Below are 45,407 nucleotides of genomic sequence, written 5' to 3'. Positions count from 1 at the left end.
GAAGTTGCCGCTGCCGCTGCCGCTGCCGCTGCCGCTGCCGTTGCCATTGCCATTGCCATTGCCATTGCCATTGCCATTGCCATTACCTCTGACGTTGACGCTGCCGTTGCCTCTGACGTTGCCGGTCTCTGCATAACAAGCAATGCGCAAACCTGAGTTACGGATACCCGCACAGCTCCCGCCACCTGCTCTAGCATTACAGTAGTAGCGCTGGTCACTGTCACTGATACTGGCACAACTGGCGTGGGCATACCCGCTAAGCATCAAAAGCGCTGCAATAATCAGTCTCATCACACACGTCCATGGTTTTCCAGGAAACAGCCTGGCGCTGGTTGGCCCACTGATTGATGTTGTGGTGCGCCATCATATCGACATCAGCTTGTTAAAAAGTTCCAAGACAGAAAAAGACAGTGTGAGGAGCGAAATATGTAAAAAAGGACGCGTTTATTTTCCCCATCAAAATTGACAACCCCGTTCATCCAAAACACTATCGACCCATGACCTACATTTCCCGCATGAACATGATGTGTTCCTCCATGACCGCCGCTGGCGGGCCGTGAGGTCACGCGTTCATTGGATTGACGTAGGTACCCAAAGCCCCGCCAGAGATGGACGGGGCTTTTTAGTTCTCCGTCCACCGATGGCTCTAGGAGAATGAAATGTTCGAGATTAGACGCGCTCAGCCCCACGATGCCCAAACCGCATTCGATATCCGCCTTCAAGCGATACGGCACCAATGCATCGGTGCCTATACCGCAGAACAGATGCTTGCCTGGACGGCAGGCGCGGCCAACGACGGGTACAGCGACTTGATGGAGAAGCACTTCTACCTGGGCTGTATTCAGGGTGAGCCGGTGGCGACTGGAATGCTTGATCTGAACAACAGCGAAATCGGCGCGATCTTTGTGTTACCCGGTTTCATGGGGGAGGGCATCGGCTTGAAGATGCTCGACCATCTGGAATGCCTGGCGCGGGAGTTGGGCGTGAAAGAAGTTAATCTGGACGCTACGTTAAACGCGGCTGATTTTTACCGGCGCTGCGGTTTCGTGGGTGACGAACCTGCTATTTACCATTCACCTTCAGGGCTTCAGTTGGCATGTGTGCCTATGGCGAAGAGGCTTTAGCCTTGATCGGGGAAGGCGGGCAGGGGTAAATACAGGTCATGAAAAACCCGCAGTGATGCGGGTAATTTGTGGCTGAAATCGGTTGCGGCTTCTACTTGGTTCACTCGATGAACTGTTTGATCATCGCTTCAATGAATCACACTGGTTACGCAGGTCGCTGTTGCTGATATTCGCACAGCTCCCGTTCCCTATTTTGGCATTACAGTAGTTGCGCTGGTCGCTGTCATTGATGTTGGCGCAACTGCCGCTGCCGCTGCCGCTGCCGCTGCCGCTGCCGCTGCCGGTCTCCGCGTTGCAGGCATTGCGCAAATCCGAGTTGTTGATACTCGCACAACTCCCGTTACCTGATTTGGCATTACAGTAGTTGCGCTGGTCACTGTCGCTGATGTTGGCACAACCCGCGTAGGCATACCCGCTAAGCATCAAAAACACAGCAAGGATCAGTCTCATCACATACGTCCATGGTTTTATCAGGAATCAGCCTGACTCTGGTAGCCCCACTGACAAGATGTCGTGGTGCGCCATCATATCGACATCATTTTGTAGTAAAGTTCCAGGCAGAAAAGGCAAGAAAAAGGTGACAGGAAAAGGTGATAGAACTATTTGAATAAATAGACCTGTCGCCATTTTTCAATAATGGAGAGGCAAGGATGACTGGACAGGTTTTAAAATCGAAGTTGGTGAATTTTCTGGTCGCCGATGCCGAAGTGAATTACGACAACATGGACGATTTGTATTCCATAGCCGAGGCAGGGGATGTGGACGCGTTGGGCGATGTGCTGGAGGCCTTCAAGGAAGCATACGGAGGACTTTGGGTTGGCGGGAAGATGGAGCTGACGCAAAAAATGGTTCGTTTGAGTGCCAATGCCATGAACCGCCTCGTTCAGGACGGGACGCTGGATATTGAGCTCCCACTGGCATTCATCCGAAAGGTCACTGTTGAAGGCGGGTTCATGACGAAGATCATCCGTCTGGATACCGGTGCTGGCAGCGTTAAATTCCGGTGTTTTGGTGCGAAGGATGTCGCCGCGTTGATAGAGACGACAATCCTTTCGTCAACTCGACAGGCCTGAACAAAACAAAAAACCCGCAACTCAGTGCGGGTTTTTTACGACTCAACTTTGATCACTGACGCTTGGGTGCATCAAACCCTCGCTGCTCAATCACCCGAAACACATCGCTCACATCCTGGACCATGATCCGGGCGATGTTGGTGACGGTGTTGATGTCGTGTTCGGCGTAGTCGGGGAGGCTGGTGCAGGCCATGAGGTTGAGGTATTTGAGGACGGCGTTAAGGCGTTCGCTGAGGCAGTTGTGGAGTTCGCGCAGTGGGGCGTCGTAGTCGATGAGCAGGACGGGGTAGTCGGTGGCGAGTTGGGACATGGGGGTGAAGCGGCGAGGCGGTTGTTGAGCTGTCATGGTGTAAATCCTAATAAAAAAGAAGAATTACCACCGTTTGCTGCGAAACAAATTGGGTGGCAGCTGTGCGCGGGTTCGCAGACCGGAGGATTTACACCAAAACCCGGCAGACCCGAAGGTCTCCCACGCACAACCGCCATAAAACACTTTGCAGCCGGAGCCGGCTGCATCATGCCTGACGGTGTTTTGGTGTCAATCTTGAGGGCTGCGAAACCCTATCGCTAACTTTGGTCAGCGACGGGTCGAATATAGGTGGCGATTTTGGTGCCTGCAAACGGGTGTGTAGGACGAAAATCGTTGCTTTGTGGCTGATGGCGGATCCTGCATTCAGCTGAATAACAGTCGGGAAATCAGAACGTGTTTAACGTCAGATGAACCGTGCGTGCCGGATTTGCGGCTGCTGTGCAGCCGAACGCAGGCTTCGCCAGCGGCTACGGGAGGTGGGCATGTTTAAAATTTTGGCAGGGTTTGGGGCGGCTTCGTCGCCCAGCGGGAGCAAGCTCCCTCGCCACAGTGGGTGGTTTCCTACACGATTTTCGGATATGAAAAATCAGAAGATTGCCAAAGCCCGCAAAAGCGGGCCTTGGTTTTTGCGTGCCAGATTTACGCCTGACGGGCTGCTAATGCCGAGTAGCTGTTCATCAGGTTTCGGTAGTTCGGGATGCGCTGGGACAGCAAGTTCCCCAAGCCTTCGATGTCGTTGCGCCAGTCGCCCTGCAACTCGCAGGCGACCGAGAACCAGTTCATCATTTGCGCACCGGCTTGCGTCATGCGGTTCCACGCTGCCTGTTGCACGGTGGTGTTGAAGGTGCCGGAAGAATCCGTGACCACGAACACTTCAAACCCTTCAGCCAGGGCCGACAGCGTCGGGAAGGTCACGCACACGTCGGTCACGACACCGGCAATGATCAGCTGTTTGCGGCCGGTCGCCTTGATCGCCTTGACGAAGTCTTCGTTGTCCCAGGCGTTGATCTGGCCAGGGCGGGCAATGTAGGGCGCGTCCGGAAACATTTCCTTGAGCTCCGGGACCAGCGGACCATTGGGGCCTTGTTCGAAACTGGTGGTCAGGATGGTCGGCAGTTCGAAGAATTTGGCGACGTCAGCCAGGGCCAGCACATTGTTCTTGAACTCGTTCGGCGAGAAGTCCTGCACCAGCGAGATCAGACCGGTCTGGTGGTCGATCATCAGGACTACGGCGTCGTCTTTGTTCAGGCGGTTGTAAGTGGCTTTGCTCATGATGAAATCCTTTCTCGGGAGGGGTAAGTGGCTTCGTTCAACATGGGCTTAGATTAATGATCTACAAGAAAGGGAAAAAGAGGGTGAAAACGGTTTGACTGTCAACTCGGATGGGACAATCGAGGCCCCACCCGGGACGTTGCTTCCACGCATATTTCGGCAGGTGGCAAACGTCATCAATGACGTCCCCATTCAGGCAAAAGCATCCTCGATAAAGGCCTCCAACGCAGTGTCTTCCAATATCTCGATGGAGAAATGCCCGAAGCGCTTGGGCAGCCAGATGATGCGAGTCCCGGACGGAGATTGCAGGTTCGCGCGGGCGAGTGGTTTTCCATTCTCGTCTTCAGGCTGAACACCCGCGGCTATCAATTCGTCATAGGCTTTCTCGATGTCCGGTGTGGAGTAGCAGTGGCGGTAAATCATGCCTTCGCCCGCTGAATCGAGGAGCTCCTTCAGGTTCCCCGCCAGCGGTTGTACCAGCATGAATCGCTCCGCACCGATCAACGCAACCGCGTAGCGCACGTGCAGACCACCGCGTTCCCAGACCAGCGTTTTAGAGATCCTGGCTTGCAGTATCTGTGCGTAGTAAGCACAGGCTTCTTCGAGGTTGTTGACCAGTACATCGACGTGACTGAACTTCAGCTCCATTGCATTCCTCCTGTTGAACCCGTGTCCATGGTAACGACCGCTGACTCAGCATTAGAAGATTTTTCGTGTGGCCTCGGTTGCCCGTCCATGAGGCAGCGATGCACTTGCTTCAGCTGCACTATGGCGTCGGTCTTCTCGCCTGAGCACGGCACTGAGCAAACGCTGTCCGTATAAGCCGACGCCAAGCCCCGACACGATGAGAACGACGGCGACGATTTTGTTGAATGACAGGGGCTCATTGAAAATCATGACTGAACCCAGCAGTCCGAATACCGGCACCAATAACGATAACGGCGCGACGGTAGACACTGGGTACCGTTTCAGAAGTGAATTCCACACCCAGTAGCCGAACAGGGTATTGGGGTAGACCTGGAACAGGATCGACAGGACGGCACGGTAGTCGAGTTGATTCACCAATGCGCTGTAACCCGTCGAGCCGTTGACCGCGTAATCAAGCGCGAAAAGAGGGATGGGCGAAAACGCACTGGACCACACCAGGAAAGCAAAGACCTGAGTGGTCCTGGCTTTTTTGTTGATTACGTTGGCTGCACTCCAGGCCACCGCGCCCAGCAGCACCAGGATCAGCCCGGCCGTCGTCACTGTCCCGTCAACAATCGAGATGATGCTCAACAAGCCACAGAAGGCGATGCCCATGCCCGCCAGTTGGTAGCGGGAAATGGTTTCCTTGAATATCCATGAGCCCAGCAGGATCGTGAAAAACGCGCTGAACTGAAGCACCAGCGAAGCGATGCCTGCGGAGAGGCCCGACTTGATGCCGAGGTTAACAACGCCCCAGAGTCCTATGCCGAAGACCAGGCCGTAACCAATGATGTAGCGCCACTGCACATCAGGTTTCGGAATGAAAAAGATCGCTGGAAGTGCGCAAAGCGTGAAGCGAATGCCGGCAAGAATCAGCGGGTCAATGGTGGTGAGGCCCAGTTTGATCACTGAAAAATTCACACCCCAAATGGCCGTAATCGAGATGGCGAGCAGCAGGTGTCTGGCTTTCATGTTGATCGTCCTTGATTGGTCGGTGATAGATGACTCGTAAAAACCCAAAGCGCCAAAGCCGCAGCGCTGATTAATGCGCCCAGCAGGCTCACAGCCGTCCAGCCCCAGCGCGCATAAACCTGGGTTGCGGCGACCGCCCCCAGCGCACTGCCGACCGAGTAGAAGCACATGTAGGCGCCGACCATGCGACTCTGGGCGTCGGGTCGTGCAGCAAAAATGAAGCTCTGATTGGTGACGTGCACGGCTTGCACTGCGAAGTCGAGCACGACCACGCCGAAAACCAGCGCGATCAGGGACGTCTCGGCAAAACTGATGGGCAACCAGGAAAGCGTCAGGAGCCCCAGCGAAAGGCCGGTCACCCGTTGCCCCCAACCTCTATCGGCCCACTGGCCGGCTCTTCTGGCAGCCAAGGCACCGGCGACGCCGGCCAAGCCAAACAGGCCGATGGCCGTGTGTGAAAGCGACAGTGGCGGAGCGCTCAGCGGCAGCACCATGGAGGTCCACAGCACGGAAAAAGCGGCAAAGATCAACAAGGCCAACAGGCCCCTGATCCGCAAAACCGGTTCGGACATAAACAGCTTGAAGAGCGACCGGATCAGCGCGGGGTAGGTGTCTTGATTGCGTGGCAAAGCCGTGGCGGGCACCACTTTCCACAGGACCGCCGCGAGGGTCAGCATCAACCCTGAGGACACGAAATAGACGGCGCGCCAGCCCGCCAGATCGGCGATCAGCCCAGAGATAAACCGCGCCAGCAGAATGCCCAGGACAACTCCGCTCGTTAGGGTTCCCACGGCCTGCCCGCGTTGTGACGGCGTTGCGAGCGCGGCGGCATAGGCTACAAGCACCTGAACCACCACGGCCAGTAAGCCCATCACAATCATGGCGCCCAAGAGAGCCAGCCACTGCTGTGATGCGCCGACGGCCGCCAGCGCAAGGGCAGACAGCATCACTTGAGTCAAAATCAGCCGTTTACGGTTGACCCTGTCGCCCAGCGGTACGATGAACAATAACCCCAGCGCGTATCCGGCCTGAGTAGCCGTCACCACGACCCCAATCAATCCTGAAGTGCCCCCCAGGCTGTCGGCCATCGAGGCAAGCAAAGGTTGGGCAAAGTAAACATTGGCGACGGCCAGCGCGCAGGTGACAGAAAACAATAACGTGAGTGACGGAGAAAGCCCCGAAGACGGGTCAGTCCTACTGCTTTCTCCGGCTTCCGCAGGCGGCAATCCCGAAGGCTGCCCGGTGTTACGTTTGGCTATTGCGTCGGCATCTGCTGTCATGAACGCCTCCATGGCGTTAAGCTGGTTGCAATTAAAAACCTGATTTGATTATTGCTGAATCAAGTTTCAAATTGCAACCAGCTTGGTCGACAGACTTGGCAACCGTTATCCAAAAGGTAAATACGATGGTCGAAGGCACTTCACCGCAGAGCAGCGAATGCCCGGTAGCAAGAACACTTGAGGTGATTGGGGATCGCTGGTCGCTCATGATCCTTCGCGACGCCTTTGATGACATTCGCCGATTCAGCGAATTTCAGAAGAGCCTGGGCGTGGCCAAAAATATTCTGGCCTCGCGGCTGAAGGCATTGGTTGAGGTCGGGGTCTTCGACGTTCGACCGGCGTCAGATGGTAGCGCCTACAAGGAGTACGTCCTGACGGACAAAGGGCGGGAGATCTTTCCGGTGGTGATCAGCATGAGGCAGTGGGGCGAACGTTTTCTGTTCCAGCCGCAGGAGACGCGTTCTGTGCTGTTGGACAACGCGTCCGGCCAGGCCCTGATGCCGATGGATGTTCGTTCATCCACCGGGCAAAAACTGGGACCTTCAGACTGCCACCGGGTGAGACTTGTCGACGGCGAGTCGTGAATAGACAGCCGTCGAGTTGCCCACTCGAAGTTCGTCATCAGCGGTTATTGCGCAAGATGGAAAAATTCAACGCCGCCGCCACACAAAGCCACACAAGGTAGGGGAACAGGATCAAGCCAGTGATTACATCTAGCCGCATCGCCATCACCACCATGGCGGCGACCACCAGCCAGAGCAGCGTCAGGATCACCATGCTGGCGAAAATGCGGTGCGCGCCGAAGAACACCGGTGTCCACAGCGTATTCAGGGCAATCTGCGCCGCCCATAACGCCAGCACCACCTGGCTTCCAGGTATCAGCGACAACCGGTACCCGGTCCAGGCGAGCAGCAGATAGATAATCGACCAGGCGACTGGAAACAGCCAATTGGGTGGCGTGAAGCTCGGTTTGACGAGTGATTCGTACCACTGGCCCGGTTTGAAAAGTAGGCCAGTACTGGCCGCAGCACCGCAGGCTAAAAGAAAAATCAGAAAAGTCATCATCAGTCCTTGGTTGAGGTCAGCTGTGTGGGGGATGCAAAAACCGGTCGGACGTTCATGCCGCTATGCGCCCGGTACGCCAGGCACATCCATGTTGATCTTGCGCCAGGCGGCTTCGGACAAGCTGTACACCGAAAAGGCGATCAACCCCAGGGCCATCACCATCAAGATGACGCCGCCCGCCGGTAGATTCTGCAGCGCATCGAGGGCCTCCTTCATGCCGGGTGGGTCCATGGCTTTATAGCGGGAGCCACTGATCATCAGCAACAGGGCGATCTCGATAAAGACGACGCCACGGGCGATCAGACCGAACCGAGAGACGGGACGGACGTAGCGCATGACGTCTTCGTCCGCTTCATAATATTTCTCGAACGACGACTTCCAGCCCTTGATGATGTGGGCAATACCTACACCAAGAGGGACGAGTGCGACGAGGTACACCAAGACATTCGAGTGTTCCCAGGACAACAGATGCGCCAGTAGATCCTTGGTCTGCCCACCGCTGGAGTCGCCCGAGCTTCTGATGCCGCTGATGAGCAAGCCCAACGCAAAAAACGCCAGCGCGCCGTTGACCAAACCTCCTGCCAACAGTCCTGCCCGAATGACCAGGCCCTTCATATTGTTACCGTGATGATCAACGTCGCGCAGGGCTTGCAGCACTCGCCAACAGGCGAACGCGAGCAGCCCCGCCACCACTAATCCAACTAAAACATAACCGAAAGGCTGGCTTAACACGGCCTCCAGACTCCGATGACTGTCCTTCGGTTTTGTCGAGTCTTGAGCCGCCAGCAACGCGAAGATGCCAATGATCAGGTAAAGAACGCCTCGAGCGGCATACCCTCCCCGAGCGAGTACAACAAGGCTTTGGTGCGCAGACATGGGGGCTATTCCAGAGAAGTACTAAGCAGCAGACCTTTCAGGCTGGGAGGGGTTCGATTGAAGGTGGACTTTGATCTGTCACCTGCCGGTTGAGTGTCGCCTGAAGCAACAGCCGTCTAGTCCAGTCAAAAAACATGGGCCACCCCCATCCGTATCACCGGATCGAGGTGGCCCATTCCAGGCCTCATAGACTTAACGTTTTCATCACTTTACATCGAACCGATCCAGGTTCATCACCTTGGTCCACGCCGCCACGAAGTCCTTCACAAATTTCTCCTTCGCGTCACTGCTCGCGTACACCTCAGCCAGCGCCCTCAATTGCGCATGAGAGCCAAAGACCAGATCAACCCGCGTGCCGGTCCACTTCACTTCACCGGTTTTGCGATCGCGTGCTTCAAACGCCTCGTTAGCCTCCGAGGTCGGTTTCCATTCCACCCCCATGTCCAGCAGGTTCTTGAAGAAGTCGTTGGTCAACGCCTCTGGCTGCTGGGTGAACACGCCGTGTTTAGTTTGCCCGACGTTGGTGTTCAACACGCGAAGACCACCCACGAGCGCGGTCATTTCAGGCGCGGTCAATGTCAGCTGTTGCGCCTTGTCGATCAGCAGATGCTCGGCCGACACGCTGTAGCGGGATTTGAGGTAGTTACGGAAGCCATCGGCGATGGGTTCGAGGAAGCCGAAAGATTCGACATCCGTCTGCTCTTGCGAGGCGTCCATCCGCCCTGGTGTGAACGGCACCGTGACGCTGTGGCCGGCGTTTTTCGCCGCCTGTTCGACACCTGCATCACCCGCCAGAACGATCAAATCCGCCAGCGAGATTTTCTTGCCGCTGTTGTTGAACTCGCTCTGGATGCTCTCGAGCTTCGCCAGCACGTTTGCCAGTTGCTCAGGCTGGTTGGCTTGCCAGGTTTTCTGCGGAGACAGACGCAGACGACCACCGTTGGCGCCGCCACGTTTGTCGGAGCCACGAAAGGTGGAAGCCGCTGCCCACGCCGTCGATACCAGCTGCGAGACGCTCAGGCCCGAAGCAAGCACTTTGCTCTTGAGTGCTGCGACGTCGCTGTCGTTGACCAACGCGTGGTCGACCTCTGGGATCGGGTCCTGCCACAGCAGTTCTTCGCTGGGCATTTCTGGCCCAAGGTAGCGGGAGAGGGGGCCCATGTCACGGTGGATCAGTTTGAACCAGGCACGGGCGAAGGCGTCGGCCAACTGATCCGGATTGGCCAGGAAGCGCCGCGAGATCGGTTCGTAGATCGGGTCGAATCGCAGGGCCAGGTCCGAAGTCAGCATCGTCGGATTACGCCGTTTGGACGGGTCGAAAGCATCCGGGATGGTACCGGCACCGGCGCCGTTTTTGGCGACCCACTGGTGCGCACCGGCCGGGCTTTTGCTCAGTTCCCAGTCGAAGCCGAACAGGTTTTCAAGGTAGTTGTTGCTCCACTTTGTAGGCGTAGTGGTCCAGGTCACTTCCAGGCCACTGGTGATGGTGTCCGGGCCTTTGCCGGTGCCGAAGCTGTTCTTCCAGCCAAAGCCCTGAGCTTCGAGGCCCGCCGCTTCGGGTTCGGCGCCGACGTTGTCGGCAGGGCCGGCGCCGTGGGTTTTGCCGAAGGCGTGGCCGCCGGCAATCAGCGCCACGGTTTCTTCGTCGTTCATTGCCATGCGGCCGAAGGTTTCGCGGATGTCTAAGGCGGATCTGACCGGGTCTGGTTCGCCTTCCGGGCCTTCGGGGTTGACGTAGATCAGGCCCATTTGCACGGCGGCCAGCGGGTTTTCGAGGTTGCGGCCGTGGTCGGTACGGCTCTCCTCATTTTTACCGGGTTCGGCGACGAGAGGGCCGTCACCGGGAGCTTCCACGGGAGCGCTTTCTTTGCCGTAGCGGGTGTCGCCGCCCAGCCATTTGTTTTCCGAGCCCCAGTAGACGTCTTCATCGGGTTCCCAGACGTCCGCACGGCCACCGGAAAAACCAAAGGTCTTGAAGCCCATGGACTCCAGCGCGACGTTGCCGGTGAGGACGATCAGGTCGGCCCAGGAGATTTTACGACCGTACTTTTGTTTGATCGGCCAGAGCAGCCGGCGCGCCTTGTCGAGGCTGACGTTATCCGGCCAGCTGTTGAGGGGTGCAAAGCGTTGCTGGCCGGAGCCGGCACCGCCACGACCGTCGCCCGTGCGGTACGTGCCAGCGGCGTGCCAGGCCATGCGTATGAACAGCGGCCCATAGTGACCGAAGTCCGCCGGCCACCAGTCTTGGGAATCGGTCATCAGCGCCGTCAGGTCGCGCTTGACCGCCTCAAAGTCCAGGGTCTTGAATTCTTCGGCGTAGTTGAAGCCCTCGTCCGTAGGGTCGGACAGGGACGAGTGCTGGTGCAGGATCTTCAGATTCAGTTGGTTCGGCCACCAATCGCGGTTCGTCGTGCCACCGCCAGCGGCGTGATTGAACGGGCATTTCGATTCATTTGCCATGTGTGAGCTACCTTTGGTCGTGTTTCATCCGGCTATCGGCCCGGGGTGGGCGTTAGATAGCAACGAGCGAACTCAATGACATAGGCTGCAGGACCCACAGTTGGATCAACTGATGGTCTGGACCACACGGGAATTGGACAGCGGCGGTGGCCCACGGGTGGCCTAGTCAAGCGTCGGGCTCATTCCTGTCTCCTTATCAGCACTAAACCGGCCAGCTTGTTCCGCCAGCGCTGGATACAGGTTAGACCCCACTTGGGAAGTCAGCTAATAGGTGGAGTATTGGGGAGTGATAGGCAGAGTCTTTTACGGGGGGCGCGGGGAGGGCCCGCGTCTATCTGGAGCTTAGACGCGGGTTTGCAGGCCTGAGCGGTTACTTGCGCACGTTCTGATACAGCATCAACCTTGAGGTTTCATGCATGGCGCGGGTCAGCGCCGACAGGCGTTTGAACTCTTCAGGGTTTTTCTCGGCAACATTGTCCCGTGGCGTCATTGAGGCCAAGTCGTGAAGGGTCGGCGAGCTGCCGTCGTGCTCCATCTGCACCATGTAGTGTTGAGTCACGCCGGCAATCAGCGGGAACGTGCCCTCACGCAATACCAGCGGCACCACGCGTTCACCCTCGGGCGCGGGCTGCTGGATATCACGGCCCATGCCGCTGTTGCGGAACTCAAGGCCGGCCATCCCCGCCACGGTGGGCAGCAAGTCCACCAGACCAACCGCTTCCTTGACCTGGCGCGTTCCGATCAAGCCAGGTGCGTGGATGATCATCGGCACCGCGTTGCTTTCCAGGCCCAGTTGCTCGTAGGCCGGTGCCAGGAACGGGATCTGCGCGATCCGGGTGTTGTGGTCACCGAACATCACGAAGATGGTGTTTTCATACCAGCCACCGGCCTTGGCGATTTCCATCAAGCGGCCGAGGTTGAAGTCCAGCAGGCGCACGGCGTTGTACTGCTCGACACTGCGCGATCCGGCAGCCTGTACTTCGTCCAGGGTCGGGTGCTTGACCTCGAAGCCGTCATTGCTCTTGGGGATCGTGAACGGGCGGTGATTGCCGGCCGTCTGCACATACGCAAAGAACGGTTTGTCCTTGGGCAGTGCTTGCAGGATCTGGTCGGTTTCCTTGAACAGGTCCAGATCGGAAATGCCCCAGACATCCACCACCGGCGATTTCCAGTCCCGCTCTTCGAACAGACGCACGCCGTCGATACTCTGCCGGATCAGGGCATTCATGTTGGCCCAGCCAGAGTTGCCGCCGATGGTGTAGATCTTCTCGTAACCGGTAAACGCATTGATCAGCGTGTTTTGCTGGGTGATCAGCGGATTACGCGTCGCGGTTTCCTGTCGCGTGACATCAGGTACCCCGCTGATGCTGGCCCAGACGGTTTTCGCGGTCCCCGTTACGGGTACGTAGAAATGCTCGAAGAACCAGCTCTGAGTGGCCAGCCGATCGAGGTTGGGCGTCGGATTGATCGGGTTGCCGTAGGCCCCGACGGCACTGGTGCCCAGCGATTCAAGCATGATGAACATCACGTTCGGGGGACGGGAACCCGGGATCTTGTACGGTTGGGGCGCCTGGTGCCGCACGAAATCAAGGGTCTGCGGGTCGGGCTTGTCGACGCCCAGGTAGTTGGCCATGACCGCGTAATGTTCGCGCACTTGCGCCTCGTCATAACGCGACTGCCCGACTTTGCCCGTATCGTAGAGAAACAGCACCGGGTTCAGGCCCAGCGCGGCGATCTGGTTATTACCCGAGAAGAACGCATCGCTCCAGCGCAACGGAACGGGGTTTTCAAGGTTCATGTTTTCGACACGACCCAAGATGCCCAGCAGCACCAAGACGACCATCAACGCGCCACCCCACGCCGCGGAGAGCTTGCGAATGACCTTGCGAGGGCGGTCCAGCGTGACGCGCTCCAGACGCACCAGGGCCAGTGTCACCAACGCGACCGTCGCCAGCCAACCCAGTGAAATCCAGATTACCGGGTAAGTCTGCCAAACCATGTCGCGGGAGATCTGCGCATCCTCGATGAAGCGCAGCACGGTGGCGTTGATCCTCACGCCCAGGTAGGCGTAATGGCCAAAGTCGATGATGTAGATCAGCAGCAGCACGCTCAGGGCTGCGACCAGGTAAACGCGTGCGATGCGGCGCAGTAGACGGCTGCTGAGCAGGTTCCAGCGAGGCATCCAGGCCAGCAACGCCAACGGCAACATCGTCAGAATGGCCAGGCGCAGATCGAAATTGAAGCCGATGCTCAGGGTTTTCCAGACGCCCTTTGTGTCGATCAGGGCGTTGGGTTCGAACCCGGAAAAGCCGAAGAAGAACACCACCCTCAGCAGTGCAAACAGCACAAACGCAATCGCTGTAGCGCCTAGCCAATAATGTAAACGTCTCGAGTGCAGCCAACCCATCCCTGATCCCCTGTTAAAAAGTCGTTAAATCTCAAACGGATTTGCATTCGTCGGCCACCGCACCACGCCGCTTGATTGAGCAGCGATACGTCCAGCGCAGGGCAAGCATCAGCAGTGCCCCGCAGCAGTACAGACCCAGCAGCGGATCAACCAGGTAATCCCAATAGTTTTGCGAAGGTTTGATCCCGACGATGAAGGCCAGGGTTGCGGTGGCCAGCATCAAGACGGCCAGGCCATTGCGCAGGTAAAACAGGCCCAGCGTGAGCGCTGCGAAGAACATCAACATGGGGCGCGGGCTGTAGCCGATCCGATAGGGGTCCACATCACTCATGCCCAGAGTGGCCGGGTACAGCACCACGGCCATCGCGGCGAAGAGGATCAATACGCCGGTTTTGCCCCGTGCCGGTGGCAACATGTCCAGCCGACGCAAGCAGCCCCACGCCATGAACACCAGGGTGGTGATCGCGAGGTCATCAATGTAGCTGCGCAAATACGCGGCCAACGACAACCCTTCCAGCGAGATGAAGCTGACGGCCAGCAACGCGGCCAGCAGTGCCATCCGCCGGGTCCTGGGCAAACCGAACGAAGGCAGCACCAGAAAGATGATCATTGCGAAGCTGACATGTGCTTGCCACAGACTGATCATTTGAGACGCTCGTTAAGCCATGCATCGTTAAAGGTAACGTGCTTGATGAAGGTGTTGTTCCAGGAATAAACCAAGTGATACATGCCGTCGGGACTGCGGATGAAGTAGGGGTATTCGTATTCGAATTCACATTCCTGGTTTTTACAGACACGGTTGTCGAGATTATCCAGGAACTCCGCTTCCAGTGATTGGCGGCGTGCGCCGCTGGAGCCGCGAAATTCTCTGCCAATGATCTCCTTGTAGGCTTCGGGAGAAAACGGCGCGCCCAGTGGATCGGGTGATTTGTCCAGGTCGCGCAACGAGCGCCAATCGTCCATTTTGGCGTCGGTCCCATAAAGGCTCAGCTTGAAGCGCCCCTCAATCAGGTCGTTGAGCGCCACCAGCAACCCATGTTCGGGTGTTGCGACGGCGGCGAGCGAGGAATTCGGATTCGAGGGGTCGAGCGGATAAGGCTCGCTCCAGGTTTGCCCTGCGTCGTCAGTGCGTGTCGCCAGAACACGGTGGTGGGTGTTGCCGGCATAACGCAGCAAGGCGATGCCTCGCTGGCCGTCCAGCGGCACCACCGTGGGCTGCAATGAATTCGTGCCGTGGCTAATGCGGAATTTGTCGATCACATCGCCGTCTGCGCTCAGGTAGAGGTACTCGGCAAACTTGCCCAGGAACTCGTGGTAGACCGGCAGGCCGATGGAACCGTCGGCATGAAACACCGGTGCCGAGCGGACCAGGGTGCTGATGTTGAGAAAGGGCGAGGTGATCAGTTGGCGCGGAGCGGACCAATGTTCACCGAAGTCGTCGGAAACCATCACATTGACCGCGCTTCCGGCCCAGCCACCCATGGACACGGAGACATAAAACAGCCACACGCGATTATCCGGCGCGAGGGCCACCACCGGGTTGCCCAGCTTGCGGATGTATTTACGAGTGCCCTGTTGGGTCGAGTCCCGAGTGGCCAATACCTGTTCAGCACCCCATTCGCCGGTTTTCGAGTCGAACCGGGCGGAGCGCACCTGTACATCGGCTGCGCCTTCGCGGGAGCCAGCAAACCAGACCGTCATCAGACTGCCGTCGGGCAGGGCGGTGACCGCCGAGGAATGCACGAAATCCACCAGCCCGGAGGAGGCGAAACGGCTGGTATAGATGGGCTTGGCCACTTTGCCGGCCACTGCCATCACGGGACTGATCAGGGCAAAGGAAGAGTGCGTATTGGCAGGATTGATGATCCACGCGGTCGCAAACAGGCAGGACAGTAGAAGGTAAGCACAGAAGGCAGGAAAACCGGGAGGTTTGATGCGCATGACTACGTTGGCATCTCATGGATCGATAAGGCGCTCAACCTAACACTTGGTAGTACACGATCGGGTTTTATGATTGGCTAAATTGTAAGCGGGTATTTGTAGCGTGCGGTCATGTCGATGCGCGGAGTTTGATTGGGTGTCTGAGACTGCCGAACTAGAGGGGTTGAGGCGGGCTGTATGACATTTTGCCGCTGGTCGCAAAGGCCGGGGTTGTCACTGTCGAGTCATTGGGGGGTGGGTTGTTTGTTCGGGCCTCTTCGCGGGCAAGCCACGCTCCCACAGGATTTGCGTCGTTCACATGAGGAGTGATCGACAAAATCCCTCTGTGGGAGCGTGGCTGCCCGCGAGTAAGGCAGCACAGACACAGAATCTTTCAGACCAGAACCCACCAGGAACCTAGTGCTGTCTGTACGTCTGTAGGGTGAAGGCATTCCCTGCCGGGTCTTTACCCTCAAGCGTTATCTCATTGTCCTTGATCATCAGGATTTTGAGTTCGTCGGAAGCGCCGGACGCTAAGCCGTCGCTAAAGGTCGGCATGGAAGGCCCGGCAAACCTGGCAACCAGCGAGGGGGGAATGGCTGTGCCGTTGATCACGTAAGACTTGGGAATCGATTTCATGTCAGCCAATGTGAACGAAAGCAGGCTGGAATCGGCCGTCCAGCTGCCGGCTCCATTTACGCTGTACTCAAGCCGGTAAGGTTTGGCTTCAACGGTTCCGTCCACAAAGACAACGCCATTGACGTTGTACCGCCCGTTGCGGAAATACTCTGTCATCCCCTTGAATTCGAACGTGCCGTTGGTGATCGGGTAGGTGTAATCGGTCATCCAGCGACCGATGAAGCGGGGATTGTTGGGGTTGGTTTCGTGAAGCGTGGCGTAAATCGTTGCAATGCCGCTTGACGCCGTAATCAAGGCCGCAAGCGCGATCCAGGCTTTAGCGGATACTTTCTTTATAGCGGTGAAACTCATTGTGATGGATTCCATTCGATTCATTTGTCGTGCGCGGACGTCTTCCATGGGAGGTGGTGATACCGCACCCCGGTGTATTGGCCGCCGGGACAGAAGTATAAAACTCAAGGCGCTAGAAGACACAAAAACGCGAGCTCACGCAGTTTCATTTGCCGCGTCATCCGACCGAACCCGCTGCACGCGCGCGGTCACCCGCGGCAACTCCCCACCTGCGTCACGTTTCAACCATTCGGCCGGTGGACAGCCAATCACGTTGAGAAAAGTACGGGAGAAAGAAGCTTGCGAGCTGTACCCAACCGACGCGGCAACCACTTTGATCTGAACCCCGTTGCGTAGCAGATCCTGGGCCACTTTCATCCGCCAGGCCGTCACGTAGCCCATTGGTGATGCACCCATGATCTGCGTGAAATACGCAGAGAATTTCGACCGGGACATGTTCGCCAGGCCAGCAAGTTTCTCGACAGTCCACAGCGCCTCCGGCGCCTGGTGAACACGTTGGAAAACCGCCCCAAGACGCCCATCCTGAAGCGCATAAAGCAGGCCGCTGGAAATCTTTTGCTCGACGACCGAACGGCGCACCAACACCACGAAAATGTACTCAAGCAACAGGTTGAGCGCTTTGGTTCTGCCGGGGGCCTGATCCTTGAATTCGGCAAGCAGTGAGCCGATCACGGGCGTGATGTTCTGCAGTTCACTGAACGGGAAAACCAGTGTTTCCTTGAGGCCCAGAGGGAAGGGTTGCAGGGCGTTGCGCCCGAACTGGAACGAGGCGCAGATTAGTTCGGCGCCGTGTGCCGAACTGGCGCGCAACTGGTAGCGGCAGCTGCTCGGGCAAAACAACACGCTGGGTTCGGTGATGGAAATCTTCGGCAGGCCGGGTTGCACCATGTCGATCCCGCCTTCACTGATGACATGGATGAACGCCATGCCAGGAGGCTTGTCGAGCACCAGCGTGCCATCGACCCTGCCAGAGAAGAACAGCCTGCCCTGAAGGTTGGTGCGTTCGAAGAATTCGGACAGGATATCCATGATAGAGACGACCGGGTAAAGACTCTGCACGTCCTGGCAAAAGCCGCGCAGGGCAGGGCAATAGGATGAAGTTCTCGCCGATGGTAGACAACGCCCCACCCGGGCGCCATGGCGCAGAGCGATTTTCCTGTTATCGACCGGAGTCCACTGTCATGAGCAACGATTCGAACCGCATCGCCCCCCAGTATGCAGACCCGGCAGAGCCTGCGCTGCCCGATCCCGGCATGAAGCTTGACCTCTCGCGGGCCGCGCTGGTGGTGATCGATCCGCAAATCGACTTCCTCAGCCCCGAAGGCGTGAGCTGGGGCGTGTTTGGAAAAAGCATCGTCGAGCACGATACTGTCAAGCACATCGGCCAGCTGTTTGCGGCTGCCAAGGGCGCGGGCATCACGGTCGCCGTTTCGCCGCACTATTACTATCCATGTGACCACGACTGGCATTTCGGCGGACCGCTTGAGAAGGTCATGCACAGTATCTGCATGTTTGATCGCAAGGGGCCGCTGACCCTCGACGGTTTCGAGAACTCCGGTGCCGACTTCATGCCCGAGTACAAGCCCTACATTCTCGACGGCAAAACCATCATCGCGTCACCGCACAAGGTGTACGGCCCGGAAACCAATGACCTGGCGTTGCAGCTGCGCAAGCACGGCGTGTCGCAAATCATTTTGGCGGGCATGGCGGCGAACCTCTGTGTCGAGTCGCACTTGCGTGAATTGCTGGAGCTTGGCTTCGAAGTGGCCGTGGTTCGGGACGCCACCGCCGGCCCGACGACTCCCGAGGGCGATGGCTACCTGGCAGCGCTGATCAACTATCGCTACATCGCCAATGCGTTGTGGAGTACGGCGCAAACGGTCGAGTTTCTTAACGGGAAATAAGCCATGACAATGGACTGCGTCTCACCATTGGGCGCAGCCTTGAAAAACTGCCTTTGGTCGGTGTACCTGAACCGCTTTCACGATGGATTGATCCATTCTGAAAGAACTCTCGGGGGGCGCTGCCATGCACTCGTTTGCCAATCTGCTGACTCCGGCGCAAGAGCAAAAGCTGCGTGCGCTCAACACCTGGCATCTTGTCCTTGAGGACTTGAAGCTGCGCATGGAGTGCCCCGATGCGTATCACGAGGCGCTGATTCGTCAGTCTGACGAGATGGATCGTCTGGGAATCGTGAGCTGGCAGGAATGGCGCGACCTCAGGGTTGAGGCCGATCAAGCGTACCTGCGCGCCATCGCGGGCGAGGATTATCACCGAGCACTAAGGAAGAGGAGCGGTTGATGAGCTTCGCCGGTGCACCGCTGAGGCTGAAGTTTGATTCGGTGTTAAACACGGAAAACGGGTTAATGGCGATGTCGATCGTTGAAACAGTCGTCGATTATCTGCGTCAACAGTCGTTGCGGCTGACCACCGCAGAATCCTGCACGGCGGGAAGTATCATCACGCTGCTGGCCCAGGTGCCCGGCAGCGGTGAGCTGATTGAAAGCGGCTACGTGGTTTACTCACCCGAGGCCAAGCAACGCTTGCTCGGCGTCAGTGCAATCACTATCGAGACCTTTAATCTCACCAGCTGCGAAGTGGCTCGGGAAATGGCCATCGGCGCGCTGCGTGACAGCCCGGCCAACGTGGCGGTGTCCACGACAGGGCTGCTGGGGCCGGAGGATGTTGATGGTATTCCAGCCGGAACGGTTTGCTTTGCATGGGCCTTCATGGCAGGGCAGGAAATGGCGGTATTCAGCCGCAAGCAGCGATTTTCTGGCGGTCGGGAGTCCGTGCTCCAGCAGGCGTCGTTGTATGCTTTGAAAGAATTGCCGACGTTTCATCAGGCCATGCTCAACGGCGAGCGGGGTTAGATGATGAAGACTTCGGTCATCCCGTTCGAGTGAGTCGGGGCTCGACAGCATGAACAAAACCATCAGCGCCCAAAATCTGGGCATCGACTTGAAGCAGGATGACGAAAGCGCCCTGTTCAAATGGTTTATCGCCAGCTTTCTGATGGGCAAGCGGATTCAGGCTGAAATCGCCGCGCAGGCGTATCGCGTCATCGTTGAACAGCACGCTCGAGATACCGCACTCAAGCTTGGGCGCTGTACGCATCGGGAACTGGTCGGCATGTTGGGCGAAGCCCACTACGTGCGTTATGACGAGACCACCGCTCGGCGATTGCTAGCGCTGAGCGCCAAACTGCACGAAGAATACGCCGGGAAGATCGGCGACATTCAACGCGCCAGTGAAAACCGCCAAGCGTTCGAAAAGCGCTTGGCGGCGTTCGAAGGGGTCGGCCCCAAGACCATCGAAATTTTCATGCGTGATGCCGGGGCCGTGCTGTATTGAATCACCCGTGTGGGCGCTCAAAACGTGCACGCCGCACCCTGGAACACCACCCGCCCAAACTGTGCATTGGCGTCCAGTGGCGTGACGGCCAGCAATTGATCCAGACGGATTTCCCGCGGGCCATCAGCCGTTTCAAGGCAGAGAAATTCTTCTTTATCGCTGGAGGTTCGCGTCGTCAGCGCTTTGGCGACCAGGCGTGAGCCGTCGTTCAACTCGACATCCAGTCGATAACCGTGCAGGCAGGCGATCTCCAGATAGTCGTGCAGATCGCAGTTCAAAGGCTGATACGCGTTCATCTCGTTACTCCTTGCACCCTTGCAGTTTGATGATGAAGTGACCTTGCTTGCTGATCGCTTCAGCGACGACTGGATTGCTTGGTTCAACGTGGCAGAACCGGCATTCATTCTGGGAAATATCTTCGTCCTGAACGCCCTGTTCATCAAGGAAGCGGCGGGCGTAGGTCTTCGCCAGGTCCGGGTTGTTGCTGTCGATCAACACATCGAAATGCAAGTAGCGGCCATCTTTGGTGCGCACGTGGGTATCGAACACTTTGATGCTCATCATTTTTCTCCTTCAGTTTTCCAAAGTTGCTTTGTTTCGAATCGATACCAAGCCTACGACAAGGCCGTTTTTTGTCAATATGGTTTTTATCCGATACTATTTATCGCCCCTATCGATTCAGGAATTTGACCGTGTTGTTCGATCTGCTGGAAAGACTGTCGAGCCTGACGCGCGTCTGGTTTCGCGAGCACCCGAAACTGACGGATCTGCAGCCGATTCAACTGAGCGCGCTGATGTACCTGGGCCGCTGCAATCGTTACTCCAACACGCCGTTGGCGGTCACCGAGTACCTGGGGCTGACCAAGGGCACCGTGTCGCAATCGCTCAAGGCGCTGGAATCCAATGGGCTGCTGATAAAGACCCCGGACGCCAAGGACAAACGCAGCGTGCACCTGGAACTGACCGCGCCGGCCAGAGCCCTGTTAAATGACGTGATGCCGCCGGATTTTCTGGTCGCTGCCGCCAAGCGTATGGGCGCTCGATCAGAGGATCTGGAAGGGTTGCTGCTGGAGCTGTTGAGGAATATCCAGCAAGGGGAAAATGTGCCGGGTTTCGGACTTTGCCGGTCTTGTCGCTTCCATCAGACAGTGGCTGGCGGGGCCTTTTGTGGGCTGACTCAGGAACCCCTTGAGTCCGGCGAAATCGATTTGATTTGCCGGGAGCATCGATTGCCCGAAGAAGTACACGAGTGAAATCGTTCTAAATTATCGACAATGACAAGGATTCCCCATGGGTTTAAGCAAACGCGATCAGGCACACATCGAGCGTCGCCTGATTGCCACCCTGACTGAAGCGTGCGAAACGGCCAAAACGCAAATCGTCGGCTTTGAATGGCTGACCCACGAAGTCGATTACGACGAATTTCCTTCCAGCCTCAGGGTTGTCTGGGTTTTCGACACCCAGACCAACAAGGATCAGGCGCTGGCGGGCGGGCAGGGCGAACGCATGGTCGAACTGACGGCTACAGCATTAAGCGAAGCGGATGTACACGTCAGATCGGTCGCGGCCCATGTGCAGTTTGATTCTGAAGAACAATGCCAGCGCGCCAATGGCGGCAATTGGCAGCAACGCCTGGCGCGCAAGCGCTAGCCCTGTAGCGAATCGGCTTCGTACCAGCACGCTTTGGACTCAATACAGGTGTGTTTCTGCTTTAAGGCCAGGAAAGGCGTATCCAGCGTACCGATCGCTATCGAAACCCAGTCCGAAAACGCCCCCTTCGAATCAGACCAGAACAGCGAAGACCCGCAGTGGGAGCAGAATTGGCGTGTGACGCCTTTGGACGATTCGTAGCCCTTGAGCACCGTTGCACCGGCAACCACTGAAACCGTCGACCTGGGAGCGCTCGCATACGTCGCGAATGCCGCTCCATGACTCTTTTGGCATTTTTTGCAATGGCAGTGGGTGACGGCTTTCAGTTCGGTGGATACGTGATATTCAACGGCGCCGCATAGGCAACTGCCTTGGTGAAGCTCGTCCATGTTCATGGGGTCCCTGATTTTCGTCGCGCTACTTTAGCGGCCCTGCGCAAGGTTTGGCGATGGCTGCAGCGATCAGAAAGCGGCGGCGCGCAATCACACTGAGGACCGGCGGCACCTACCGCATGTCGCAAAACACTGAAAGTCCGGCGTCCAGCTTCAAAGACTGGCCAGCGCAGCCGATAACGTGTTCATAAAAGCGACGTACCGAGAGGGTTACCCATGTCTATAAAATTACGTTTGTTGCTGCTGATTGGTACGAGCTTGCTCACCGCGCTGATCGTGAGCCTGGTCAGTTACGTGGGAAACACCCGGATGGCCGAAGCGGTGAAGGACAACGAGGTCAGCATGACCGCGCTGCGCAATCACCTCGAAGCCGACATGATGCACGACGCACTGCGCGCCGATGTGCTGTCCGCGATGGTGGTCGGGCTGGGCAAAAGCACCAGCAGCAAAGCCGAGGTGCGCAGTTCCATCGAGGAGCATGCGGCGCATTTTCGTGAAGTGCTGGGTGAAAACCTCAAGTTGCCGGTCAACGACACCATCAAGGCGGGCCTGAACAAGGTCAAGCCGAGCCTCGACACCTACATCAGCGCGGCCGAGCGCATTGTTGGTCTCGCGCTGGAAAATCCGGATTCGGCACAAAAGGAACTCGGCACGTTCAATACCGCGTTCAGCCAACTGGAAGACCAGATGGCCGCCCTCAGCGAGGTGATTGAAACCAACACCCAACAGACCAGCAAAGGCACCGAACAGGCCATCAGCAGTGCGAATTTCACCCTGGGTATCGTGCTCATCGCCAGCCTGTTGTTGCTACTGATCCAGGGCCGCTGGGTGATTTTGAGCATCATGGGGCCGTTACAGACCGCCAGCCGCATTGCCCAAAGCATCGCCCATGGCAACCTCAGCGAGCCTATCGTCGAACCGACCCACAAGGACGAAGCCAGCGCCTTGATTCGCAGCCTGGCCACCATGCAGCGTGACTTGCGCGGCATGATCGAGGTGGTTCGCAGCAATGCGCATGGCGTTAGCGGCATGAGCGTGCAGTTGAGCAGCGGCTGCCATCAGGTCGCCGACAGCAGCCAACAGCAAAGCGTCGCCGCCAGCACCATGGCCGCTGCCGCCAGTGAAATGACCGCCAGCATCGAGGAAATCACCCGTCACGCCGAGCGCGCGCTGAACATGGCCAACCAGGCCGAGGCATTGGCCAAGGATGGTGGTCGCGTGATCCATCAGGTGGTCAATGACATGGACGGCATTGCGCGTTCGGCGCAGCAGTCAGCCCAGGTGATTCGCACGCTGGACAAGGAGTCCGAGGGGATTTTCAGCATCATTCAGGTGATCAAGGGCATCGCCGATCAAACCAACTTGCTGGCCCTCAACGCCGCCATCGAAGCTGCTCGCGCCGGTGAGCAGGGCCGCGGTTTTGCCGTGGTGGCCGACGAAGTCCGCAGTCTCGCGGGACGCACCAGCGCCTCCACGCAGGAAATTGCCAGCATGGTCTCGCGCATCCAGCAAAGCACCCGTGAGGCGGTGACCAGCATGGAGGCGGGCGTAGCACAGGTCGACAAAGGCATGGCCGTGACGGCCGACGTCGAGCGCGCGATCCGCGAAATCCTCGAAGCCACGCTCAATACCACTGAACTGGTGAATGACATCACCCGCACGATCGGCGAGCAGAGCCTGGCCAGCAACGAAATCGCGCATCAGGTGGACATGATTGCCGGGATGTCGGAAGGCAACAGCAAGATTATTGGCCAGACGGCTTCGACGACGGATGAACTGTCGAGCCTGGCGGGTAAGCTTTCGCAGTCGGTGGATCGGTTTCGACTGTAGGCATCGTTAAAAGATCGCAAGCTCCTACAGGGGAATGCAAAACCCTTGTAGGAGCTGTCGAGTGAAACGAGACTGCGATCTGTTGATCTTAAAGGTACTTATCCGTCACCGCCCCCTCCGAAGCACTGGACACAGTCTTCGCATACTTGGCCAACACCCCGCGTTTGTATTTTGATTCCGGCCGTACCCAGCGGGTCTTGCGCTCGGCCAGATCAGCGTCAGAAACATCCACCGTGATCTGCCGGGTTTCAGCATCGATGGTGATCCTGTCGCCATCTTCGATCAGCGCAATCGGCCCGCCGTCAAAGGCTTCCGGGGTGATATGCCCCACCACGAATCCATGGGAACCACCGGAGAAGCGGCCGTCGGTGATCAGCGCGACGTCCTTGCCCAGCCCTTTGCCCATGACCGCAGACGTGGGCGAGAGCATTTCGCGCATGCCCGGCCCACCCTTGGGCCCTTCGTAGCGAATGACGATGACGTCGCCAGCCTGGACTTCGCCGTTGAGAATCCCGGCCAACGCGCCTTCTTCACCGTGGTACACGCGCGCCGTGCCTTCAAAGCGCAAACCTTCCTTGCCGGTGATCTTGGCCACCGCGCCGGTCGGCGAGAGGTTGCCGTGCAGTACCACCAGATGAGAGTCCTTTTTGACCGGCCGATCGAACGGCAGAATCACGTCCTGGCCTTCGGGGTAGTCGGGCACGTTTTCCAGGTTTTCTGCCAGAGTCTTGCCGGTCACGGTCAGCACGTCGCCGTGCAGCATGCCGGCTGCGAGCATGCGCTTCATCAACGGCTGGATGCCGCCGATGGCCACCAGCTCGCTCATCATGTACTTGCCGCTGGGGCGCAGGTCGGCCACCACTGGGGAGATCTTGCCCAACTCGACAAAATCGTCCAGCGTCAGTTCGACGTCCACTGCATGCGCCATGGCTAAAAGGTGCAGCACGGCATTGGTCGAGCCGGCGAGGGCGATCACCACGCGGATGGCGTTCTCGAACGCTTTGCGGGTCATGATGTCGCGTGGCTTGAGGTCCAGCTTGAGCAGCTCCATGACCTGCTGACCGGCGCGGAAACTGTCCGAGGCTTTATCGCTGCCGACGGCGTCCTGGGAACTGGAACCGGGCAGGCTCATGCCCAAAGCCTCGATGGCCGAGGCCATGGTGTTGGCCGTGTACATGCCGCCGCAGGAGCCGGGGCCGGGGATTGCCACTTCCTCGATCTGCTTGACCTGAATCTCGTTGATGTCACCGCGGGCGTGCTGACCCACGGCCTCGAACACGGAAATGATGTCGGTATGGCCAGCGCCCGGGCGGATGGTGCCGCCATAGACGAAGATCGACGGGCGATTCAGCCGCGCCATGCCGATCAGGCACCCCGGCATGTTCTTGTCACACCCGCCCACGGTTACTAACCCGTCGAAGCCTTCGCAACCGGCCACCACCTCGATGGAATCGGCGATCACTTCCCGGGACACCAGCGAGTACTTCATGCCTTCGGTGCCGTTGGCGATGCCGTCGGAAATGGTGATGGTGTTGAAAATGACGCCCTTGGCGCCTGCGGCATTCGCGCCTTTTTCAGCTTCAACGGCGAGTTTGTCGATGTGCATGTTGCACGGCGTGACCATCGCCCACGTCGAGGCGATGCCGATCTGCGGTTTCTTGAAGTCCTCATCCGTGAAGCCCACGGCCCGCAGCATGGAGCGGCCGGGCGCGCGCTCCACGCCGTCGACCACTTGAGAGGAGTACTTACGCAAATCGTCTTTGTCGCTCATGACGTTCCCTCCTATCCAGCTCGCTGGCCCGACCGGTATGGCCCGAAGCAACGCATAGAGTCTAGACCCGGCGGTGACAAAAATCAGTTTGCTAATCCAGCGACCCCGAACACACTTCCCGAAGACACCCACGCAACCACTGGTGCGCGGCATCGGCGTCCATTCGCGGGTGCCAGAGCATTGAAACGGTGATCACTGGCGTGGCGACCGGAAGGGGGAAACTGTGCAGGCCGGCGCGCAGCGTGTGGGTGTGACGTTCGGGCACCGTAGCGATCAGGTCCGAAGCCCGGGCCAGCGCCAGGGCCGCGGAAAAACCGCCGACGATGGTGGCGATCTCCCGGGTCAGTCCAAGCGTGTTCAATGCATCATCCATCGGCCCTTGGTCCCGTCCGCGCCGCGAGACCAGGACGTGCCGGCCGGCCGCGTACCGGGCGGGCGTGATCTTGTCCTTGCTCAGTGCATGCCCCGGCCGTACCACGCCGATGAAACGGTCCTGGTACAACGCGCGGGTGCGCACTTCCGGGCTGGTGGTGTCCGCGACAACGCCGGTTTCCAAATCGACCGTGCCGTCCCGCAACAGCGTGCTGTCCTGGTTCAGTTTCTGCAAAAAGTGCAGCCGTACCCCGGGTGCTTCTTCGCTGAGCCGGGTAATCAGCGCTGGCCCGAAGTTCTCTACAAAGCCGTCGCTGGTGCGCAGGGTGAAGGTTCGCATCAAGTGCTTGAGGTCGAGCTGCTCGGCGGGGCGCAGTACCGCTTCGGCGTGCTGCACCAGTTGGCTGACGTGTTCGCGCAGTTCCAGTGCCCGGGGCGTCGGCACCAGGCCGCGTCCGGCGCGGACCAGCAGGGGATCGCCGGTGGTTTCACGCAGTCGCGCCAGCGCCCGGCTCATCGCCGAAGGGCTCAGCCGCAGTCGTTGGGCGGCACGCGCCACACTGCCTTCGGTGAGCAGCGCATCGAGGGTAATCAGCAGGTTCAGGTCGGGAGTGGTCATGGTTCAACGTTAGCACGGCTGGGTGATGACATGGCGTCATGTGCAGGTATCAAGTGCAAGTGGTGCGTCTTCCGCCATGCCAGGCGCGGGCATACGCTGAAGGCCGACACTTCATCAAGGGCACAACCATGAAACGCACCACGCCATCCGGCTCGGCTCGCTGGGCGCTCGCCAGCCTGTCGTTGTCGATGTTGATGCCTTCACTCGACACCAGCATCGCCAATGCCGGCTTGCCAGCCTTGTCCCAGGCACTCGACGCTTCTTTCCAGCAAATCCAGTGGATCGTCCTCGCGTATCTGCTCGCAATCACCACGTTGATCGTCAGCGTCGGGCGCTTGGGCGACATCGTCGGTCGCCGTCGCTTGCTGTTGAGCGGAATCGGCATCTTTACCTTGGCTTCACTGGCCTGTGGCCTCGCGCCTTCGCTGGGGTGGCTGGTCGCCGCGCGAGCGGTGCAAGGCCTCGGCGCGGCAATCATGTTGGCGCTCACTGTGGCGTTGGTCGGTGAGACGGTGCCCAAGGCGCAGACCGGCAGCGCCATGGGAATGCTCGGCACGATGTCGGCGATCGGCACTACGCTGGGTCCGTCGCTCGGCGGTGTGTTGATCTCTGGTTTCGGCTGGCAGGCGATTTTTCTGATTAATCTGCCGTTGGGCATTTTGAATGGGGTGCTCGCGTATCGCTACTTGCCTGCGGATCGCCAAATGCCAAAGGCTCGGCGCGGCGGTTTCGACTTTGCGGGCACGCTGGTGCTAGCCTTGACGCTCGGTGCGTATGCGCTGGCAATGACAGGGGGGGAAGGCGAGTGGGGATCGCTCAACCTTGGGTTATTGCTCATCGCTGTTGCCGGGGCAGGGGTTTTCCTGTTCATCGAGGCGACGGTTGCGTCGCCCCTGATCAAACTGGCGCTGTTGCGTGATCGGGGATTGAGCGCGAGCCTGGCCATGAGCATGCTCGTCTCGACGGTGATGATGTCGACGCTGGTGGTCGGGCCGTTTTATCTCTCGGGCGCACTCGGTTTGAATGCCGCGTTGGTCGGGCTCGCGTTGTCCGTCGGTCCGCTCGTTGCGGCGTTGGCTGGCGTGCCCGCCGGCCGCTTGGTGGACCGTTTTGGTGCTCAGCGCATGACCGTTTTGGGGCTCGTCGCGATGGCGCTCGGTGCGTGTGTGCTGTCGATGATGCCGACGCGTTTCGGCGTCCTCGGCTACCTCGCGCCCATCGCTGTGATCACCGCCAGCTATGCGCTGTTTCAGGCGGCCAACAACACATTAATCATGACCGGTGTGAGCCAGGATCAGCGCGGCGTCATTGCCGGTCTGCTCAGCCTGTCACGCAATCTCGGGCTCATCACTGGCGCCTCTGTCATGGGCGCAGTGTTTACGCTGGCGGCATCGACGACCGACGTCACCCGCGCAGCCCCGGAAGCGGTCGCCCATGGCATGGCAATCACCTTTGCAGTTGCGGCGGGACTGATTGGCCTGGCGCTCGTCATTGCATTACCCGCGCTGAAAAGAGAACCCGTGGTGGCGTAACAGAGGCGAATTTACGTCACTTATGCCTAGGTTGCTCCGGGGGGACATAGAGGTGCTAAGGATTCACCCACCGGTATGACGTGAAACAGGATGCGGGTTCTGAATCGTCAACCCGGCATGCAACGAATGCCAACGCAGGGCCTCATATGAAAAGGACGGGTCCACCGGTGCAGGTACGCACGGGATGGCCACGCGCACATTGAACCCGACAACAGGTGATTGCTTTTATGACCGCGGCTGACAAAAACCATGTGACCTGGCTGGTTGAACAATCGATGCTGCATGCCGCGAGGCAACGGGCCAAGCTCTATTCGGGGCAAGGTCGGTTGTGGCAACAGCCTTACGCCCATACCCGGCCCCGTGATGCTTCGGCCCTGGCCTCGGTGTGGTTCACCGCCTACCCGGCGTCCATCGTCACCCGCGAAGACGGCAGCGTGCTGGAGGCTTTGGGCGATGAAACCTTATGGCATGCCCTGTCGAAAATCGGCATTCAAGGCATTCACAACGGGCCGCTGAAAATGTCGGGCGGCCTGACGGGCACCCAACGCACGCCGACCATTGACGGCAATTTTGACCGCATCAGTTTCGAGATCGACCCGCAACTGGGCACCGAGGCGCAGCTCCAGGCGCTGGTGCGCATGGCCGCCGCGCACAATGCGGTGATCATTGATGACGTGATCCCTTCGCACACTGGCAAAGGCGCGGACTTCCGCCTGGCCGAGATGGCCTATGAAGACTATCCGGGCCTCTACCACATGGTCGAAATCCGCGAAGAGGACTGGCCGTTGCTGCCGGACATCGCCGATGGCCGTGATGCACAAAACCTCAGTCCGTTGCAGGTCGACGTGCTCCGGGACAAGCACTACATCGTCGGCCAGTTGCAGCGGGTGATCTTCTTCGAACCCGGGGTCAAGGAAACCGACTGGAGCGCGACGCCGATCGTGATCGGCGTTGATGGCAAGCCGCGGCGCTGGGTCTATCTGCATTACTTCAAGGAAGGGCAGCCGTCGTTGAATTGGCTGGACCCGACCTTCGCCGCACAGCAGATGATCATCGGCGATGCCCTGCACGCCATTGACGTCATGGGCGCGAAAATCCTGCGCCTGGACGCCAACGGATTCCTCGGCGTGGAGCGCAAGCTTGACGGCACGGCCTGGTCTGAAAGCCATCCGTTATCGATCACCGGTAACCAGCTGCTGGCCGGGGCGATCCGCAAGGCCGGCGGTTTCAGTTTCCAGGAGCTCAACCTGACCGTCGACGACATCGCCAACATGTCCCACGGCGGCGCCGACCTTTCGTATGACTTCATCACCCGACCGGCCTACCAGCACGCGTTGCTGATGGGCGACACCGAGTTTCTGCGCTTGATGCTGCGGCAGATGCACACCCTCGGCATCGACCCCGGATCGTTGATCCATGCCTTGCAAAACCACGACGAACTGACCCTGGAACTGGTGCATTTCTGGACGCTACACGCCCATGACACCTACCTCTACCAGGGTCAGACCTTTCCGGGCAACATCCTGCGTGAACACATTCGCGAGCAGATGTACGAACGTCTGGCGGGGGAGCACGCGCCCTACAACCTCAAGTTCGTCACCAACGGTGTGTCGTGCACCACCGTCAGCATCATCACGGCAGCGCTGGGGATACGTGATCTCGACGCGATGACGGCGGCGGACATCCAACAGATTCGCCAGGTGCATTTGCTGTTGGTGATGTACAACGCCATGCAACCGGGCGTATTCGCGCTGTCGGGCTGGGACCTGGTCGGCGCGCTGCCGTTGCCGGCCGAACAGGTCGAGCACTTAATGGGGGACGGCGACACCCGCTGGATTCATCGTGGCGCCTACGATCTGGTGGACCTCAATCCGGATGCAACATTGTCCGCAGGGCAAATGCCGCGTCCGAAGGCCTTGTACGGCAGCCTGCCCAGCCAATTGAAAGACCCGGATTCGTTCGTCTCGCAACTCAAAAAAATCCTCGCCGCGCGCCGCGCCTACGATATCGCCGCCAGTCGGCAGATCCTTATTCCGGACGTTCAGCACCCGGGGCTGCTGGTCATGGTCCACGAATTGCCGGCGGGTAAAGGCACGCAAATCACTGCGCTGAACTTCGGCTCGACGCCGATCACCGAAACCTTGCACCTACCCAACATTGCGCCGGGCCCGGTGGTCGACATCATCAACGAGCGAGTCGAAGGTGATCTCACGCCTGAGGGTGATTTCACCATTACGCTGGACGCCTACGAAGGGTTGGCACTGCGCGTGGTGAGCAGTTCGCCGATGATTTGAGGGCGTTGGCAGGTGTCAGGGGACAAGGTCCTGACGCCTGATCGTCCGCCCTCCGGGTGGGCGCTAATCAGCCTCGACACGCTTGAAGGACAATGAAAGGATTTTCTTGATGTACCGGGCCATGGGGGTTTCTATCTGTGTGTGAACGATATAAGACGCACTGATCATCAAGGCGATGGTGCCCCACAGTAGTAGGTGCGGGTTTACAGCCGGATAAGCAATGTTAAAGATCATAAAGCCGATCATTTGATGGAGCAGGTAGAGGGGATAAGTGAGCGCGCCTAATGCCGTCCAGTTCAATGCGCCGATGGCTGCCGTTTTATTCGTTGCGATCAAAAGAAAGGTCATGAAGAACAAGATAATCATGCTGGATACGATCACGAGATCGAATTCGGTTGAATATTTTGATTCGAGCAGTTGGGCCCAGACAATGGCGGTGTAGTTGGCCAATGCCAATGAACCCACCAACAGGAGCAAACGTGTCGTTGTGAACCCCTTGGCCCAGGTCATGTAGAACGTCGAGCCCGCGATGAAATAGGCCGCGTAATCGGTAATTAATATCGAGCGCAGCTTTTCAAAAGCGAGCACTTCTGCGGTGGCGGAGACCAACAGCCACAGTACGAGGAAGGTCTCTATTTTTTCTATTTTCTTGAAGCCCAACAGAATGGAGATCATCAGGTAGAACTTTATTTCGACAAACAGCGACCAGTAGACCCCGTCTATCGGCGGCACACCCATCAAGTCGCCAAGGAATGTCATGTTGATCATGTATTGATAGAGGTCAGCCGTGAATCTTGGCCGGCCAATGGCAAGCGTGATCAGGAAAGTAAGGGTGCAGCACACCCAGAACGCAGGGCAAAGACGAACGACACGGGATATAAAAAATACCCTGAGGTTATTGCTCGACGCGGTCATCAGAATGACGAAGCCGCTGATCATGAAAAAAAGTTCGACGCCCAGATAACCGTATTTGGCAGGCTCGGCCAATAACGGGTAGGGCATTACCGACATGTCGCCTTTTGCATACCCGCGAAAAGCATAGTGAAAAAACACGACGGCGATTGCCGCGAGGAAGCGCAGCAAGTCCAGTTCTTTCAGCCGGCGTTTGATCATGTCTATGCGCTCCAGACGTGTTAGCGCTGAATGGAAACTGACCACGTTGCCGATTGAAATTTGACCCGGGCTGAACGCTATAGCAGCAGTAGCGCTTCGTGGAGTTTTATTGAAGGTGTCATGCCTTCTTTTTTGCGTCGGCTGTCGAGCCAGCGTCTGGTTTTATCTATATCGAAGATCTGGCCTTGATCCATCAAGGTCAAAAGGAGCTCATCGGACACCCGATAACGCCCGCAGTCCGGGCAATCCCTTTCCTCCCAAGGGCCCTGACACTGAATGCGTTCCGCCACGCCGACACAGATAAGGCAATTCATCGTGATCATCCATTCTTGTTATTTAACCGTCGCCCGTGAGCCGGTTGTGACGTCCGCTACGGGAATCGTCGGTGGCACGGAGGAGGCAGGAACCCGGTCGACTCCTGTGGTCGAAAGAAAGTTCAGGACGGTGGCGCTGTCAGGTTAAACAGGTCGTATCTATCACCTGAGCCGACGTCAGCCAGGCGGCGGTTGAATGGCTATCGATGCTGTTGCCACACCTTGACGTAGTCGACGCGGAAGGTAGAGGGCAGGTCAGCATCGTCGACCACGCCGAACCACTGCCACATGGCCTCACTGTCAAACACAACCTGCATCGGGAAGAAGAAATGGTTGTTTTTCGATTCTCTGACCAGCACGCCATCGACGTACCAACGCAGGGTGTCGGGCTGCCAGTCGAAGCCGTAGACATGGAAGGTCTCGGCCAGGCGCCAGGGACTGATCCAGACGCTGCCATCGGCAATATGCTCGGTACTTTGCGGCGTGGCCCACAGGTGGGCGTTCATGTTGTACGAACGGTCTAACGCTGCGTTTTTGGTCTTACCGCCGATTTCGAAGATGTCGATCTCGGTGGCGTTGTCCGCCATGCCCGTCCACGCGAGCCAGAAGGCGCTGGAACCTGCCGAGTTCATCGGTTTGGCGCGCGCCTCGTAATAACCGTAGAACCCACGTTCATTAGTCCGGACCATCGCCGAGGTGTAGTCCTTGAAGCCGAGCTGCACGTACTTCTGCGGCAAGGTTTCCTTGCGAAAAACAATGTTCAGGTTGCCATTGTGGACGCTGGCATTGGCCGGGGTGAAAAGTGCCGGTTTGCGTCCGAGCGACTCGTTCCCTATGGCGTTGTTGACGTGCCAGCGTTCGAGATCGAGGGTGGTGCCATTGAAGTCGTCGGACAGTTTCGTGTCGAGCACCCACTGGCCGGCATTGACCTGATCGGACAGTGGCAGATCGGGGTTGGTCTGGGCCGGCAATCGGCCCAGCGGTCCGACACGGGTCCAGGTATCGGCCAGTTTGGGAATGGCAACGGACCATTTATCCGCCAGGTACTGAAATGCGCGCTGGCGTTCTGCGAGGGAGGCAAACGCACGGTCGTACACCAGCACTTCCGCGATGTCGCCGCGAAAGTTGTCGGCATTGCCGACCACATTGCGTCCGACGGCATATGGACCAATCGGCACATCGTAAAGCTCCAGGACGGAGACGGTCGGCGCATACGCGGTGGTCTGTTGCAGGCTGATGGCGAAGTTCGGCAACACGTTATCGTTATTGGCGGTTTGCGGGCGTGAGCTGAACAACCGTTGCCAGGGATCGGCCTCGGCGTGTTCGGGCAATCGACGGGACACAATCAATACCGTCACAGGGCCTTTGGCGCTGCGGATGGTTTTACCCAGAAACGCCGCCACGCCACTGAAGCGCACGACCGAATGACCATTCAGCGCGTTTGCCATCCGCTGTGGCTGCGAGGCGGCATCGTCTACGGTGGCGTGATGGGACTCGCCGGATTTGTCGTTCCAGTGCTGGACACGGTTCTGCGCATACAGGGTCATTGATGATGCATCGGCCGCATCCAGCCACAGCACCAGCCCGGTGGTGGGTACACCGGGGGGTGCTTGTGCTGCGTTGCAAACCATCGAGACCGACAGCAGCAGGGCCGCCACAGAGGCATTAAACACCTGAATCACTTCACGGCACTCAGCACTGGCATTTCGAATGAAGACTGATATCCCTGCGGATTACACGACTGCCACCGCCAGGTATCGACAATCATCTGTTGAAGATCGCGTTGCGCGGTCCAGCCCAGTTCCCGCCCGGCCTTGCCAGGGTCGGCCCAGCATTTGGCGATGTCACCTTCGCGTCGCGGTGCGAAGCGGTAGGGAATGGTGATGCCGGTGATGTCCTCGAAACTCTGGATGATCTGCAGCACGCTGTAGCCAATGCCAGTGCCCAGGTTCCAGAAGTTGATGCCGCTGTGATGCTGCAACACCTCAAGCGCCTTGAGGTGCCCGATGGCAAGGTCGACCACGTGGATGTAGTCGCGCACACACGTCCCGTCCACGGTCGGGTAGTCGCACCCGTACACCGTGAGTTCGGGCATCCGCCCGATCGCCACCTGCGTCAGGCACGGCAACAGATTGTTGGGTCGACCTCTGGGGTCTTCGCCGATCATCCCGCTTTCGTGCGCGCCAATCGGATTGAAGTAGCGCAATAACCCGATGCTCCAGCGCGGATCGGAGTGGCACAGATCGGTGAGTAACTCCTCGATCATGAGCTTGGTGCGTCCATAAGGATTGACCGGTTTGCCGGTGCCGAAATCTTCGGCAATCGGCGTGCGTGTGGGCTCGCCGTACACCGTGGCCGATGAGCTGAACACCAGCTGGAACACGTTATTGCGCGCCATCGCCCGGCACAGGTTAAGCGTGCCGGCGACATTGTTGGCGTAGTAGTCCAGTGGCTTGCGCACGCTTTCTTCTACGGATTTGAGGCTGGCAAAGTGCACCACGGCATCAATGTCGTAGCGGCTGAAGATATCGTCGAGCAGGATCTCGTCGCGAATATCGCCAGTGATGAAATCGACCCGGGTGTGGGTCAGCAACTCAAGACGCGCGATGCACTCTCGACAGCTGTTACACAGGTTGTCGAGCACCAGCACATTGTGCCCGGCGTTGATGAGCGCCAACGCGGTATGGGAGCCGATGTAACCGGCCCCGCCAGTAATCAACGTAGTTTTGCGCATGGTGAGGTCTCCTGTCTCAGGTATTGAATTCAGCGAGCGGTGAACACCGATTTGAATTCTTGCGGCCAGCGCGGGTGCATGACGCTATACGCCACGGCATAGCTCAGCGCGCCAACCACGATGTTGCCGATCAGGTGCAGAGAGCCGTGCAAACCCAGCTGCGGTGAAACAAACAGGACGGTCGCGGCCATGACGACCGAGGCAATCACGCTGCGGTAACTGGAGTCGAAGAACCGCTGCCAGCCGTAACCGATGGCCTCGATGAGCCCGCGGATTTGCAGCGGCGTGATGATCAGCATTCGCGCCAGCAGAGCAAGGGCCGCAGCCATGCCGCCATACAGGTTGCCGAGGGTGTAGACCAGCGCCAGCGCGAGAACGGTGGTTGCCACTTCAGCCTTGATCGTGAGGTGGCTGCGGTTGACCGCCACCAGGGCAGTCGTGGCGTACATGGCGGTGTTGCCAATGGCCGCCGTGCAGGCCAGCACTTGCAGCAGGGGAATGGCGTCGGTCCACTTGGCGCCGAATATCAACGGGATGAGGTCGTTTGCCGTGAGCGCGATCCCAATGAACAGAGGCGTCAACAGAAATCCGCTCACGGCGGTTGAATCGCCAATGATCCCCAGGAGTCGCAACGGCTCTGCGCTGCGCCGGGCGAATGCCGGCAGCGCATAGCTCAGCAGGCCGTTGTAAATCGCAGTGCGCGGCAGCTCGATGATGCGCATGGCCATGTTGAACATCCCGACCGCGTTGGCGCCGGCCGTTATCCCGAGCACCACGTTGACCCCGCGCTGAAGTGTTTGTGAGCTCAGTGCGTTGATGGCAACCGGTGCGCCGGATTTCAACAGTTCGCGCAAGACCGGACCATCGATATGGAAGGCAATGCGGCGCCGGTCTCCGAGCATCAACACGATGATGGACACCAGTTCCATGATCACAGCCTGGGCAATCACCGCCCATGCTCCCAGACCCCAGAGTGCGACAGCAATGCCGGCAACGCCGCCAAACACCTTGCCCATCAACGTGCGTGACGCCAGCATCTTGAAGTTGCCGTTGCGGCGCATCTGCGCCACGTAGACGCGCGCCATCATGGTGAAGAGGATTTTCACCGAGGCCACAGCCGTCATCCATTGCAGCACCGGGTCGGGCGTGTACAGCATCACTGCGCCCGAGATGGCGACGATGGACCCCAGGCTGACGAGCACCGCCGCCCAGAAGGCCGTGGTGATGTGTTTGTCCTCCAGGCGTTCGAGTCGTACCAGCGGGTCTTCCAGAACTGATGAGTACACCAGGCCGATCAACTCGACGATGGCAATGATGACCGTGCCCACACCCAGTTCCGCCGGCGACAGCAGCCTGGCATACACGACAAACGTAATCATGGACAGGAAGATCAGGCCGAATTTCTCGGTGAAGATCCACCCTAAGGTAATGAGGCGATGATTGGCCATGGGCGTGGGACCGGTTCAATGAGCGGTGGTTGACGCCGTTGCCTTGCGCAAGGTTCTGGCGCGGGCGTAGAGGTAGCGCAAGGTCGGTTTGCCGTTGGCGAAGATCAGTGCTTGCCAGGAGCACTCAAGCATTCGCCGGTACACGTCGAGCACCTCGGCGTGCTCGTCGCGTCGGGAAAAGGCATTGAGAAAGTCAGTGTGGTTGCCCAGCACGAAATCGATCCGTTGCTGCTTGCTGAGCTGCGCGCCATAGCGGGCCAGATACACCTCGATGAAACGGATCTTGTTCGGGTAATACTTCTTCGGCTGCGCGGTCATGTTGCCGCCGTTGACCGTGCGCTCCAGCAGCACCTGCGGCACCGTGTGGATCTCCCAGTGTTCGGCGATCCGGGTCCACATGTATCGGTCTTCGGAGTAACGCAGGCTGGCATCGAAGCCGCCGAGTTGCATGATCACGTCGCGCTTGACCAGCGCGGTGGAGACGCCATTGACGACGTTGGCGTGGATGAAATCGTAGAAATGCCGGCCGTTCTTGCGCCGGTTGTCCAGTTGCCGCCGGCCGTCGCTGTAATTGACCTGCGTGTAGCAGTCGATCAGCCCCACCGACCGTCCCTGACGACTGAGTTCGTCGTACAGGGCCAGTTGCAGCTCCAGCTTTTGTGGACGAAATTGGTCATCGGCATCGAGCATCGCCACAAACGTCTCTTCCGAGTGCCGCAATCCGTGGTTGCGGGCGCTGGCCTGGCCTTCGTTGGCTTGCTGCAACAGTGTCAGGCGAAACGGCGCCACGAAGTCTTTGACCCGTTGGGGGCCGTCATCGGTGGAGCCATCGTCGACAACGATCACGTGATCGGGCAGCCGGGTTTGCTCGACCAGGGACGTCAGCGTTTGCTCGATGCTGCCGGCGCCGTTGTACATCGGGATGACGACGCACACTGAATGCGCTAAAGGGGTGGTTTGGTCTGGCACGGGTGTTTCTCCTTTGATTACGCCTGGGCTGAATCGCGCGGAAATCCCCCGCCAGAAGGACGCTGGCGCAGGGGTGTCGGTGAGAATTCGGGGTAGGTCGCGTGGTGACGCCGAAAGGACAGGGCCAGGGTGCAGAACACCAGGAACTCGGCGGAGCGGTAGTTGGGAATCACGTAAGCCACATAATTGGTGACGACGAACAAGCCGATGATCACCAGGGCGCTGGCGCGAAACTGCGCCGCCTGGTTCGCCGTCACGGCGCGGTACTGTTTGAACAGCGCTTCGCCCAGCAGCAACGCCAGGGCAGTCAACTGGATGACTCCGCCGTTGAGGAGGGTCTCCATGTAGCCGCTGTGGGCGTTGCCGATGTAGCCCCAGCGAAGGATGAACGCATTGGCGTCGGGACTGGCCCAGAAGGCGCCGAAGCCGTACCCCTTGAGCCATTGTTGGTCGACAAAGGGCGCGAGCAGCTCCCAAATCATCGTGCGGTCCGTGAGTGACGGATCACGACCGGCGATCTCCAGCAGCCACGCAAGGTGGTTGTACAGCAGCAGGCAAACCAGCAGGAACACCAGCGTGCAACCGAAGAACAGCCACTGCGAGCGGTTGATATGCAGGCGGATCAGGGTGAGGAAATACCCGTAGCTCAACGTGCCGGAAAGAATCAATGCCACGCCGGTCGCCGACTGGGCGAGCAGGATGGCGATCAGCGAAAAAAACGAGCAGAAGAGCGCCCAGCGGTTGCGTTGGCGGATCATCGGCAGCAACAGCAGGATGGCGATCGCGTTGAGCCGTGCGCCGGCGTTCTTTTCGGCAAAAATCCCCTTGAATGCGCCGTCGCGAATGCCACCGGACAAGAACGCGACGCCCGGCATGACCACGGCGAGTATCAAGCCGATCAACGCCGCCACGCCGATGGCACAGCCGAGCATGAAGGTGATTTTTTCAAGGGGGTAGTTGTAGGCAATGAAACCGGCAAAAAACACCACGCTAAGCATTGCGATAAACCGCTTGAGGCTCAGCATCGGGTCTTGGGACCAGCCGATCGATGCGATGACACAGAGCATGAACACCAGCAGAAAGAAGTTGCTGCGGTAAAAGGTTTTGCTGAGGAACACCTTGTTGCGGATGAAGAAGAACAAAGGCACCAACAGTGTGACAAGGCCGCAGATCTGGTTGGCGACGTTGCCTTCGAGGTCTTTATCGATGTCGCCGAAGCTGGAGGCGCCACCCAGGCTGAGGACAAACGTGATCACCTGGATGTAGAACAGCACGCCAAACAAGGTGAAGCCATCGCGCAACGTCGAATACCTGATTTGCAGTGTGCTCATGATGATGGGCTCCCGAGCAACGCGGTGAGGTAGGTCTGCACCGCGCTGGCATTCATGAACCGGGTGGCCGCATCCAGACGGGAATGGCGTTGCAGGTCCCGCGGTGTGGAGAGTTGCAGGGCAACCGCCTGCGCCAGCGCGATCGGGTCGTCGACGGGGACGAGCGGTGCGACAAGGCCGCCGATGAGGATGTCCTGAGGACCATGGGGGCAGCGCGTCGCCACCACCGGTGTACCCGTGGACAAGGCCTCTACCAGGGCGTTGGGACTGCCCTCGAAACGTGACGACAACACAAAGCAATCCGCCGCGGCCACTTCTGCCAGAGGGTCGCAGGTGTAACCCGGCAGGTCGAAGCGATCCGCCACGCCCAGCGTCCGGGCCTGGTCCAGCAACTGCGCCCTGAGCGGGCCTTCGCCAAAAATGATCAAGCGGGCGTCGGGATCCGGCAACGCGGCGAACGCTGTAATCAAGGTGTCGAAGCCTTTTTGCGGCACCAGGCGGCCCACGGCGACAATCACCGAGCCGGATTTTTCCAGCAGCCAGCGGTGGCTTGGCGGCCCAGGTGACTTGTCGCGGAAGTCGTTATCGAGCACCGGGTTGTCGGCAATGGTCACGTCCTGGCGGCGCGCAAGGGTGGTATCGATCAGGTCCTGGGCGACACCGCGCGAGACGCAGATCACCGGGTTGGGAATGAGCCGATACAGCAGCGGCGCCACCAGGTACGCGACCCGCACCATGAAGTCGGGGTTAACGTGTTTGTCATGGGAAAACGCATTGCGTTCGCTGACGTGCAGCCGTGCCAGCGTGCCGGACAGCGCGGCCGCGGCGATCGCCACCACGTTAACGTGCGTGAGGGCCGCCAGTTGCGCGTCAAAGCGATTGGCGCGCAGAAATCGCGCGAGCGCCGGCACCGCTCGCGCGGTGCGTTGGCTTTGCAATTCAACTTTCTTGACACGCGGGTCGAGGTTCGCCGCATGCAGGCCGCCGCCGGTGAGCAGCAGCAAGGTCACGTCATTGCCAGCGTCCACCAGGGCACCGGCGAGGCGCGCCATCATTTTTTCAGCCCCGCCTGCGCTGAGGTCATGCAGGATAATCAGCAGCTTTTTCATTGGTTCCATACCTGGTAGTACGCTTGCGCGGCGTACTGGCTGGTGTACGGATGGATGGCGTCACTGAGCATTTTTGCGCTGGGTGCAACGCCGCTTTGTGCAGTCAGGCTTTGCAACATTCCCCGCGCCAACGCCGGTACGTCGTTGACGGCGACCAGTTGTCCCAGTCGACCGTTGTCCAGCAGCTCCCTGGGGCCGGTCTCGCAGTCGCATGCCAGCACGGGCGTGCCCAGCGCCAGCGCTTCGATCAGGACGGTCGGCATGCCTTCCTGAACGGAGCTCAGAATGAACAGCCGTGCGTGCCTCAGCAGTGGATAGGGGTTGCTCAGGAACCCGGTGAAATGCACCCGGTGCGTGATGCCCAGTCGGTGTGCCTGCGTGGTCAGTGCGTCGAGCAACGGACCGTCACCGACGATCACCAGATCCGGCAGTGCTTCACTGCGCAACGCCAGGGCGTAGGCATCCAGCAACAGATGAAACCCTTTAGGTTCCACCAGGCGGCCCAGGCTCAACCAATAGTCGCGGGGCAAATCGGCGGACAGCGGCGCTTGTGCGGCTTGAAGCAGTTGTTCGGTGACGACGGCATTGGGGCAATAGCGGATCCGTTGGCGACCCCAGGGCATCACGTCGACGAGTGACTGGCGCAAGGCGGTGGAAACCGTGACCACCTTGCCGTTACCGCAGAGGTACAACGTATAGAGCAGGCGCAGGCTTGAAGGGCCGGTTTTCTGTTCAGTGCAATCCAGTGCCGCGTGGCGGCTGTAAATGACTTTGCAAGGACGGCCCAAGGTGGCGAACCAGGCGCAGAGGTTGGCTTGCTCCTTGGCGGAAATCACGTGGGTGACGCCTTCACGGCGAATGAGCCGGCGCAACTGCACAATGGACCTGAGCAGGCCGGCGATGCCGTTGCCGCTGCCGAGCGTTTGCACACCCTCGGTGTCGGGCGTGTCTCCGTTCATGACGAAAAAACTCACGCGCTGGCCATCCTTGAGAAACTGCGCGGACAGCCGTTGCTGGACGCGCTCGACACCGCCGCCCACCTTGAAGTCCTTGAGAATAAACAGGATGTGCATGGTCATTCCTCCACGCTGATGGCGACTTTGCGTGACGCGATGAGCGCCAACAGGTGCACAAAATTGTTTGGGTAGTCGATGAGGTAGCGTTTGATCGTATGGGGCTCGCGATACATGCGATAAAACGCGCGCAGGTGCAGGCGATTGATCAGCGCCGGGTAATAGGCGCGCGTGGCCAGGGCTTCCTGGCGAATGAACCCGCCACAGGTGAAGGCGACACCGCGAAACCCCGCACGCAACGCGTCCTGCTCGAACTGCTCTTGCAGTCCGGCACCCAGACCCACGATCAGGATGTCCGCTTCGCTGCGGCAGATGTCGGCCCGAATGCCCTCGGCCTGGGACGCATTGAAGTAACCGTTGTGGTAACCGGCGAGGGTCAGCCGCGGGTAAAGGACCTTGATCTTGCTGACGAACAGTTCCAGCTCCACTTGCCGGGCCCCGACGAAGTACACGCGCTTGCCCTGTTGCTCGGCGCTGCGCAGTACAAGGTCGGCGATGGACGTGAAGTCAAAGCTGACCCGTCCAATCCTCCTGCCGGTCACACGCGACATGAAGGTCGACATCAGCATGCCGTCGCAAAAATAGACGACGGTGTTCGGGGGCTGCTCGAAAACGCGGCCGATGGACGCGAAGTTGATGAAGGAATAGGCCTGGTTGGCCTCCAGTAACTTCGTTGAGTATTGCCCGACTAATTCCAGCCTGATCATGGCGCCGCTCCTTTCAGATGACTGAGCGGGTTTGCCGGCCCACGGAGACGTAGGTAAAACCGCGTTTGCTCAACCGCTGCGGATCGAACAAGTTGCGCCCGTCAAAAATCAGCGGTTGCTTGAGCTGCCGGCCGAGCAAGTCGAAGTCCGGCGCTCGAAACGATTGCCACTCGGTGACGATGATCAAGGCGTCGGCATTTTTCAGGGCGGCCTCCTTGGTGCCGGCCAGGGTCAGGTCGTCGCGCGAACCGTAAATGCGCTGGGCTTCCTCCATGGCTTTGGGGTCGAACGCCTGGACGCTGGCGCCGGCGTGCCACAAGGCTTCCATCAGTACCCGGCTGGGGGCTTCGCGCATGTCGTCGGTGTTGGGTTTGAAGCTCAGCCCCCACAGGGCAAAGGTCTTGCCGCGAAGGGCACCGTCGAAGTGATTGAAAATCTTCGTGTACAGGCTGGCCTTCTGTTCGTGGTTGCGCGACTCGACGGCCTTGAGTAGCCGAGCGTCGATGTCGACGCTGGCGGCGGCTTGTATCAGCGCCTTCACGTCCTTGGGAAAGCACGACCCGCCGTAGCCCACACCCGGATAGATGAATTGATAACCGATGCGCGGATCAGAGCCGATGCCGTGTCTGACCATCTCGATATCGGCACCCAGTTTTTCGGCGAGGCAGGCCATTTCGTTCATGAAGCTGATCTTGGTTGCCAACATGCTGTTGGCGGCGTACTTGGTCAGTTCGGCGCTGCGCAGGTCCATGACGATGATCTTTTCGCGGTTGCGATTGAACGGTTCGTACAGTTCCCGCATGACCTCTTCGGCGTGCTGGCTGTCGGTGCCGATGATGATCCGGTCCGGGCGCATGCAGTCCTCGACCGCGCAGCCTTCCTTGAGAAATTCGGGGTTGGAGACCACGTCGAAGGTCATGTCGCAGCGACCGGTGTCGGCCAGCACCTGCTCGATGTGCGCACGCACCCGGTCACCGGTCCCGACGGGGACGGTGGATTTATCGACGATGATGTGATGCCGGTCCATGTTCAGCGCGATGGTTTGCGCAACGCTCAATACATGTTTGAGGTCTGCCGAGCCGTCTTCGTCCGGCGGTGTCCCCACGGCAATCAACAGCACATCGCCGTGGTGGACAGCGCTGGCGAGATCAGTGCCGAACCGCAGCCGTCCACTGTGGTAATTGCTGTGGACCAGGCTTTTCAGCCCCGGCTCGTAGAGCGGCAGCGTGCCGTCCTTCAGCGCCTGGACCTTATCGGCGTCGACATCCACACAGAGGACGTTATGGCCCACTTCCGCCAGCACGGCGCCTTGGACGAGGCCCACGTAACCAATACCAAATACGCTCACATTCATGATCAAACCTCAGGTCGGCGTGACAGTGATCAACGAGGGGGCAGGGGTCAGTAGATGTTTTTCGAGAACAGCGTGAAGGGGGTCTTGATGAGGATCTTGATGTCCAGCCACAGCGACCATTGGTTGATGTAGTTGAGGTCCTGGGCGACCCGCAGCTGCATCTTTTCCACCGTTTCGGTTTCGCCTCGATGCCCGGTGATCTGGGCCAACCCGGTAATCCCCGGTTTGAGGCGGTGACGGGCCATGTAGGCGCGCACTTTGCCGGTGTAGTAAAGGTTGTGGGTGACGGCATGCGGACGAGGGCCGACCAGGGCCATCTGGCCGAACAACACGTTGAACAATTGGGGGAGTTCGTCGATGGAACTGCGGCGCAGAAAGCGGCCAAACGGTGTGACACGGTCATCATCACGGGTGGCCTGGTGCACTTCGCGATCGTCGTGGAGGCGCATCGAACGAAATTTCCAGACCTTGATCACTTCGCCGTTGCAGCCGTGGCGATTTTGCTTGAACAGCACGGGACCGGCGGAGGTCAGCTTGACGGCGATCGCCACCATCAAGAGCACCGGACTGAGGACAATAATGGCCACGGCGGCCAGGCTGCGTTCGAACAGGTCTTTGCAAAACAGGCTGGCGGGATGGGAGCTGATCAGGCTTTCGTTGAGGTAGATGGCGGGCATCCGCTCGATTTCTGAGATCGAATGGTTGAGCAATACCATGCTGCCGAAATCCGGGATCCACACCACGTCGACATTCATGTCCAGCAGGTCGATGTACAGCGCTTCGATGGTGGCGGCATGCGTCATCGGCAGGACTATGTAGACGCGGCGCACGTCCAGGCGCGTGATGATTTCGCGGATCGCATCGACGTGGCCGAGCAGCGGCAGGATGCTGGGGGCCGGGCCGCTGTTGTCGGCTGCGGCGATGAAACCCATGACCAGCGCACGGTTTGGTCTGGAGAGTTTTTTCGCCAGTTCATGGGCGGTCGGGCAGGTGCCGATGATCACCGCACGACGCTCGTTGCAGACCATTCGCGAGTGCAGTCGTGCGAAGTAATGCAGGGGCAGAAACATCGCCGCCTGGGCGACAAAGCCCAGCACCGCCCAGACCATGATGACCTGGCGCGAGTAAATCGCGCTGGTCTGGGTGATGAAGGCAATGGCCGCCAGCACGGCCAGCAGGATCAGCCAGCCGGCCAGCAACCGACCGAGCCCGACCACCAGGCCGTGACGCTTGTGGTAAACCTGCATCACGCTGTAGATCGGCACCGAGCCGAGCACCGTCAGAACGATCAGGATGCGGTATTCGCTGGTGAGGCTGCCAACGCGCCAATACACGAGCAGCATCAGCAGCGAAGTCGCCAGCGTCAGTGCACACAACCACTGCCCCCAGAACGTCAGGCCTCGGCGGTGTGTCATGTGAGCGGTATAGAGAGGAGTCATGGGCTTGACCTCAAGGCAGAATTAATGCGTCAGCGCTGAAGGGCGCGCACGACGTGGCTCCCGCAGGCTTTTCCGTAGCTCGGCAGAGGTGAAGCAATGTGTGGTGATGGCAGAAAGAGTGTGTGAGGGGGCTTGCCCCGTCCGGCCTCGCCGCAGATTTTGTGGTGTCAGCGGGGGGCGAAGTCGTAGTTATAAAACGTCTTGGAATGGTGGTAGCCGTACTTGCGCGCCTTGCGCAGGTCTACCTGGTTGAGCACGGTGCCAAATACCGGCACATGGCTTTGCTGCAACATGGCAATGCCTCTCTGCACCTGACTGATCGGCGTGCTGTCGGCCTTGACCACATAGATCACCGCATCCGAATGCTTGGCCAGCAACAGTGCATCGCTGATCATTTCCGCTGGCGGTGAGTCGATAATGATGTGGCGGTAACGCGACTTCAGCGCCTCAAGCATGCGCGCCATGCGCGGCGAACTGAGCAGATCCTGCGGTGGAGGCTGGCGTGACGGGTTAAGCGATTCGGCGGGGGACGGCAGGCGCGGCGCGGTGAACAGATCCCGCGAAGGCGGCATGACCATGCCAGCCGGCAGCATGTCCAGATTGCCCACCGAAACGATGCAGTCTTCAAGCCTGGCGGTGCCCGCAATGACATTGGCCAGTCCCGGGCTGTCAGGCGGAATGTCGAAGTTCTGTGAAAGGGTCGGTTGGCGCATGTCAGCATCGATCAGCAGCACCCGCTCCAGCGAAGTGAGGGAACTGGCCAGGTTGGTGGCGATGGTGCTTTTACCCTCACCGGCAACGGTCGACGTCACGAGTACCACTTGCGACGGCATTTCACTGCTTTGCAACATCAGCCAGGTGCGCAGATTGCGAATGGTCTCGGAAAAGCGCGGGTTGTCGTTGTCTTCGAACAAGCGCGCCAGTTGCCGACGACTTTTCTTCATCACCAGCGGCACCACGCTGAGCAGAGGAATGTTAAGCGTGCTCTCAATCGTCTCGTCGGTTTTAAAGGTGTTACTCAGGCTGTCGAAGAGCAGCGCCAACGCGACGCCGATCACTGCAGCCACTAACCCGACGATCCCGACAATCAATGTTTTACGTGGCTTGCTCGCTTCCACTGGCACGATCGCCGGGTCGACGATGCGCACTTTGGTGGAGTCCATGTCGGCGGTGGCCGCGGTTTCCTTCAAGCGGGTGACGAAGGTTTCATACAGTGCACGGGTGCTGTCGACTTCCCGCTGGAACTCGCGCAACTGGAATTCCTTGCGGGCGATGTCCTGGATCTGCGCCTTGTTGCTGTTGAAGGATTGGCGCAACGAAGCTTCACTGGCTGAGGCCAGCTGGTATTGCCGTTCGATCCCGGCGACCACTTGCTGCACCTGCAATTGCAGGCTGGTGGTGGCGGCGCGCAATTCCGATTGCGCGGAAATCAGGCTCGGGTGTTTCGGGCCATAGCGTCCTGACAGCTCATCGACCTTGGCTTGCGCCTTGGCTCGGTCCGCCTGGAATTGCTGGACCAGCGGGTTACTCAAGACTGCCGGCACGCTGGAGAGTCGGCTCAGGTCG

At 58.9% G+C, this 45,407-nt stretch carries 44 protein-coding genes and 2 pseudogenes; 13 read left to right on the top strand and 33 right to left on the bottom strand.

Annotated features, from left to right (window positions below):
- Positions 1–291, bottom strand: a pseudogene (locus K0F88_RS32295) (hypothetical protein); the annotation flags it as partial.
- 368 nt (positions 292–659) lie between these two features.
- Here K0F88_RS32295 and K0F88_RS09195 point away from each other — a divergent pair.
- Entirely contained in the window at positions 660–1,124 is a 465-nt protein-coding gene (locus tag K0F88_RS09195) for a GNAT family N-acetyltransferase (protein ID WP_094471850.1), read from the top strand.
- Between the two features lie 120 nt (positions 1,125–1,244).
- Here the strand turns inward: K0F88_RS09195 and K0F88_RS09190 are convergent, their stop codons facing one another.
- On the bottom strand, positions 1,245–1,574 hold the full coding sequence (locus K0F88_RS09190; RefSeq protein WP_219094881.1) for a hypothetical protein: 330 nt from the start codon (positions 1,572–1,574) through the stop codon (positions 1,245–1,247).
- A 200-nt stretch (positions 1,575–1,774) separates the two neighbouring features.
- Between K0F88_RS09190 and K0F88_RS09185 the strand changes: the two genes are divergently transcribed.
- Positions 1,775–2,197 (top strand): hypothetical protein, encoded by a 423-nt coding sequence (locus tag K0F88_RS09185; protein WP_094471852.1) that lies wholly within the window; start codon positions 1,775–1,777, stop codon positions 2,195–2,197.
- Positions 2,198–2,249: 52 nt separating this feature from the next.
- Here K0F88_RS09185 and K0F88_RS09180 read toward each other — a convergent pair whose 3' ends face one another.
- From K0F88_RS09180 to K0F88_RS09160, 5 genes are all read right to left on the bottom strand, one after another.
- On the bottom strand, positions 2,250–2,543 hold the full coding sequence (locus K0F88_RS09180) for a fructose-bisphosphate aldolase (RefSeq protein ID WP_219094880.1): 294 nt from the start codon (positions 2,541–2,543) through the stop codon (positions 2,250–2,252).
- Between the two features lie 603 nt (positions 2,544–3,146).
- On the bottom strand, positions 3,147–3,779 hold the full coding sequence (gene ycaC / locus K0F88_RS09175; RefSeq protein ID WP_219094879.1) for an isochorismate family cysteine hydrolase YcaC: 633 nt from the start codon (positions 3,777–3,779) through the stop codon (positions 3,147–3,149).
- A gap of 192 nt (positions 3,780–3,971) precedes the next feature.
- Positions 3,972–4,427, bottom strand: a complete 456-nt coding sequence (locus tag K0F88_RS09170; RefSeq protein WP_094471856.1) for a VOC family protein — start codon at positions 4,425–4,427, stop codon at positions 3,972–3,974.
- A gap of 51 nt (positions 4,428–4,478) precedes the next feature.
- Positions 4,479–5,438 carry an EamA family transporter gene (locus tag K0F88_RS09165; protein WP_094471857.1) on the bottom strand — a complete coding sequence of 320 codons (960 nt, stop codon included), beginning with the start codon at positions 5,436–5,438 and terminating at the stop codon, positions 4,479–4,481.
- Complete coding sequence (locus tag K0F88_RS09160; protein ID WP_094471858.1) at positions 5,435–6,718, bottom strand: MFS transporter; 1,284 nt, start codon at positions 6,716–6,718, stop codon at positions 5,435–5,437. Before K0F88_RS09160 ends, K0F88_RS09165 begins: the two co-directional genes overlap by 4 nt.
- Positions 6,719–6,843: 125 nt before the next feature.
- Here K0F88_RS09160 and K0F88_RS09155 point away from each other — a divergent pair, with 125 nt between their 5' ends.
- The gene (locus K0F88_RS09155) at positions 6,844–7,302 is read left to right on the top strand and encodes a helix-turn-helix domain-containing protein (protein WP_094471859.1); all 459 of its coding nucleotides are present in this window, start codon (positions 6,844–6,846) and stop codon (positions 7,300–7,302) included.
- Positions 7,303–7,339: 37 nt separating this feature from the next.
- On the opposite strand, the gene K0F88_RS09150 is transcribed toward K0F88_RS09155, so the two are convergent.
- The 8 genes from K0F88_RS09150 to K0F88_RS09115 all read right to left on the bottom strand — a co-directional run bounded on the left by K0F88_RS09150 (position 7,340) and on the right by K0F88_RS09115 (position 17,465).
- Entirely contained in the window at positions 7,340–7,780 is a 441-nt protein-coding gene (locus tag K0F88_RS09150; protein ID WP_094471860.1) for a TspO/MBR family protein, read from the bottom strand.
- Between the two features lie 63 nt (positions 7,781–7,843).
- Entirely contained in the window at positions 7,844–8,659 is an 816-nt protein-coding gene (locus tag K0F88_RS09145; RefSeq protein WP_094471861.1) for a DUF1206 domain-containing protein, read from the bottom strand.
- Between the two features lie 204 nt (positions 8,660–8,863).
- Entirely contained in the window at positions 8,864–11,119 is a 2,256-nt protein-coding gene (gene katG / locus K0F88_RS09140) for a catalase/peroxidase HPI (protein WP_094471863.1), read from the bottom strand.
- 370 nt (positions 11,120–11,489) lie between these two features.
- Positions 11,490–13,526, bottom strand: coding sequence for an LTA synthase family protein (locus K0F88_RS09135; protein ID WP_219094878.1), 2,037 nt, complete (start codon positions 13,524–13,526; stop codon positions 11,490–11,492).
- A 31-nt stretch (positions 13,527–13,557) separates the two neighbouring features.
- Positions 13,558–14,172: a hypothetical protein gene (locus tag K0F88_RS09130; RefSeq protein WP_094471865.1), complete on the bottom strand. Its 615-nt coding sequence runs from the start codon at positions 14,170–14,172 to the stop codon at positions 13,558–13,560.
- The gene (locus tag K0F88_RS09125) at positions 14,169–15,467 is read right to left on the bottom strand and encodes an exo-alpha-sialidase (RefSeq protein ID WP_219094877.1); all 1,299 of its coding nucleotides are present in this window, start codon (positions 15,465–15,467) and stop codon (positions 14,169–14,171) included. Before K0F88_RS09125 ends, K0F88_RS09130 begins: the two co-directional genes overlap by 4 nt.
- A 396-nt stretch (positions 15,468–15,863) precedes the next feature.
- On the bottom strand, positions 15,864–16,436 hold the full coding sequence (locus K0F88_RS09120; protein WP_219094876.1) for a hypothetical protein: 573 nt from the start codon (positions 16,434–16,436) through the stop codon (positions 15,864–15,866).
- Between the two features lie 135 nt (positions 16,437–16,571).
- Positions 16,572–17,465, bottom strand: coding sequence for an AraC family transcriptional regulator (locus tag K0F88_RS09115; protein ID WP_094471868.1), 894 nt, complete (start codon positions 17,463–17,465; stop codon positions 16,572–16,574).
- Between the two features lie 152 nt (positions 17,466–17,617).
- On the opposite strand from K0F88_RS09115, the gene K0F88_RS09110 reads away from it, so the two are divergent.
- The 4 genes from K0F88_RS09110 to K0F88_RS09095 all read left to right on the top strand — a co-directional run bounded on the left by K0F88_RS09110 (position 17,618) and on the right by K0F88_RS09095 (position 19,790).
- Positions 17,618–18,340 carry a cysteine hydrolase family protein gene (locus tag K0F88_RS09110; protein WP_010455367.1) on the top strand — a complete coding sequence of 241 codons (723 nt, stop codon included), beginning with the start codon at positions 17,618–17,620 and terminating at the stop codon, positions 18,338–18,340.
- A gap of 124 nt (positions 18,341–18,464) precedes the next feature.
- Positions 18,465–18,737, top strand: a complete 273-nt coding sequence (locus tag K0F88_RS09105) for a hypothetical protein (RefSeq protein ID WP_094471869.1) — start codon at positions 18,465–18,467, stop codon at positions 18,735–18,737.
- Between the two features lie 71 nt (positions 18,738–18,808).
- The gene (locus K0F88_RS09100; protein WP_094471905.1) at positions 18,809–19,309 is read left to right on the top strand and encodes a CinA family protein; all 501 of its coding nucleotides are present in this window, start codon (positions 18,809–18,811) and stop codon (positions 19,307–19,309) included.
- Positions 19,310–19,358: 49 nt separating this feature from the next.
- Positions 19,359–19,790 (top strand): DNA methylase, encoded by a 432-nt coding sequence (locus tag K0F88_RS09095; RefSeq protein WP_219094875.1) that lies wholly within the window; start codon positions 19,359–19,361, stop codon positions 19,788–19,790.
- Between the two features lie 17 nt (positions 19,791–19,807).
- Here the strand turns inward: K0F88_RS09095 and K0F88_RS09090 are convergent, their stop codons facing one another.
- The gene (locus tag K0F88_RS09090; protein ID WP_219094874.1) at positions 19,808–20,086 is read right to left on the bottom strand and encodes a Rho-binding antiterminator; all 279 of its coding nucleotides are present in this window, start codon (positions 20,084–20,086) and stop codon (positions 19,808–19,810) included.
- A 4-nt stretch (positions 20,087–20,090) separates the two neighbouring features.
- Entirely contained in the window at positions 20,091–20,351 is a 261-nt protein-coding gene (locus K0F88_RS09085; RefSeq protein WP_219094873.1) for a DUF2024 family protein, read from the bottom strand.
- 125 nt (positions 20,352–20,476) lie between these two features.
- On the opposite strand from K0F88_RS09085, the gene K0F88_RS09080 reads away from it, so the two are divergent.
- Together K0F88_RS09080 and K0F88_RS09075 are read left to right on the top strand one after the other, a co-directional pair.
- Positions 20,477–21,043, top strand: coding sequence for a MarR family winged helix-turn-helix transcriptional regulator (locus tag K0F88_RS09080; RefSeq protein ID WP_219094872.1), 567 nt, complete (start codon positions 20,477–20,479; stop codon positions 21,041–21,043).
- A gap of 37 nt (positions 21,044–21,080) precedes the next feature.
- Positions 21,081–21,440, top strand: a complete 360-nt coding sequence (locus K0F88_RS09075; protein ID WP_094471870.1) for a hypothetical protein — start codon at positions 21,081–21,083, stop codon at positions 21,438–21,440.
- Here the strand turns inward: K0F88_RS09075 and K0F88_RS09070 are convergent.
- The gene (locus K0F88_RS09070) at positions 21,437–21,829 is read right to left on the bottom strand and encodes a GFA family protein (protein WP_219094871.1); all 393 of its coding nucleotides are present in this window, start codon (positions 21,827–21,829) and stop codon (positions 21,437–21,439) included. The genes K0F88_RS09075 and K0F88_RS09070 overlap by 4 nt on opposite strands.
- A gap of 219 nt (positions 21,830–22,048) precedes the next feature.
- On the opposite strand from K0F88_RS09070, the pseudogene K0F88_RS32960 reads away from it, so the two are divergent.
- Positions 22,049–22,804, top strand: a pseudogene (locus K0F88_RS32960) (MCP four helix bundle domain-containing protein); the annotation flags it as partial.
- The gene (locus K0F88_RS32955) at positions 22,799–23,662 is read left to right on the top strand and encodes a methyl-accepting chemotaxis protein (RefSeq protein WP_374039713.1); all 864 of its coding nucleotides are present in this window, start codon (positions 22,799–22,801) and stop codon (positions 23,660–23,662) included. The pseudogene K0F88_RS32960 and the gene K0F88_RS32955, both read left to right, overlap by 6 nt.
- Before the next feature lie 88 nt (positions 23,663–23,750).
- On the opposite strand, the gene ilvD is transcribed toward K0F88_RS32955, so the two are convergent.
- On the bottom strand, positions 23,751–25,433 hold the full coding sequence (gene ilvD / locus K0F88_RS09060; RefSeq protein ID WP_094471873.1) for a dihydroxy-acid dehydratase: 1,683 nt from the start codon (positions 25,431–25,433) through the stop codon (positions 23,751–23,753).
- Positions 25,434–25,524: 91 nt separating this feature from the next.
- Positions 25,525–26,424: a LysR family transcriptional regulator gene (locus tag K0F88_RS09055; RefSeq protein WP_094471874.1), complete on the bottom strand. Its 900-nt coding sequence runs from the start codon at positions 26,422–26,424 to the stop codon at positions 25,525–25,527.
- A gap of 128 nt (positions 26,425–26,552) precedes the next feature.
- On the opposite strand from K0F88_RS09055, the gene K0F88_RS09050 reads away from it, so the two are divergent.
- Positions 26,553–27,956 (top strand): MFS transporter, encoded by a 1,404-nt coding sequence (locus tag K0F88_RS09050; protein ID WP_094471875.1) that lies wholly within the window; start codon positions 26,553–26,555, stop codon positions 27,954–27,956.
- Between the two features lie 227 nt (positions 27,957–28,183).
- Positions 28,184–30,250 carry a maltose alpha-D-glucosyltransferase gene (gene treS, locus K0F88_RS09045; protein ID WP_219094870.1) on the top strand — a complete coding sequence of 689 codons (2,067 nt, stop codon included), beginning with the start codon at positions 28,184–28,186 and terminating at the stop codon, positions 30,248–30,250.
- A 63-nt stretch (positions 30,251–30,313) separates the two neighbouring features.
- Here the strand turns inward: treS and K0F88_RS09040 are convergent, their stop codons facing one another.
- The 13 genes from K0F88_RS09040 to K0F88_RS32290 form a co-directional block, all read right to left on the bottom strand.
- The gene (locus K0F88_RS09040) at positions 30,314–31,363 is read right to left on the bottom strand and encodes an acyltransferase (RefSeq protein WP_219094869.1); all 1,050 of its coding nucleotides are present in this window, start codon (positions 31,361–31,363) and stop codon (positions 30,314–30,316) included.
- 77 nt (positions 31,364–31,440) lie between these two features.
- The gene (locus K0F88_RS09035; protein ID WP_219094868.1) at positions 31,441–31,677 is read right to left on the bottom strand and encodes a hypothetical protein; all 237 of its coding nucleotides are present in this window, start codon (positions 31,675–31,677) and stop codon (positions 31,441–31,443) included.
- 200 nt (positions 31,678–31,877) lie between these two features.
- Positions 31,878–33,350 carry a family 16 glycosylhydrolase gene (locus K0F88_RS09030; RefSeq protein WP_257605212.1) on the bottom strand — a complete coding sequence of 491 codons (1,473 nt, stop codon included), beginning with the start codon at positions 33,348–33,350 and terminating at the stop codon, positions 31,878–31,880.
- A gap of 5 nt (positions 33,351–33,355) precedes the next feature.
- On the bottom strand, positions 33,356–34,411 hold the full coding sequence (gene galE, locus K0F88_RS09025) for a UDP-glucose 4-epimerase GalE (RefSeq protein WP_219094867.1): 1,056 nt from the start codon (positions 34,409–34,411) through the stop codon (positions 33,356–33,358).
- A gap of 29 nt (positions 34,412–34,440) precedes the next feature.
- A complete protein-coding gene (locus K0F88_RS09020; RefSeq protein ID WP_219094866.1) occupies positions 34,441–35,859 on the bottom strand; it encodes an oligosaccharide flippase family protein in 1,419 nt (472 codons plus the stop codon).
- Between the two features lie 15 nt (positions 35,860–35,874).
- Positions 35,875–36,828, bottom strand: coding sequence for a glycosyltransferase family 2 protein (locus K0F88_RS09015; protein ID WP_219094865.1), 954 nt, complete (start codon positions 36,826–36,828; stop codon positions 35,875–35,877).
- A gap of 17 nt (positions 36,829–36,845) precedes the next feature.
- Positions 36,846–38,159 (bottom strand): O-antigen ligase, encoded by a 1,314-nt coding sequence (locus tag K0F88_RS09010; protein WP_219094864.1) that lies wholly within the window; start codon positions 38,157–38,159, stop codon positions 36,846–36,848.
- Positions 38,156–39,268: a glycosyltransferase gene (locus K0F88_RS09005; RefSeq protein WP_219094863.1), complete on the bottom strand. Its 1,113-nt coding sequence runs from the start codon at positions 39,266–39,268 to the stop codon at positions 38,156–38,158. Before K0F88_RS09005 ends, K0F88_RS09010 begins: the two co-directional genes overlap by 4 nt.
- Positions 39,265–40,341 (bottom strand): glycosyltransferase, encoded by a 1,077-nt coding sequence (locus K0F88_RS09000; protein ID WP_219094862.1) that lies wholly within the window; start codon positions 40,339–40,341, stop codon positions 39,265–39,267. The genes K0F88_RS09005 and K0F88_RS09000 overlap by 4 nt, the downstream gene beginning before the upstream one ends.
- A gap of 2 nt (positions 40,342–40,343) precedes the next feature.
- Positions 40,344–41,048 carry a WecB/TagA/CpsF family glycosyltransferase gene (locus K0F88_RS08995; protein ID WP_219094861.1) on the bottom strand — a complete coding sequence of 235 codons (705 nt, stop codon included), beginning with the start codon at positions 41,046–41,048 and terminating at the stop codon, positions 40,344–40,346.
- 13 nt (positions 41,049–41,061) lie between these two features.
- Positions 41,062–42,402: a UDP-glucose/GDP-mannose dehydrogenase family protein gene (locus tag K0F88_RS08990; RefSeq protein WP_219094860.1), complete on the bottom strand. Its 1,341-nt coding sequence runs from the start codon at positions 42,400–42,402 to the stop codon at positions 41,062–41,064.
- A 47-nt stretch (positions 42,403–42,449) separates the two neighbouring features.
- Positions 42,450–43,841, bottom strand: coding sequence for an undecaprenyl-phosphate glucose phosphotransferase (locus K0F88_RS08985; RefSeq protein WP_257605211.1), 1,392 nt, complete (start codon positions 43,839–43,841; stop codon positions 42,450–42,452).
- Positions 43,842–44,008: 167 nt separating this feature from the next.
- A partial coding sequence (locus tag K0F88_RS32290) for a GNVR domain-containing protein (RefSeq protein WP_257605210.1) occupies positions 44,009–45,407 on the bottom strand: 1,399 nt, incomplete at its 5' end.

The sequence above is a fragment of the Pseudomonas sp. UMAB-40 genome (assembly GCF_900095275.1).
Lineage (GTDB): Bacteria > Pseudomonadota > Gammaproteobacteria > Pseudomonadales > Pseudomonadaceae > Aquipseudomonas > Aquipseudomonas mandelii_B.
This window is presented reverse-complemented; position numbering and strand designations above follow the sequence as displayed.

Excerpts from the sequence above, each read along its gene's own strand:
- K0F88_RS09035 (WP_219094868.1), bottom strand. The coding sequence starts at position 31,677 with ATGAATTGCCTTATCTGTGTCGGCGTGGCGGAACGCATTCAGTGTCAG.
- K0F88_RS32955 (WP_374039713.1), top strand. The coding sequence starts at position 22,799 with ATGCAGCGTGACTTGCGCGGCATGATCGAGGTGGTTCGCAGCAATGCG.
- K0F88_RS09075 (WP_094471870.1), top strand. The coding sequence starts at position 21,081 with ATGGGTTTAAGCAAACGCGATCAGGCACACATCGAGCGTCGCCTGATT.
- treS (WP_219094870.1), top strand. The coding sequence starts at position 28,184 with ATGACCGCGGCTGACAAAAACCATGTGACCTGGCTGGTTGAACAATCG.
- K0F88_RS09010 (WP_219094864.1), bottom strand. The coding sequence starts at position 38,159 with ATGAGCACACTGCAAATCAGGTATTCGACGTTGCGCGATGGCTTCACC.
- K0F88_RS09195 (WP_094471850.1), top strand. The coding sequence starts at position 660 with ATGTTCGAGATTAGACGCGCTCAGCCCCACGATGCCCAAACCGCATTC.
- K0F88_RS08990 (WP_219094860.1), bottom strand. The coding sequence starts at position 42,402 with ATGAATGTGAGCGTATTTGGTATTGGTTACGTGGGCCTCGTCCAAGGC.
- K0F88_RS09085 (WP_219094873.1), bottom strand. The coding sequence starts at position 20,351 with ATGAGCATCAAAGTGTTCGATACCCACGTGCGCACCAAAGATGGCCGC.
- K0F88_RS09135 (WP_219094878.1), bottom strand. The coding sequence starts at position 13,526 with ATGGGTTGGCTGCACTCGAGACGTTTACATTATTGGCTAGGCGCTACA.
- K0F88_RS09125 (WP_219094877.1), bottom strand. The coding sequence starts at position 15,467 with ATGCGCATCAAACCTCCCGGTTTTCCTGCCTTCTGTGCTTACCTTCTA.
- K0F88_RS09155 (WP_094471859.1), top strand. The coding sequence starts at position 6,844 with ATGGTCGAAGGCACTTCACCGCAGAGCAGCGAATGCCCGGTAGCAAGA.
- K0F88_RS09095 (WP_219094875.1), top strand. The coding sequence starts at position 19,359 with ATGAACAAAACCATCAGCGCCCAAAATCTGGGCATCGACTTGAAGCAG.
- K0F88_RS09050 (WP_094471875.1), top strand. The coding sequence starts at position 26,553 with ATGAAACGCACCACGCCATCCGGCTCGGCTCGCTGGGCGCTCGCCAGC.
- K0F88_RS09115 (WP_094471868.1), bottom strand. The coding sequence starts at position 17,465 with ATGGATATCCTGTCCGAATTCTTCGAACGCACCAACCTTCAGGGCAGG.
- ilvD (WP_094471873.1), bottom strand. The coding sequence starts at position 25,433 with ATGAGCGACAAAGACGATTTGCGTAAGTACTCCTCTCAAGTGGTCGAC.
- K0F88_RS08995 (WP_219094861.1), bottom strand. The coding sequence starts at position 41,048 with ATGATCAGGCTGGAATTAGTCGGGCAATACTCAACGAAGTTACTGGAG.
- K0F88_RS09100 (WP_094471905.1), top strand. The coding sequence starts at position 18,809 with ATGTCGATCGTTGAAACAGTCGTCGATTATCTGCGTCAACAGTCGTTG.
- K0F88_RS09110 (WP_010455367.1), top strand. The coding sequence starts at position 17,618 with ATGAGCAACGATTCGAACCGCATCGCCCCCCAGTATGCAGACCCGGCA.
- K0F88_RS09165 (WP_094471857.1), bottom strand. The coding sequence starts at position 5,438 with ATGAAAGCCAGACACCTGCTGCTCGCCATCTCGATTACGGCCATTTGG.
- K0F88_RS09000 (WP_219094862.1), bottom strand. The coding sequence starts at position 40,341 with ATGCACATCCTGTTTATTCTCAAGGACTTCAAGGTGGGCGGCGGTGTC.
- K0F88_RS09005 (WP_219094863.1), bottom strand. The coding sequence starts at position 39,268 with ATGAAAAAGCTGCTGATTATCCTGCATGACCTCAGCGCAGGCGGGGCT.
- K0F88_RS09055 (WP_094471874.1), bottom strand. The coding sequence starts at position 26,424 with ATGACCACTCCCGACCTGAACCTGCTGATTACCCTCGATGCGCTGCTC.
- K0F88_RS09150 (WP_094471860.1), bottom strand. The coding sequence starts at position 7,780 with ATGACTTTTCTGATTTTTCTTTTAGCCTGCGGTGCTGCGGCCAGTACT.
- K0F88_RS08985 (WP_257605211.1), bottom strand. The coding sequence starts at position 43,841 with ATGACTCCTCTCTATACCGCTCACATGACACACCGCCGAGGCCTGACG.
- K0F88_RS09105 (WP_094471869.1), top strand. The coding sequence starts at position 18,465 with ATGCACTCGTTTGCCAATCTGCTGACTCCGGCGCAAGAGCAAAAGCTG.
- ycaC (WP_219094879.1), bottom strand. The coding sequence starts at position 3,779 with ATGAGCAAAGCCACTTACAACCGCCTGAACAAAGACGACGCCGTAGTC.
- K0F88_RS09070 (WP_219094871.1), bottom strand. The coding sequence starts at position 21,829 with ATGGACGAGCTTCACCAAGGCAGTTGCCTATGCGGCGCCGTTGAATAT.
- K0F88_RS09020 (WP_219094866.1), bottom strand. The coding sequence starts at position 35,859 with ATGGCCAATCATCGCCTCATTACCTTAGGGTGGATCTTCACCGAGAAA.
- K0F88_RS09170 (WP_094471856.1), bottom strand. The coding sequence starts at position 4,427 with ATGGAGCTGAAGTTCAGTCACGTCGATGTACTGGTCAACAACCTCGAA.
- K0F88_RS09040 (WP_219094869.1), bottom strand. The coding sequence starts at position 31,363 with ATGATCAAACGCCGGCTGAAAGAACTGGACTTGCTGCGCTTCCTCGCG.
- galE (WP_219094867.1), bottom strand. The coding sequence starts at position 34,411 with ATGCGCAAAACTACGTTGATTACTGGCGGGGCCGGTTACATCGGCTCC.
- K0F88_RS09090 (WP_219094874.1), bottom strand. The coding sequence starts at position 20,086 with ATGAACGCGTATCAGCCTTTGAACTGCGATCTGCACGACTATCTGGAG.
- K0F88_RS09185 (WP_094471852.1), top strand. The coding sequence starts at position 1,775 with ATGACTGGACAGGTTTTAAAATCGAAGTTGGTGAATTTTCTGGTCGCC.
- K0F88_RS09190 (WP_219094881.1), bottom strand. The coding sequence starts at position 1,574 with ATGAGACTGATCCTTGCTGTGTTTTTGATGCTTAGCGGGTATGCCTAC.
- K0F88_RS09160 (WP_094471858.1), bottom strand. The coding sequence starts at position 6,718 with ATGACAGCAGATGCCGACGCAATAGCCAAACGTAACACCGGGCAGCCT.
- K0F88_RS09130 (WP_094471865.1), bottom strand. The coding sequence starts at position 14,172 with ATGATCAGTCTGTGGCAAGCACATGTCAGCTTCGCAATGATCATCTTT.
- K0F88_RS09180 (WP_219094880.1), bottom strand. The coding sequence starts at position 2,543 with ATGACAGCTCAACAACCGCCTCGCCGCTTCACCCCCATGTCCCAACTC.
- K0F88_RS09120 (WP_219094876.1), bottom strand. The coding sequence starts at position 16,436 with ATGAGTTTCACCGCTATAAAGAAAGTATCCGCTAAAGCCTGGATCGCG.
- K0F88_RS09145 (WP_094471861.1), bottom strand. The coding sequence starts at position 8,659 with ATGTCTGCGCACCAAAGCCTTGTTGTACTCGCTCGGGGAGGGTATGCC.
- katG (WP_094471863.1), bottom strand. The coding sequence starts at position 11,119 with ATGGCAAATGAATCGAAATGCCCGTTCAATCACGCCGCTGGCGGTGGC.